We start from the raw sequence: 57,671 nt of genomic DNA on the forward strand, positions 1-57,671 counted from the left end.
ACCAATGTTCATCTCAGTTATATCACGCTTGCGATCCTTCCTTTGATGGTAATGATTACCAGATTTTTTCAAAAAAGATTGAAAAAAGCCTTTGGAGATGAAAGAACCTGGACTGCTAATCAAAACTCTTTTGTTCAGGAAAGATTAGCGGGGATGCCGATCATTCAGGTTTTCAACAGACAGGAGGCTGAATTCAAAAAGTTTGATGTCATCAACATTAAATTGAAGGATGCTTTGTTAAGAACGGTTTTCATATTTTCATTGTTCTTTCCTGTAGTAGAACTTATTTCTTCACTTTTTATTGGTTTTATCCTGTTTTACGGGGGGTATATTACCATTAGTGCAGGGGTGGTGATCGCTTTTATCCAGTATATTTCAATGCTAATCCGTCCATTGAGACAGATTGCCGACCGTTTTAATAATATTCAGCGTGGGATTGTAGGAGCCGAGAGAGTTCTTGGAGTCATGGATGAAGATTATGCAATGCCTAATCATGGTACGGTAAGCAAAGACCATTTTGATGGTAAGATTGAATTTAAAGATGTACGTTTTGCTTACGATGAAAAGCAAGAGGTTTTAAAAGGAATTAATTTTAAAGTAAATCCTGGAGAAACAGTTGCGATTGTTGGAGCAACCGGAGCTGGGAAATCTACTATTATCAGTTTGATTACAAGACTATATGATATTAATTCAGGTGAGATTTTTATTGATGATGTAGAGCTTAAAGATTATGAGTTGTATAACCTGAGAAGTCATATTGGAGTTGTATTACAGGATGTTTTCCTGTTCCACGGAAGTATTTTTGAAAACCTTGCTTTTGGAGATGATAGCATTACTTTAGATAAAATAAAAGCAGGTGCCAGGGAAATTGAAGTGGATGAATTTATTCAGCAGCTTCCGGGCGGTTATGATTATGTAGTAAGTGAAAGAGGTTCATCGATATCATTAGGTCAGAGACAGTTATTATCTTTCCTAAGAGCCTATCTGTCTGATCCAAAAATTTTGATTCTGGATGAAGCAACTTCTTCTATTGATCATGAAAGTGAAAAGCTGATTCAGAGAGCAACGGAGAAGATTACAAAAAACAGAACTTCCATTATTATCGCACACAGACTTTCAACTATTGAAAAAGCGGATAAAATTATTGTAATGGAACATGGGAAAATAGTTGAGGAAGGTAAACATATGGAGCTTCTCAATAAAAACGGATATTATTCCACCTTATATAAAGCGCAGCTTAAACATGAGGTAGAAATGGAAGAAGAAAAACATAATTCATAAAGAATTTCCCTTAGAGGGATTTCAATAAAAAAGAGAGCTGTGAGGCTCTCTTTTTGTATAATTACTGTTGGTATTAGAATTTTAATTTCTTGGTGATTACCTTTCCGTTTTCCAGTGTTGCCCTTACGGTTACAACAATATTTTTCGCATTTAACGGAATAGTAGACTCTAGAGATCTGAGATTAGACTGAGTAATGAGTACCCTTCCCGAAGCATCATAAATATTTAGAGAAACGATTTTCACATCACTTTTTACATACACTGAATTTTCTACTTTGGAGATATCAGCTAAAATTTCCTGAGTCTCTTTGGTAGATAAGGTACGTGGCTGTATGATCACAGAATAGTCTTCAACCTGTCCATATCTTGGAGTATAGCATGCTGTAACTGCTGTACCGTTGAAATCCCCAATCACTCTCATTCGTAAAGGAGTGTTAGTGACAGCGTTGGATGGAGGAGTTACCGATGCTGTAGCCACTGAGTTATTGGCTACGTTGCTTTGGTTAAGAACCAGCTCTGTTGTTTCATTGAACTGGCCATCGTTGTTATAATCAATGTATGCTTTAATAATATGGGCATTACTTGTTCCCGGTGCCACGGTAAGAGTGGTGGCAGTTCCGGCTTGTATTGTGGTTTTAGAAGTTCCTAAACAATAGTTACCTGTAAAATTCTCATAAAAATTATTGGCAGCTGCTTTGTAGTTGGCTGAATAATTATTGATGCTTCCAAATTGAACAGAAGTAACTCCAATATTAAAGTTTCCAGGATTGGTAATAGTGGAAGGAGTACAAGCGGTTACTAAGGATACTGAATTATTAGCCGGTGTTCCATTAGCTGCCGGAGAATTAATCAAAGATTGTCTGTATTGAAGAAGCTGAGCGGTTGCTCTGTCAGATTGCCCCTGTGTAAAAAGATCCCTGAAGCAGAAGGTATAAGACATAACATTTCGTTCTCCGCCGGCATACAGCTGATTTGTACATGGATTAATTTGTCCTGTCTGACAGGTATAGGGAACTGATGAATGGTAAAGGCTTTTCATAGGTTCCGTATCACATACTAGATCTCCCTGAAGCGTACAATCCGTATTAGTAGGACAGGCTCCCGTAGAATCGTTAAACCCTTCATGGGTATGGCGTAATCCTAATGCATGCCCGAATTCATGAGCCAGAGTTTGCGCATTAACTGCGGATGCATTGGTTGACATAAAAGAATAGTCATTACTTCCACCGGGATAATAAGCGAAACCATTTAATGTTCCTGCATTAGAAGCTAATTTTTTAACAACATAAATATTGTAATATTTACTGGTATCCCACATGCCCAGGCTCGTAATCTCAGATGCTGTTACTGCATTGGCTGTATTGTCGTTGTTGACACCGCCGCTGACATATTTAGGCAGGTTGGATGCATTGATTCTATTGATCCCATTCGTGGAGTTACAACTGGGATCAATCTTGGCAAAAACAAATTTTACGGGTAACTGGGCGCTCGAGGATGACATTCCGCTGGATGAGTTCCCTGAGAAAACCCCGTTCGTATAGTTTACCCAGGCAATGATATCGGCATCAGATTTATTATTGACAGAACCTACAGGACTACCGTCTCCTACGACATGGACAACGATAGGGATCTCGTATATCTGATTTTTATTTAGAGTCGATGCCAGTTTTCCACTTTTGATGAGCTTTGACAATTCTAAATTAAATGCATCATCTTGTGCTTTTTGTTCGGGAAACCTCTGATAATGCTTTTTCATTAACTCATCAGTTCCACATTCAATGATCTCAGTGTTCTGTGAGTAAAAAGGGGACCATGATATACCCAGAATAATAGAGAATAATAGTTTTTTCATAATGTTATTGATATTTTTATTGATTTAAGTGATTAAATTAATAAAAATATCAATAACAGGAGAATTATTTAAAATAATAATCCAGAGTTGATAACTAACTTATTCCTGGCTCCAGTCCAATTTTTTATTTCAGAATAAATTCCTTTTATAGATAATAATTAGAATTTAAAACCAATACTGAAATATGCCCTCCAGAGATTCAGTACATCATTTCTCGATATATTGATGTTGATAGGTCCTAGAAGAGATTCGTATCCCAAATTAAGCCCATAACCGATAAGTTTGGTATTGCTTTTAAAAGGGGAGAGTTCATCGCTTACCGCAGCGTAATGAAATGATGGGGTGAGATAAAGCTTGTGATAAATTCTATATTGAACTTCAAGGCCAACTTTGGCAACAGAATTTATAGGGATTTCTTTTTGCCTGAATCCATTAAACTCTGGGCTCATCCCGTCAAAATTGTATTCGCTCCCCCCAAGGTTAAATTTTTGATTGAGAAAAAAGTAAGGGGCACCGTCTGAAGGTCCCAGGGTTTGAGGCGAGAAGCTAGTTCCTAAAAATGCGTTGGCTTTTATGGCAAACCTCTTACTCAGAGGTAAGATATAGTTTTCATTTAAAGTAAGGCTAATAAGATTTTTGGGTTTGTAATATTCTTCGGACCCGGGATTCAAATAATCATACAATTCAGGCTGTATTTGTTTCAAATCATATAATCCGTACTGATCTCCAAAATAGTATTTGGTAATAAACTGTAAATTGTTTCCTGAAGTGGGATAGTATCTTTTATTAAAATTGTTTTGGTTGAATTTAAAAAACAGATCGAGATTCGTGTGATAATATACTTTCCTGCTGTATAAATCTGTAAAGGTCTGGCTGATCCTGTCAACCGACCTATTCAATTTTTCCGCATTAAAGTTTAAACCGAACGATGCCACGGCATTAGGATGAACAGAATAATTGATGGCTGTGCTGGCTTTAATGTTTCTGTAGATATAGTTAGGGAAAAATAAGTTATTGCTAGCGTCGTGATTGTCGGAAAATCTTAAGATAAGGTCATTACTTTTTAAGAAAGAAATATTTCCTTCCAAACTTACCCACCAGCGATAGTCGGTATCCAGAAATTTTTGAAACTGTAGACGGGCCTTGAAACGTTCAGAGATATCCACAGTGGCCAATGCCCGGAATTTTCCTTCAGCATAATCACGGTAGGTATAGTTGAGGATAATTCCTACAGACTGCTCATTATCATAATGAAGTGCTAGTTTAACGGCACTTTGTGCCGCTCTTTTTACGAAAATATTCATAATCAAACCATCTGGGGAGTCCGTATAAGTGTAATAAACCCTGTCATACTGTTTCATCCCGAAAACCCTGTCGATAGCAGCATTGATTGTCTTGGCATCATAATATACACCTTCTTTCAGTCCCATCAGGCTTCTGATTGCCTGGATTTCTGATGGGTTACTTATGGGAGTTCCGTTATCTTCATTGTAGGTGAACTGTATAGTAGGTTTTTTAACTTCTTCAATCAGTTTGTGATCATAAATAATACCCAGCCTTTTTTGTTCATTAGCAAGAGCTACAAATTCCGGAAGATGTCTTTTTGCTTCCTGCTCACCGATTTTAATGATCTCTTTATATTTTCTGAAATCTTTGGTAGTAATATCGTTAAGAGGAGTGACAAAATCGACCATAATATCAGACATTTTCTTTTGTTCATTAAAATCCTGAACAGAATGGAAAGCATGGGTCTGGTAAATCATTTTCATAGGATTTTTGATCTCTTCTTTGGTGAAAAGTCTGAATCCTGTGTAGCCTCCGATGACATATTCAGCTCCCATATCTTTTACTTCCTGTACCGGAAAATTTCGGTCTAATCCTCCGTCTACAAGCAATCTTCCATCGATATATACGGGTGCAAAAGCTGCAGGAATAGCTAAAGTAGAGCGGATAGCCAATGCGAGAGATCCTTTTTTCTGCATCACAAGCCCTCCGTTAACGATGTCTGATGAGGTGAGCTCTACAGGGATCGGCAGCTTACTGAAATCATTGATATGTTTTGCGGGAAAAGTAAGGTTATTGAGTACTTCACCCATGTATTGACCTTCTATATAAGAATCGGGTAATGATGGCTTTCCGCCGATGATCGGAAACTCAAGGATATATTTATTGTACTCGTCCTTTTCGCTGATGTTGATTTGGTTATAAGGAATTTTATTGCTTAGAATTCTTCTCCAATTCATTCCATATACCATCTCCTTTAATTGTTCGCCATTGTATCCCATACCATATAATCCTCCAAGAATACCACCCATACTGGTACCAGTAATATAATCTATCTTGATGCCAAGGGAATCGATGGTTTTTAAAATTCCGATATGGGCAAATCCTTTTGCACCACCCCCACTGAGTGCCAATCCAAATTTCGTATCTTTAGTAATAGGGGTTGGCTTTTTTATTGAATCTTGTGCATAAAAGAAAGAGAACAAGGATAAAAGTAAAGCGGTAAGGAATTTTTTCATTTTGATAATATTACTTCTGGATCAATAAAAGGCTACTTAGTTTTTTTATGAAGCAGTGATCTTGCTACCGTTTTTTAAAACTACAGAATGTGAAATTTTGGGTAGTGCCGAAAGGGGTTATATGATCTGATGAGGTACATTTTATTGTTTCGAAGTGATTTTCAAATTGTTTTTCCATAGACTCTTCACTATACTGGCGAATGGGCAATCCACTGCATTGAGCGGGACCGTTTTTGGAAAAAGTACCAATCACCATAAACTGATTGATGCTTTTTTCGGCAATTGCAAGATATTTTGAAATTTGGTCTTGTTCTGTCAGAAAATGAAAAGCAGCTCTGTCATGCCAGATATCATAATGGGTTTCAGGCTCAAACTCCGCGATATCTGTTGCGATGAAGGTTACTTTTTCAGCTCTGCTTCCTAATCGCTTTTTAGCCTTTTCCAAAGCTTTTTCGGAAATATCTAATACGGTAATATTATGATATCCTTCATCAAGAAGAAAATCAACAAGATTACTGTCACCACCTCCGATATCAATGATACTGGCATCTTTGGAAAGACCAAAAGAAGAGATGAAATCAAGCGAAACCTGAGGTTTTTCCTGTGTCCAGCTTACCTGATCCGGGCTCTTGGTTTCATAGACCGTTTCCCAGTGACTTTTATCGGTTGACGAACTCATAATAATATGTTGAATTTAAACAGGAGCTAAATTACAAAAGACATGATGATAGAAGATATTTTATATCATTTTTTTTATTCTTTTAACTGTTTGTTAATACTTTCGAATTTTTTGATGAGCTCATTAAGCTTCGTTTGCTGTTTTCTGATCGTTCTGGGTCTTATATAAAACCAGTTGAATCCTACCCATAATAAGGTAATTCCATACGTGACGATAGCCATTAAGAGTGTCACTCTTGAAGTATATTCATACATATATAAGCTGATTCCACCGGTTAGCATGATAAAGTATATATTGATCATGGTGGTTTCCATAAACCTTTGTTTGTTTTTCAGAATGTAAAGACTCTGTAAATATTCACTACTGGTTTGGGTATCATCTGTCTTATAAAAAAACATAAATAATTTATTGTAAGCAGCCAGATAAACAGCCATGGCTAAAATAGTCAGGACAATTCCGATTTTAGTACTGGTGAACTGTGGTTGATAATGAAACCAGATCAAACCGATGAAAATGCTGGTTGCGACTAATAAAACGTTGGTAATAACCAGTTTTCGTAAACTTTTGTTTTTGAAATGTTTTAACTTATTCAGTAAATCGTCAATGTTAGGCTTGTTTGACTTTTGCTGCTGCCATATATTTTTGAAATCGATATTAGTAGGTTCCATTTTCCTTAAACTTTTGCGTTAACTTTTCTTTTATTCTATGAATTTTTACCCTTACATTGGATTCGGAAAGCCCTATGATATTGGCTATTTCTGCCTGTTTTACTTCCTCCAGTTCCAATGAAATAATGATACGATCGGTTTCAGGAAGTTCTGAAATAAATTGGTAAAGAAGCTGAATCTCAGTTTCTAAAGATTCTTGTTTCTTTTCTTCCAAATTGAAGGGTAAGGAAGCCTTTATAAATCGTTTTTCTTTTTCTATCTGTCGTAAACAGTTATTGGATGCTATTCTGAAGATCCAGGTTCCTATATTGGATTCATTCCTGAATTTCGGCAGCTGCTGCCATACAATAATAAAGGTTTCCTGTGCGAGGTCCTGTGCGAGCTCAGGATCATTGACATATCCCATGCACAAGCGGAATATCTTTTGCCAATAGAGGTCATAAATTTTTTCAAATTCCATTATTGAGCGGATAAGAATTTATTTAATTGGGCAAAATACCATTCCTTATCGTCATACATGATAAAGTGTAACCCTTTGTTAGCGTATTGGAAATCTGCATTTTTCAGGTTTTTATACTGATCTTCAATAGCTGGTTTAAAATTAGTAAAATAAGACTCCAATAAAATAAGAGAAGGACACTGTATATTTTTTATTTTTTCCCGTAAATCGGTGTTAGAAAAATCACAATACATGGCTGCAAAGGTTTTTCTATCAGATTTTATACTCCAGCCGATCACCGTTTCTTTCATTGTCGTGTCCGCTAAAAGCCTTGGGATAGCATTGTTTTGCATCTGGCGAAACTGTTCATCCGTCATGGATGTCATTTTCGTAATCATAGAAGAGCAGTCATTATTTTCTTTAGAAACAAAAGAGGGATCCATCAGGGCAGATAAGCAGGGTAATGCATCTACAATGATAATCTTTCCGATTAAATCAGGATAGTCTGCGGCAATAGCCAATGCTAAACCCCCGCCCATACTATGCCCGATAATGATAGGCTTTTCAATTTTGTGATCTTTAATATAAGTTGCAATGCCATCTTCCCAACTTTTGAAACTTGCATCAGGTTTTGGCTGAGCTCCTGCAAATCCAGCCATAGTTAAAGTATAGCACGTGAATGTTTTATCAAATTTTGCTGTTGTTTCTTTCCACACTTCTCCTGAGGAAGCAAACCCCGGAATGAAAATTAAAGCTTGTTTACCCTGTCCGGTTTTTTGCACTTCAAATGGATAAGATTTTGTCTGGCCAAATACATTGACACATAGAACCATGAATAATAATAAGATGGTTAAGAAGATTAGTTTTTTCATTTTTTCTAAGTTTTAATGGTTTATTTGCCTTTTAGATACAAGCCTTGATAAAATGTTACAAAATTTTTTAATTAATTAAGAATATTAACGGAAATGCCGATGAATGCTTGTTAATTCTAAAAAAAAATTAACCAATAAAGAATGGAAGAATACCTGATATGGGCTGCTTTGTCCTCATTTCGTGATGATTACCTATATTTTTTTTACAATTATTATGCTATCCCTACCATAATAGGTATAGTTTTTGCAGCGTATTGAAATTAATAAAAATTTAGTGAAGCCTGCTGTTTGTATTCAGAAATTCACTAAATTTAGTATGAATTCATAATTGCCCCTCGAAAATGGAAGGGGTGCTATGAATAAAGTTGAAGTTTTTTAATTAAACCCAAAATACCAATGAATAATATAAATAATATACAAGATGAATTTCAAGTCCTAAGAGACGAATTGAGAAAGTTGAATATCGAAGTGAAAAAAGTAGTGAAAGTAGGAAATGGAAGTATGGACTTTCATGAGGTATTCTATAAATCGCCGAGATATGAAGAGGTAAAAACAATTTATGTGCAGCGTCACAATTTAGATGAGCTTATTGTCAAATTCAGAGAAGCTTATAGCTAAGATAAAATAAAGGACGCGCCACAGAATTTCTGTGGCGCGTCTTCTTAATGATCAATATATTTCTTAGTCCTTATTCAGTGTCGATGTTTCTTTAGTGTCTTTCATTCGGACATAAACAACCAAAGAAAAGAAAATACAGGCAGTAATGTACCAATAAAAATAAGATTCCATATCAGCCTGTTTCAGCCAAAGAGCAATATACTCTGCAGTTCCCCCAAAAATAGCAACCGTTAAAGCATAGGGTAGACCCACACCCAACGCTCGCACTTCTGATGGGAAGAGTTCAGCTTTCACTACAGCATTAATGGAAGTGTATCCACTTACAATAATTAAAGCAGCCATAATTAAAAAGAAAGCTCCCCACATAGAAGTTGTGGTGCTCAAAGCTGTAAGCAAAGGAACAGTACATAGAGTACCCAGGATTCCGAAGCCTAACAACAGAGGTCTTCTCCCGATTTTATCCGACAGACCTCCAAAAACAGGTTGAAGACAAGCAAAAATGAATAATGAGATAAAAGAAATCAGGGTAGACTGTTCTTTTGTAAGATGAACGGTATTTACCAAAAACTTCTGCATATAAGTCGTGTACGTATAGAATGCCAATGTTCCTCCCAAGGTTAATCCTACTACAGTAAGTAAAGCTTTAGGATGCTTAAGAAGTTCTTTAATCGTTCCTTTTTTCTTTTCATTCATGTCTTTTTTATTTTCAAACGCTTCGGTTTCATGAAGATTAGCTCTTAAGTAAAGTGCAATTACCGAAAGTGCGGCCCCGATGATGAAAGGAATTCTCCAGCCCCAGTCTTCCAGCTGAGCCTCTGTGAGAAGTACTTTTTGTAATACCAATTGAATTCCCAATGCAATCAGCTGTCCTCCGATGAGGGTGACATACTGAAAGCTTGAATAGAAACCTCTTCTGTCCTCTGTTGCCATTTCACTGAGATAGGTTGCTGATACACCATATTCTCCACCTACACTTAATCCTTGTAACAATCTTGCGATTAAAAGGAGGATAGGTGCTAAAATTCCTATGGTTTCATATGTTGGCGTAAGAGCAATAAGTAAGGAGCCGAATGACATCAGTAGAACAGAAAGAGTCATCGCTCTTTTTCGCCCTATCTTATCAGCAATACTGCCGAATAGCCATCCACCGATGGGACGCATCAGAAATCCTACAGCAAATATTCCTGCGGTATTCATCAGCTGTGCATTAAGGTCGGAATCCGGGAAAAATGAATTGGAAAAGTAAATGGCGAAAGCTGCATAAGCATACCAGTCATACCATTCGACCAGGTTTCCTATTGAGCCGCCGACAATGGCTTTGATCCTTTGGGCAGTAGTAATCGGAGTAGTATTCATATAAATAAGATATTAAATTTTTTAAAGTGTAATTTGGAGAGATAATAAAAACTCTCCTTTTCTATCGAAAATAGTTTTGGATACGATGTCGTATAAAGGCCTGCTGCTGTATTGGGCAACAATTCGTGCATTTTGTCCATAGAGATAAAAGCTGGCACCAACATCATAATAGCTGCCGCTTTGATTAAGCGCTTTCATATCTTTCAGTGCATAATTGAAAAAAGGCTGAACCTTGAGAATCGTACTGAACTTAGGAAGAACAAAACCTACCTGCGAAAACCAGATATTTCCGGTTCCCATTAAAACTCTGTTATTTCCCGCACCTTCCAGAGCTCTTTGTCCGGTGAAAGTAGGATCTGGTGTTCCCGGGTTTAGTAGTCCGCTCATTCTTAAATAATTAGGTCCGTAATTGTAGTTGTAAAAAACAGAATAAAGGGTGAGCCCCATTTCTTTCTTCTTATCACCAAGAGGAATTTCGGAATAAACATCGGCTCCAAAGATATTAGCAGAATGAGATTGGAAGACATTTTCTGAAGGTTGGGTTTGTGTAGCATCTTTGTTAGCATAGAAACCGGTTCCGATATTCAGAATTTTTTTAGTAGCGAGATAATTCCCGGGTAAAAAGGCTGTAGTAGTAGTTTCCTTATTGAAGAACTGATAGAAGACATATCCGGCATAAGATAATTTTCCACTTTGGTTATTATCTACGGCTGGTCCTCCAACGGTAGGCTTTAGACTGGTCGCAAAAGGCTTATTAATGCTGAATCGATAGTTAAGTCTGTCTAATTCTCCATGAACAAAGATTCCCAATTGTCTTGAAAACTGATCTGCTATTTCTATCATGGGAAAATTAAAGATTGGAAGGTCACCTGCCAGCATTTTGGTACTGCTAGCGTTGGTTAAACGGCTTACCCCATTCCATGAATGGAGACCGGCTCCCAGATAGAGGTTATATTTATTGGGCTTTCCTGTATAAAAATTATTTCTGGGGATAATAGCTAATTCATTATACGCATCATGCATGAAAAAAGGTGCTTTTTTCCCGGCCCCACTATTTCCGGTTCCGGTTCCACCTCCGGAGATAAAACTCTGATTGTTGATTCCCATTTGTAAAAAAACAGAATAAAAAGGAGTGATCTGGCTTTGAATGGTTACCCTCATTCTTCGTATTCCTGCATCGTAGGTCTGATCCTGTGGAACTCCATTAACTTGGGTTCCAGGATTGTTGTCAATACTACGTAACCATATTTGGCTTGAAATCCCAAATTTCAGCCATTTATCACCTTCTGGATTCAATTTGATTTTGAGTTCCCCTACATCTAAAGGGTTTTTCTCAGGAAGAACTTTTTCAGAACTTTTATCAACCCTTACAGTATCCTGTCCGTAGGTATAAGATAGGACAGTTAAACTGAAAATGAGAAATAACTTTTTCATTGATGTTTTGTTTGCACCTAAACAATATATAAATTCTGAAGAAATTCTGAAGTTTTGATAAGATTTGAATATTTGTTGTTATCTTTTTGTTTTTCAGTGGTTTATTTTATGAAATTGACTCTTAAAGTGTGCTGGTTGTTCTCAAAATGATAAGAGATTTCTGTGTTGTAGATCTCCAAAATCTTCTTCACGAGGGCCAAACCGATCCCGATAGAGTTTTGATTGGGGTTTCCACGCTTGAATCTTTTAAATAATTCTTCCGTAGGAATAGAAGGTGGATTTCCGGTATTTGAAATCTGGAAATATTGATCTGTAAGTATAACGGAGATCTTTCCGTGATCTATATTATGTCTTTTAGAATTATTGATGAGGTTGTTGATAACAATGGTAGCTAAATTTTTATCAAAATTAAGATATACGTCCTCCTGTATATCCTTGGTCACGGTTAGATTCTGAATTTCAAACAGATCTTCAAAATAATAAATCCGTTCTTTAAGCAGTTCCGAAAAATTAACGAGGTGTGAATCGCTTTTCTCAAAATGATCCAGTTTTGCTAAAAGAATAAGCGATTGATTGATAGATGAAAGTCTATCAAGTTCATCATTCATGGAAGAAAGAGTTGTCAGTTGGTTTTCTGAAAGCTCACTGTCCATCAACAATTCTATTTTTCCTTTGATCGAAGCTAAAGGGGTTTGCAATTCATGGGAAGTATTTTCAGATAGTTCCTCCAATAAATGATAATCTTTTTTAGAGCTTTCAGACATTTTGATGAGGAACCCGTTCAATGATTTAAATTCTTCAGTTTGGGTCTCCATCAGGTTCATGGGACGGTTGTCTTTCAGTCTGAATTTTTTTATTTCATCCATGGCGTGATAAAACGGTTCAAGGATTTTTTTAGAAACCAAAACACTTACGATAATCGTAAGAATGATCAGGAATACCATAATCCAGGCAACAACCATGATGAGGCTTATCAAAAAATGATTTTCGATAATGGTAATATACCGGACACTTGTGATCGCATATTTTTTCTGATGAATGACCGGATAGGTGACTACGGTAATTTTGTTGATATAAGATTGTATACTTTTATTCCAGATGTATTTTTCTTCGATAATTTTTTCCTTGGCATTTTTAGAATTGGCAGGAAGGAGTTTCACCTGGGTTTGGCGATGATGAAATGTAAGATAGTCATACGTGGAATCTTGTTCCAGTTTGTGAGTGACATACTCATTTAAATCTTCTAATTTAAGGATAGCCGAACGCATGGTCGCCCTTTCAAAGGCAAAATACAAAATGGTAAAACCTATAGTAAGTACGAAGAATACCAGGATGGTAAATGCTCTTGCAAAACGGAAACTTAAATTCATTTGTCAATCCATTTATAACCTAGTCCATACACCGTCTGCAGGTAATCTTTTCCGCCGGCATCAAGAATTTTTTTCCGGAGGTTTTTTAAATGCTGATATACAAAGTCTATATTATCAATACTATAAGTGTAATCTCCCCAAAGATGGCTTGCAATAGCCTGTTTAGAAAGCATTCTGTTTTGATTATTAATGAAATAAATCAGCAGATTCAGTTCTTTTTTGGTAAGGTTAATCAGCTGATCATTGATTTTGCATTCTTTAGATTCCAGATCAATCGTAATTTCATTAAAATTAAGATGCCGGTTCGTTTCGGGAGTTTTTCTTCTTAAAACGGCTTTTATTCTAGAATGAAGTTCCGGCAAGGAAAAAGGCTTTGTAATATAATCATCGGCTCCGTCGTCTAATCCTGTGAGCTTAGTATCCAAAGAATTTTTTGCAGAAACAATGATGACACTTGCCTGGGGAGCAACGTTTTTGATGTGCTTTAAAAGTTCCAGTCCATGACCATCAGGAAGCATGAGGTCCAAAAGGATACAGTCATACTCAAAAAGCTCAATTTTTTCTAAAGCTTCTTGAGCATTTGAAGCGACTTCACAGATATAATCTTCTTTCTTTAGATAGTCTGTGGTATTCGCAGCGAGCTCTTTATGGTCTTCAATGATAAGGATTTTCATACGAAAATATTAATCCGAAATAAATTATTACGGGCTTAAAGATATAAAAAAACCATTCTAATTTTTATAATGAGTGCTTTTGATGATCACTTTCTTATTGGCACTCAGCCTTTAAACAGATATTTTAAAACAGTTTGAGCTTTTAATTTTTCATAATTGGGCTCAGTAATATGGAATGTAGCATGATGCCAATATTCCAATGTAACAATTGAGCTGTATGAATTGTTCTACTTTATATTATTACTTTATTCCATTTATGTTATGAAAAAAATTATAGGAGCTGTTCTTTTTCTTTGTGGAGCTTTTGTTTTTTCACAGGAAAATGTTAAAACAGATACGGTGGATCATACAAAGACAGCAGAAATCCAGGAAATCATTATAAAATCTCAGCGTAAGAAACAATTTGCAGATAAATCGGTATATACTTTTGATAAAGCTGCCTTGGAAAAAGCCCGGTATGCAAAAGATTTGCTGAAGACATTACCGGAGTTGCAGCTGGATCCTGTTTCCAATACGATTAAAAGTACCAAAGGAGGTACCTCGCTTTTTCTTATTAACGGAATTGAAGCGACGGATATGCAGATCCGGAGTGTGGCTCCCAGTGAAGTAGTAAAAGTGGAATATTATGATATCCCTCCGGCACGATGGGCAACCAGAGCAGATACGGTAATCAACATCATTACCCGATCCAATGAAACCGGATATGTTTTCGGGACTGACGTTAGCTCTGCATTGAACACAGGGTTTGTAAATGGATCTGCCTATGCTAATTATACGAAAGGAAAGAATAATTTTGGCTTGGAATATTCTATTAATTTAAGAGATTATGATAACAGGAAAGTCCATAGCATTTATGATTATCAATTAGACAACAGCCGTTATCTTTCGGATGAGAATAAGACGGATCATTTCGGATATACTTTTCAAAATGTTGCTTTAAGATATACACGTATGGTTCCTGATCAATATTCTTTTCAGGCAAAATTAAACATGGATATTTTTAACAGCTTCGTTAAAGGAAATGGGCAGAGTGTTTTCACCAAAGATAATACTACGGAAGAACATACCATGATGAAAAGAGGGGCTACAGATTATGTAACACCCACTCTGGATTTGTATTTCTCCAAAAATCTGAGTAAAAAAGATGAATTAAGTCTGAACCTCGTGGGTTCTCATTTTACAACCAATACTTCCGAGTTTGCGAAAGAGTGGGTGACTGCCACGGGAAATTCAGTTTTTGATAATGATATGAACCTCAAGGCCAAGCAAACGGGCTTTGTGGGAGAGGTTGCCCATACCCACGATTTTGAAGCTGGAAAGCTTTCTTCCGGTTACCGGATTTCCACGACTTCTATTTCTAATGATCTGCAAAATTTGGTAGGATTCTCCGAATACAAAGTGAATTATCTGGAACAATATTTTTATACGGAGTTTTCCGGGAAAATTAAAAAATTCTCTTACCGGCTTGGAGCAGGTCTCACCAATATTCATAATAAAAGTGCCGAAACAACATTCGATGAGTGGTCTATTACGCCTAAAGTAATCTTAGGCTATCAGCTGAAGGGAAATCAAAGTCTCCGCCTGACAAGCAGTTATAAACCCAAAAGTCCATGGAGTGCAGCGCTCAGCAGCAACGTGGTTCAAATGGCTCCCAATATTGTACAAAAAGGAAATCCTTTTCTAAAATCTCAGCTGACATGGGGAAATAATCTGATCTATTCATTTAATAATAAATATTTTGATTTTAATGCAAATGCTTTTTATTGGGACACGCGTCGTACCATTAATCAGTTTTATGTCTTAGACGAAACTTTGGGCGGTTATGCACTTACCTATGAAAATGCAAAAAGTTCGAAACAGTACGGGGTTCAGCTTACGGGTTCTTATAAACCTTTTGGGAACAATCTAGTTGTTGTCAAAGCGGCGATATCCCCTTCCTCCGAAACGGTAAGAACCAGTAAAGGAGCCTTGATTAAAAACAATTATGTAGAAAACAACTTTGTCATTTCTTCGGAATATAAATCGTTTTCCATTGAATATCAGGTGAACATTCCGGTGTTTAAATTAAGTGGAGCCTTCCTCAACACCAACGAAAATGCTAATCATATTTTTGCAAGCTATAAACACAAAGACTGGACACTCTCTACAGGAATGTATTGGATAGGAATGCCATCTGAATACAAGACCAAAAGTCTTCCGGAAAGTCTGGTTAATTACTCCAGAACCAGCCAGATTATGAATAACAAGTCGATGTTTGTTCTCGGATTCAGTTATGATTTCTCCAAAGGGAAGAAGACTGATTTGCAGAAAAAACTCAATAATTCAACAGCTCCTGCAGCCACTTTCTAATGATAGATTTATTGATAACCTGAGTAGTGAAGAATCTTAATATTAAAACATTAAGAAATAATAAGCTATTAAGATCATTAAGAGATTTCTCACTGCGTTCGAAATGACAGAATATATACATATCAAGGTATTAAGAATATAACCATGCAGTTTGTCATTCAGAAACGGAGCGTAAGCGAAGTGAAGGAATCTCGATGATGTTGTTGGTAAGGAGGCAAAATCGTTGAATTGCAAAATAGTAAAATCGCTTATAAATAATACATAAACTTTGTCATTGACTGCGTCTAATCTTCGATTTCAGAAACGGAGTGTAAGAGAAGTGGAGGAATCCTTAGAGTATATTTTGAGTATAATGAAATGCTAGAGGCTATTGATCATAAAAACAGCTCCGGAAATCTCCGGAGCTGTTTTCTGTACGTTAAATAGGTCGATTTAGTTTTGGCTGATCATCCTGCGGTAGGTATGAATATCTTCAATCGTGACAACGCTCATTCCTTTTTTTATGGCAAAGTCTACGATTTCCGGTAATCGTGCCATGGAGCCGTCTTCATTGGTAAGCTCACAAAGGACCGCATCATCACCCAGGTTGGCCATTTTTACAAGATCTACACTTCCTTCCGTGTGACCCCTTCTTTCAAATACACCCCCTTTTTTGGCTATAAGCGGGAAGACATGTCCCGGACTGGCAATATGATCGGCTAAAGCATGTTCTGCAATTGCTGTTCTGATCGTTGTTACCCGGTCTTTTGCTGAAACACCGGATTCAACACCTTCTCTGGCTTCAATAGAAATGGTAAATGCCGTCTGATTTTTACTGTTATTGGTTTCTACCATAGGACGAAGTTTAAGATGTTTACTTTTTTCTTCTGAAATACATAAGCAGACTATGCCGCTGCATTCGCGGATCAAAAGCGCCATATCTTGTTCTGTGATGGTAGAGGCGGGAAAGATAATATCGCCCTCGTTTTCGCGATTTTCGTCATCCACTAAAAGGATTCCTTTGCCTTGTTGTAATTTTAAAAGTGCATTTTCTACACGTTCTCTGGAGGAAACTCCGAATTTTTCTAATAATTTTTCCATGTTATTTTACTTTAAAAGTTAAAATACACTTCGGTACATGGAAATGAAATACAACACAATAAGTCCATAAGATAGCCTTATTGATTGTTTCATTTTCTTCTCCCATCCAGACTTTAACTGTCGGTTTTGGAATTTCACCAAATCAGTCCTTTAATGAAAAAGGAGTCGCGGACTGTAACCGCCGGTAGGGAATTGCACCCTGCCCCGAAGAAAACTTATGCTAAGTTTTACTGTATGTTTTGTTTAATTGTTTTTTAATTCATTAATTTCTATTTAACGCACAGACTGCTAATTTCGGGAAGTTTTTTGAAATGAAGAAGAGGTTTCTATAATTATTTTAGCAGGATCGGCCTGCTTTTTATCTATATATTTTATGCAAAGCAATACTGGAAAAAAGTACTCCTGTTAGTAATAATAATGAACGAACCCAATTCATTCTGCTCCATTCTTTCAATGCTTGTGTTGCAGTTTCCGGATCAATCGGTTTTTGTACGAAAAGAATATGGTTTCTTGGAAAAAAATAAGTGACTGTTAATACATCGGCTAGTATAAAAAGGATGAAAGCTGAAACCACATACACTTTGGTCTGTGGATATGAATTCCATAATACAATGATGGTAACCAATCCAAGGAGATGGTAAAAGGTTCCTGCTATCTTAAAAAAATCTCCAGGTGTTTTTTGTTGAAAATAATATCTTGCTGTTTCAAGTGAGCTGGGAATGCTTCTTCCCCAGTTAGGTGCATCAATAAGAGAATTATAAATATTAACAAATAATATCCCACTTCCAATAATGATGTATATGAATAAAATAAAAGGTCTCATAATTTATTGTATTATAAGACAAAATTAGGGTATGGAGAAATTTGAAAATTGTATAAATCGGTCTTTTTTTAGGCGATTTATGAGAATGTTAATTAAAATGTTTTAAGATATCCGTATTACCGATCAAGTATGGCAAGATACTCTCTCCATGGCCCCACATCATTTTTATATTGTTTGGCCATAACTCTGGAAATTTGCGCAATATGTCCAAGATCATGAGCAACCCATGTAGATAATAAGTGCTTGAGAGTAGTGTTGCCCAGTGCAGGATGAATTCCCGTTTTGTTTAAATCTTCGTCCGTTATATGTTTCGATTGTAAAATGGAAAGATTGTTCTTTCTTAATTTCTGAAACTCCTCCAATAATTGGGAAATCGTTTTCCCTTTGCTTTGTTCAAACTGTGCGAATCTATCAAATGGAGCAAAAGTTTTATCCGGTCCATTGGAAAGAATTACCTCCGTTCGAACCATCCAATCCGTTTTTTCTCCGTGAATCAAATGGCCTATTACATCAAAAGGACTCCATGTTTCTTCACCTTCATTATTGTATATCCACTCATCACTTAAGCCTTCCAGTAATGATGTTAAAACCTTTGGAGTACGCTCGAGAACTTCTATTGCTTTATGTAAATTGAATGACATCGTTTAGATATTATTGTTGATCTTTATATATATTCCAAAAGTTATAATCGGTCATGGGAGCATCGGTAAGTCCTATATTCCTTCCCATAGTCACGATCTGCCCACGATGATAAGTTCCATGAATAATGGCATGCTGGATGTATTCGTATTTGGAAAAATCACATTGGAACCAAGGGGATTCTACTTTTACATTTTTTTCTAAATCTTCTTCGGAAAGACTCTCAACATAATCTGCCAACTTTTGAGAATTGTTTTTGATGGCATTGAAAACATCTTCTTTTTGAGTGACATCGGATGTTTGTGCAAAATCAAAATCATGGTTTTCAGAAATAAAACTCCACCAATATTCCTGAGTCTGCCAGATGTGGTGTAACGTTTTTAAGATGGTCGGAAAACTTGAGATGGTTTCCTGATTAAGCTGTTCATCAGACTTGGTAGAAAGCCAATCAATATATTTATTGACTACCCAGTTATTGTACTGAACACTTTTAGTAACTAATGTTTTTAGGCTCATGTTTATAGTTTTTGTGGTTATGTTATTTTTTATTTTGCACAATAAAAATAAATAAAATAGTGATTGAATTTCTATAAAATTTAAAAACCGGTCTGAAAAAACCGGTTTTTATGATTTGATTACTAGGGAAGTAGCATAGATTAAGTGAGCTTTGCAAATTGCTGCTGAAATGTATTGGCATCTATAATTCCCATTGCAAACTCGTATTGTAACAATTCATATTTTTCATTTTTCGTCAGCGGGCGGTTATTGATCATTTCTATAACTTGATCCTCATCAGCTAGTATTCCCGGTATATTGGCTTTTTGTTCAAAGGCTCTGAAATACCGGACTCCCAGTTTTCTTTGAGAAATAGCATCGAAATGAATGTTGTCAGGGTTTGCTGTTAAACCTTCAGCAGAAACAAAATAGCACTGATCATGATCTTTTGCAAATTGGATTAAAGATTCATTCACATCATTATATTCGCTAAAGTATTGACCATACATACCATCTGTTAAAAAATTGCCCAATCCTCCAATGATCAGAGGAATATCCGGAACATTAAGTTCTTCTCTCAGGGCTTCTATGATTACGCTTAATTTTTCCTGGTAAGATTGATATTTTTGTCCATGGCTGTCACTCTCTCCTTGATGCCAGAGAATTCCTGCCAATGTACTTATTTTTTGTGCTGCTTTTGCTTGTGAAACAGCGTGTTGAAATAGTGGCTCCTCTACCGCCCAGTCTTCAAGGCTTGTCCCTCCGTCTGCACAGGGAATTAATCCAATATCGTCTTTGTGATTATGAAATAAACGCCATGAAGAAGCAAAAGAAGCTGCCAGACTGATTCCTGAAGTAGGGCGATCAAAATTAATAGGCTCGGCAATCATTTGCCATCTTCCGTTTCTCAGCATTTTGATCTTTTCATCATGAATAGGATGAACTTCCTGTAGAAACCCACGGCCTGCCATATTCGACTGGCCGATCATTAAAAATGAATATGTCATCGTATATTACTTATTATTCTGTTCTTTACTTTTTTAGTGCCTTACAAACCTTGTCAAATGTGGTCCATAATAGTTCATCTGTTAAAACAAAAGGGAGCCCACTAATACTTTTGCCCTGTTGATGAAAACGTAATAAAGTGTATAGAGGAGCAAAAGCAATTGACCAGTATACCTCAAACGGAATTTCATCAATCTCCCTACGCTTTACCGTATTGGCAATAAAACTCAAAAGATTGTTTTTAAATTCACTCATAAACATTCCCGGCTTTTCATTAAACATTTCGGCAAATTGCTGGCTGTAATGGGAATTATTAATTTGCTCCAAAAAGGGGAGGATCATGGGATTTTTGATTGCATATCGGTATCTGTTGGTCCATTGTACACGCAGTCCTTCTTCGAATGAAGAATCAGGATCAAAGCCTTCATTGATCTGGGATTCCATCTTGTTTCCTTCTTCAATGACAAGTTTGGTAATGAGATCATCCTTATCCTTATAATAAACATAAGGGGTACCCACCGAGATATTGCATGCTTTAGCCAATTTATTAATGGTAAAGCCATTCAATCCATCTTTTACAATAATTTCAATTGCTTTTTGTTTGATTATATTTTCTTTGTTCAAATCCCGGTTACGCATATGATTTCATTATGAGTGATTTATAATTAAATGAATGTTCATTTAATTATAAATACAAATGTATATGATTTTAGACTCAATACCAAAATTAGAGGAAATAATTTTTTTGGAGGAAATAATCAGAAGTAAAACAGGAATAGAGGTCTAGTACTGGAACAAGCTTATAGGAATGATATCTATAGTGTTGTGCTTTCTTTAGGATAGCTTAAATGATCATTGTAAATGATGTCTACAATATCATTAATACATTCATTTCGCGGATACTTTTCCCCATTGATTATTAATGCGATGGAAGTTTTTGATGCTTCATCAAATATGAGGATGGTATTAGTTCCATAGGTTCCGCCTGTATTTCCGTAAAAATCAATATTGTGAAATTTAAATGTCATTAAACCCCTTCCATAAGTTTCTTTTCCAATAATGGGTTTCATCTTTGCGACCGTTTCTTTTGACAAAATTTTATGATCAAACAATAGGTTGATAAATCTATTCAGATCTTGAGTGTTGGAAGACATATCACCAACACCAATAATATTTTTAAAATAAAAATCTTTGGTGAGAACCCACAAATTATTTTCTAAAAGATAGGATTCTGCAATATGAGTGGGATGGTCAAGTGCTGATTGGGTTTTGGAAAGATGAAATGGTCCTGTAATCTGTTCCTTCAGAACATCATTATATTTCTTATGATATTCTTTTTCTATAATCTTTCCCAAGAGATAATATCCGGAATTGGAATAAGATACATTTTCATTAGGCGAAAATAAAATCCTTTGGTTCATCAGCTCTTTCATAATTTCTTCCTGGGTTCTTGGTTCTTTTAACCAGACTGTTTTCTCATCTTTTTTTACATAATTATTTAACCCGCTTGAATGTTCAAGAAGATTTTGGATGGTAATTTTATCAGAGTTTTTTACATCAGGAAAATATTGTCTGAGTGGAGTATCTAATGAAATTTTGTGTTGTTCAATCAGTGTAAAAATCAATGTTGCTGTAAAAAGTTTGGTTATAGATCCAACCTGATACTCCGTGTTTTTATTGAATTTTTTTCCTTGTATTTTCCCGAAAGAATTAAAATACATCTCTTTCCCATCTTGAAAAATAGAAATAGATCCAATATCAAGATTATTTTTCTGGATGTAATTCACATAATCATCCAATTTTTCTGAATGGATGTTTTGAGAATACACCAGGTACTGGAATAGCAGAGTCATCAACACCATAAAAATTTTATCTGAACTTTTCATATTTTTAAATAAGTTATACCACTCATGATTTGAAGACATTGGTCTGTATCTTTTGTCCTTTATTTTATTCTCAATAAATATAGGATTAATTTATTATTTCAGCATCCGGATTCTCTCTCAGCTTTGCAATATTTTCCCGCCATCTTTGGAGTTCTTCATCAGTTAATTTTATCCATTCTGTGACCTCGCCAATAATTTTTATGGGTTCTTTACTGCGATAGGAGCGGGTAGGGTTGCCCGGGAATTTCTTGTCTGTCACATTAGGGTCATTTTCGAATTCTCCGGTAGGCTCCACAATGTATATGCGTTCATGGCCGTCTCCTTTTGCCAATGCAGCGGCAAGTCCAGCCCCATTTTTTAAAGCTGTAAAGTAGATATGATTCATAATGATTTCCGGATAATAATTAGACCCAAATCCAGCTGTAAGCAAGTCTCCGATTTGAAGATCTGCTTTTGTTCCATGATAAAATGGTCCGTTGTCTACAATATGATTGGCTGGTTGCTCGTTTTTGTGGTTTTCCATTGTATGAATGCTAAAGTTACTTTGCTAATTTATATACATATATAATTGCTTATATAGTCTCACCGCTAGCACACGATACAATCGTGCGGCAGCGAGGAGGGTAATTGTTATAGAAAATATCCGCCAACTAATTTTACAAATACTTCTCTTTTCCCAATTTTATAAATTGTTAGAACACTCCCATCTGGAAGGTGTTTCATTTTTTGACTAAATTCGGCTCTTGGTCCAGAGCGTGCTAATATATCAAGCTGTTGTAAAACTTCTCCAGGGGTTAAAACACAAATTGCTGTTTCTTCACTTTTCCCATCCCCACTTTTTTCTATCGTTTGAATGATTAAATCCTTTTGTTGGGAGCATAATTTTTCTTTTTGGGTTTCATTGAGTGCCCGGTAAATATTCATCATGTCATCCAACAAATTTTTATTGAGAGGATTAATTGAATATTTTGATTCTGCCTCAGCAACCATTTGTTCTGCTTTATTTTTTGATAATCTTTTTTGAGCTGGTTTCCAGAACGTGCCAGATTCACGATTGTAGTTTCCAATTGTATAATCAATTTTTACAAATTTACTCCCGTAATAAAGTTGATTCAATTGTTCTTGAGTTAATTCAGAAGGATTTACTTTGAATATATCTAAAAGTTTATAAAAATTTTCCTGTGGATTTTCGGTGACATTCTTTTTAATAAGATCAGTGTTTATTTGTGCATAGAATACTTGAAAAATTAAAACTAAAATACTTGAAATGATATATTTTTTCATTTTTTTATAATTTGAATTGAACGATTGTTTGTTATACTAATTCTACTAAAGGAAATAGTCTACATGAGAAGCGATAGCATTTGAGGAGATCATTATCTCACAATTTTAATACTTTCTAAAACTCCTTTTTCATTTTTAAAACGAAAAATATAAGTTGTTCCATTTTGGACCTTTGATAAATCTATATTTTTATTGTAATAGGCAAAACCTTTGGTAATTTGTTTTCCATCTATTGAGAAAACGGTGTATTCAAATTGATTACTATTATTTTTATTACTGATTACAAAACCGTCTCTAGATGCGTTGGTATAGACCTTTGCTTTAGATACTTGATCTTTATTGGCTGCATTTGCAGAGAGTACACTTTCGCTAATATCTGCTACTTGTATACTTTTAATTGCTGAACTGGTTAGAGACGTTGTACTTCCACCGATGATGTATAATTTATTGTTATATACTTCCGCTGCAGCGTGTCTTCTGGGAATCATATTGGATGATAACTGGTGTAATTTATTAGTGGTAGTATCAAAATAGGCTAGGAAAGCTTGATTATTAAAACCACCTACAATAAAGATCTTATCACTGGATACAGCTAATGAGTGCCCGGATATACCAACAGGCATCGTATATTGATCGATCCAAAGATTAGTGTTGAGGTCGTAAACGTTTATCAGACGAGATGGGGTACCATTAAAACCTCCAATTACATAAAGTTTATCATTAACAATTTTGCCCTTTGCTTCTCTGGCTGTAGGCATATTGGGTAATGAATTCCAGGTATTGGAAGCAATATCATAATACTGGAATTTATTAGAAAATACAGTGGTTGCAGCTCCATTGAGTCCGCTGCCACCAAACACATATATTTTGCCATTATAGATTGCAGAACCTGAATTTCCTGTATAGGAATGATTAATAGCCCCCTTTGTTATTTTATTGGTTGCAAGGTCTAAAATTTCAAGATGGCTATTTCCCCAACCATTAAAAATATAAATTTTATTATTGTAAGTCTCCGAATTAGCAAATCTTTTGGGAAGTAGAGTAGAATTGAGAACACTCCAACTGTTATCAGTAATATTGTATTTCTCAACATATTTTGCATCACTTGCTTTTTCTTGATAACCATTGCTCACATAAATATTATCATTCACGATTACACTGGTTATTGCACCTCTGCCGACGGACATATTACTCAGATTTTGAAAATGAAGTGTTTGTGCATGGGCTAGCAATGAACCCAAAAATGAAAGAAGTAATAACTTTGTTTTCAATGGTGTTAAGGTTTGGTGTTTGTTTTTTATAATCTCAAACATAAAGATTTTTGCCGGAAAAATCATTATTTTCTTTTGAAGTTTCCTGACTTTGGATGACTTATTTTTATTGGCTCAAAGTCGGGAGACTTTGCGCAGCTGTTAATAATTGATCTCGATTATTCATATTTTTTTCGTCCAAAATATATCTAAGACTGTATTCACCTTTTTTTAGATCGTTGTTATTCAGTCTTCTTTGCTTAGATGCAGTTGAATGAAACCGTCTTTAAGGTTATATTCTTTATGTTTAAATTTTGAGTTCAGTACACTGTTGTTTCCTAAAACACCGCCAACTCCTGTGATTAATGGATGAATATTAAAATAAATGTCTGTTACCAAATCTTGGTCTATAAAGGCATTAAAAGCACCTGTTCCACCGCCAACTGCCATTTTATGCAAGCCTTTTTCTGACATATATTCAATAGCTTCTTCGGGACTTGCAACAGTCTTGTAGTCTTTTGATGCGTAAGGTTTTTCAGAGAGTATTACGATTTCTATTCCGCTGAAATGTTCTTTGACTTCCTGTGGGAAATTTAAAAAATTTTCAAAGGTTTTCACGCCTATGACAAGATTTCCCACCTTTTTTGCAAATTCTAAATAAAATCCCATTGCTTCTGGTGGCAACTGATGATGTGGATTATCGGATAATAATACTTTACCATTAGCCGAAATGTTGGCAATTACTGTTACTTTCATTTTTAATTTTTTTTACAGTATAAAATTATCTGAAAGAAACTTTACCTTTACTATACATTACCTTTTGGAAAGTAACTATTTTATGAGTACCAAAAAAAATGACATAAGCAAAGAAAAAATATTGGCCCTTAAAGATGCCATTGAATTATTGGGTGGTAAGTGGAAATTCTGTATTCTGCATAATTTGTATAATTACGAAACAATGCGGTTTAAAGATTTGCAGGAGATGGCTCTGGGAATAAGCCCAAAAGTTCTATCCAAAGAGTTGCAGGAACTGGAAGATAATTTACTAATTACCCGAACGGTTAATAACACCAAGCCTGTTACAGTTTCGTATGCACTTACCCCACACGCCAAAGAAACTGAAGATGTTGTCAATGCCCTAATTGATTTTGGCTTGAAGCATAGGAAGAAGATAAAGGAGAAGTGATTTACATAATTAAGAAGTTGAGTTTACATCAAATCATCTTTTTTAATTTTGAAAGCTTTATTTTCCTCTTTTTTTACTGCTATCGCACGAATCCTTTCGTGTGGTGTATAGTATTATAAATTCTAATAATGTAATCTAAAAGACAGAAGAGCCACACGATACAATCGTGCGGTAGCGACGGTTAGCTGTTGGCCGTTTTTTTATTTCAAATAACTTTGTTCAAGAAGTTCAACTGATTCTGCTTCAGTCAACGGTATCTTTTTATCTGTATTATTTGTTAAATTGAATGAAATCAGATTGTTATTTCTTACTGCATACAATAAATATGAAGTTGGGTCCTTATGATCATTTTGAGGCATATTTTTTACGATAATTCTCCAGACAATATAATTTCTCCCTTCGTTTCTTTTTATTTCGGAAACTTCAGCTTTCACTCCGCTTGAAGACGCCCAGTAATCATATTCCCATTTGTAAAATGCATTCAGCAATTCTTTTTCTGTTAAACCCTCTTTATAAAAATCAAATTTTTCAGGTTTTCTTACTGAAATTAATAAGCTTATTTTTTTGTCTTTATTGCTTAAGTGAAATTTTCCGGATTGTTTAAGTTGATTTTTATATTCCCATTTTCCCGGAATCTCAAATAATTCTCCATTGATTTGAAAAGGAGTCTTTTTTTGTGCAAACGAAAAGGTTGAAATCAGGAAAAGAATGAAGATTGAAAAAAGGTTAACGTTTAATTTCATTTTGATAACAGTATGTTGTAATAAATGCTTAGTAAGACCCAAATTTACATATTGTATTAATATAACTTATATACAATTATGATAATGTTGTTTTGAGTACAAAATTTCCTTTTTTATTTCTTCTTTCTCCTTTCAAGAATAAGATACGCTGCATCCAGCATTTTGATGAGATGAATATACGGGTTTATCATATTCCTTTCCGGTAGCTTGTCGTATATTCCCATTGAGAAATAGACCATTCCGGAAATAAAATAATCAAATTCCTTGATACTGTATTCTTTGAATGCTTTTTTAAATACTAACAGAGGATTTTGGTATTCTTCCTCCGAAAGTAAGCCCAGAACCCATGGAGAAACATTTTTCAATTGAGTATTGACTGTATATTTCTTTTCCTTTAACATTATAAAGTAGCCTATACGGATGAATGAACGCATCGCCTGATGAAAGTGATAAATGACGGACGGATCTTCTTTTATCCAGCTATTTCTTTTAAGGGCATAGCTCATAATGCTGTTTAACAGCTCTTTGGAGGCTGTCAGGTCATTGAGTTGAAAAAACGTTTCCATCAGCTGCAAGCCGCAATGCTTCTTCCAGCCTTTCCCAAGCCGGGATTGAAAGTCTGTTTTTGTTTTTTTCATAAGTGTGTATTTTTCATTGTAGGAGTTTTTACCGGCAGTAAAGAAGTAAGCCTTGCAATGCCTGAATCTACTGTCTATACAAGCCGAATCAATATGATAGAATTTGTGTTTTTTTAAAAGCCCGAAAGCCGCAATGGATTGTACACCCCATTGTACCGTATCATGATACTTTATGTTGTAAAGCTGGCTTAGAAAAAAGATGATTGTAGAAAAGCAGAACAGCATGAAAATAAAAACGGCATGAGACTCTACAATATCTGTAATAGGGGTACTGGTATACCTTGAGACAGATAAGGAGAGCCCACGCCTAGGTCGTGAGCTTCCTGCTTATCTTCTTGTCTCTTAAAAATTACCAGTTTTCTATTACAAGATTCTAAGCAATAGCTTCTATATTTCTTTGAAGTATCGCAAAATTACTCTAATGAGTAATCTTTTCCAAATATAATAATATTTTTAATATACAGGACTATAGTCCTTAGTTTTTTATTTTGTTTTTGGCTCACTTTGTCATTATGCATGATTCTTTAGACGAAATAGAGCGATATATAATTTCAAAAGTAAAAGAGATAAGAGAACAGAGAGGTATTAGTCAAACTTCTCTTTCTTTAGCTATTGGTAAGAGTACGAGTTATATTTCAGATATTGAAGCTCATTCCAAAACCGCAAAATATAATATTAAAAGCCTAAACTTGATATCGAAGGCATTGGGATGCTCTCCAAAAGATTTTTGGCCAGAACAGCCAATTTTGGAGGAGAAATATGAATTTGTAAAAGAGATAGAGATAAAGAAAAAATCTAACGGAGCGTAGGATTTTTATTATAAACTTTCCAAATTACTCTGATAATGGTAATTGCCATGGATAGAATTGAATTTCGAATAGCTTTTGGTAAAAGAGTTGAAAAATTTAGAAAGAAGTTGGGATTAAGCTATCGAGAGCTAGCTCAAAAATGTGACGTGGACCATAGTAATATCAGCAAAATTGAAAAAGGAGAAGTTGATTTAAGAATTTCAACAATACAGGAACTAGCCAAAGGCTTAGAAGTTCATCCACAAGAATTGTTTGATTTTGAAATGGAATAAAAACCAAGCTCCGAAGTCTTCAGGCTCCGGAGCTTATTTTTAAATAGCTTGGTTTTATTTTATTGACTCAAAGTCAGGAGACTTTGCGCAGCAGGGATTTGAGTGTCTTGTTCATAATATTACGGCTAATGTCAAATTTATGTATTGATCGAATATTCATACATATACAATTATGCTAATACTATTTTTTGTAAAGTTGAAGAAATTAACAAGTTATTTTGTGTATGAGTACTATAATAAAAGCCTGCTTTTCTAGGCGCCCACTTCGGGTTATGCTCTATAAAGTATGTGAAATTTAATAAAAGGTTTTTGTTATGCTGTTATTTTCTAGATGAAAATGTTTAAGTCATGAAGATACTGTTCGCGCTACGTAATCTTTTATATAAGTTTATTTTCAATAGCATAATATTTTCCATCATGTGTAATTACGAAATCTCCATCTTTGTCTAACTTGAATAATTTTTTTGCAATTCCTTCTCCTGTAATTAGATCAAACATTATTCTTGAAACGTTCAACACATTTTTTACGTCTTCTTTTGCCACGAAATTATCTCCATTTTCATAGTGGGAGACTAACAATTTCATTATTTCATTGATAGGATCAGAATTATGTTTTGGATTAATTTCTTCTGGAGAAGCCAAAGCAATTTCAGTATTTAAAGAAGTTGTAAATGGATTATTGCCAATTTCAGGCTTCATATATATTGGTGAATTATGAATTTTTCTAATAAGTTCATCAAAAGAAAATTCAAATCCATCTTTTTTTGAAAAGTCAATAAAAAGTTTTGTTTTTAAGAAAGTAGGTACATGAAATGTCCCATTCTGCTTAATTAATGGGATTATTTTGTTTTTATTAATTTTAGTTAACAAATTTGAAGTTATAATCATTTTTTCATAACCAACACCACCTTCGCCTTGATTAGCTTTCAGAACATATCTATCTGTGCAAATCATCAAAATGTAATCTGCTAGAGCTAACTTGGTTTCCATAAAATGTGGTAAGTCGTCTCCAGGAGAAAGATCCCATTGATCTATAATTGCATCAATTCCATTACTTCTTAGCCTAGCGCCTAATTCTAAAGTCCATTTTTTATGCTCGATTGAATCGTGTGAATAAGATATAAATACTTTTGGGATATTCATTTTAATAAAATTAATATATTTTGATGGTTATTTTAAATAAGATAATGATAATAGCCAAATTTACACATTGTATAATTATAAAACATATAAAATTGCGTTAAAGCATTATGTACTTATTATGACAATATTAAACAGAATTTTTCACTAAGTTAAAACATTGAAACATTAGTTGCTTACGGAAAACCATAATTCAAACAAAAAACCGCCCTACAAAAGCAGAGCGGTTTATATATTAAATTTGTCTTAGCGACTCGCTACTACATCATTCCTGGCATTCCACCACCCATTGGCGGCATAGCTGGTTCAGCGCTCTTCACTTCAGTGATTACACATTCAGTTGTTAAAAGCATTCCTGATACAGAAGCTGCATTTTCAAGGGCAACTCTTGTCACTTTCGTAGGGTCGATGATTCCTGCTTCAAGCATGTTTACGTACTCGTCAGTTTTAGCGTTGTATCCGAAGTCTCCGCTTCCTTCTGCAACTTTAGCAACGATTACAGAACCTTCACCTCCTGCGTTAGCAACGATTTGTCTTAATGGCTCTTCGATCGCTCTTTTTACGATTTTAATCCCTGTAGTTTCGTCAGAGTTAATTCCTGTAAGGTTTTCTAAAGCAGCGATAGCTCTTACTAAAGCAACACCACCTCCAGCAACGATACCTTCTTCAACTGCTGCTCTTGTAGCGTGAAGTGCATCATCTACTCTATCTTTCTTTTCTTTCATTTCCACTTCAGAAGCTGCTCCTACGTAAAGTACGGCAACACCACCAGCTAATTTAGCTAATCTCTCCTGTAGTTTTTCTCTGTCGTAATCAGAAGTAGTCGTTTCCATTTGAGCTTTGATCTGAGCTACTCTTCCTTTGATTTTCGCTTCATCACCACCACCGTTTACGATTGTTGTATTATCTTTATCGATCGTTACTTTTTCAGCTGTTCCAAGCATATCTAAAGAGATGTTTTCCATAGTGAAACCTTGCTCTTCAGAAATTACCTGTCCACCTGTAAGGATCGCGATATCTTCTAGCATTGCTTTTCTTCTGTCCCCAAATCCTGGAGCTTTTACAGCAGCAATTTTAAGAGAACCTCTTAATTTGTTTACCACTAAAGTAGCTAAAGCTTCACCTTCCACTTCTTCAGAGATAATCAATAGAGACTTACCCCCTTGTGCAATTGGCTCAAGAACCGGAAGTAATTCTTTCATAGAAGAAATTTTCTTCTCTACTAAAAGGATATATGGGTTTTCTACTTCAGCTACCATTTTCTCAGGGTTAGTCACGAAGTATGGAGACTGGTATCCTCTGTCAAACTGCATACCTTCTACAACATCTACAGTTGTATCGATACCTTTAGCTTCTTCTACAGTGATTACCCCTTCTTTACCTACTTTTCCGAAAGCTTCAGCGATCAAAGTACCGATCGTTTCGTCGTTGTTTGCAGAAACGGAAGCCACTTGCTTCACCATTTCTGTAGAATCTCCAACTGTTTTAGATTGAGATTTAAGGTTTTCAACAACTGCAGTTACTGCTTTGTCAATACCTCTTTTAAGATCCATTGGGTTAGCACCTGCAGCTACATTCTTAAGACCTTCTCTTACGATAGCTTGTGCCAAAACAGTAGCGGTAGTAGTACCGTCTCCTGCAATATCATTAGTTTTAGAAGCGACTTCTTTTACCATCTGCGCTCCCATATTTTCTACTCTGTCTTCAAGTTCGATTTCTTTTGCTACAGAAACACCATCCTTAGTAACGTGAGGTGCACCAAAAGATTTCTCAATTACTACATTTCTTCCTTTAGGTCCTAAAGTTACTTTTACTGCATTTGCCAATGCATCAACCCCTCTTTTTAAAGCGTCTCTTGATTCAATATCGAATTTAATTTCTTTTGCCATTGTTTTGCTGTATTAACGTACGATGTATAATGTACAAAGTACTTGGTTTACTTTTTTAATATTTTAACTTTCGATCGGTCATTAATACATTGTACATTTTACATTGTACAACATACGAAATCTTAACCAATGATTCCTAATAGGTCAGCTTCTTTTACAATTAAGTAATCTTTTCCTTCTAATTTTAATTCAGCTCCTGAATATTTTCCATAAAGAACTTTGTCACCTACTTTAACAGTTGTAGGCTCATCTTTCTTACCAGGACCTACTGCTACTACTGTACCTTCTTGTGGTTTTTCTTTTGCGGTGTCCGGGATAATAATACCTGAAGCTGTTTTAGTTTCTGCAGCGATTGGTTCTACCAAAACTCTGTCTGCTAATGGTTTAAAGTTTACTGACATAATATATCTTTTTTTTAATTATTTCTGGGTTATAATTCTCTAAATGTGTGCCAAATGAAGCCAGAGGATCATACTTGATCATTGAGGGTTGAAAATGGCAGAGTTTTTTTTTCGGTGTGAAATTTTGGCAGAAAAATAAAAAAAATAAAGCCGGAAATTTCCGGCTTTTCTTTTACTGATTTTCTTAAAGAGTTAAGGACAATACTGTCCCGGTCCAATCCATAAGGTACATTTTCCGTTATCGTCGCGTTCACAACAAACAAGTCTTGCTGCACCTCCATTAATGGACTTTTGTGCATCTCTGTTTAATAACTTGGCATTTTTCATGGTTACAGTGGTTTTTTTCATATTATTATTTTTGGTGATACTGAGTATTTAACCATAATACGTAGTTTGACTTCTGGTTATCAGTATGTTAATCAAATATAAATATTTTTTCACAAACTTGATCTTTTAATTTTATTTTTTTAGCTTGTGTTTAATTTCTGGTTGTAGAATACCTGTTTTTAAGACCAATAGGACAGCAAACTTTTAAGGAAAATCATATTTCCCACCTAATAATATTTGAAAAGAAAAATAGGAGTTTTATTTTATGCCTGTTCCTTTGTCGGCTGATTGATTTTTGAAATAATGGCACCTGAAACGGCAATACCTATAAAGTTGGTTACCGCCCTGGCTTCATTCATAAAACGGTCTACGCTATACAGCAGCGCAATATCTGTCACAGGAATTTTCCCAAACCGGTTTAATGTAAAAATAAGGGCGAGAAAGCCAGATCCGGGAACACCGGAAGCTGTTTTTGAGGTAATGGTAATAATGACAAAAAGCCATATGTAGTCATTAACACTTAAAGAAATACTGTAAAACTGGATGAGAAAACAGCATGCTACAGAAATATAAATACAAGCACCCGCAAGATTAAAATTATATCCTAATGGAATTACAAATCTTAATATTTTTCTGCTATAGCCCTGGGATTCCATCTTTTCGAAAATCATAGGAAAGGCTGTTTTCGAAGACGAGGTGGTCATAACCAGAACGATTTCCTCTTTTATATGAATAAGAAATTTCCACAAATTGAATTTGAATAAGTAAGCAATCAATCCTAAAATTCCAAAAATAAAAACAATATCAGCAAGGTATACGGTAGCAACAACTTTGCTAAGAGGGAGAAGAGTATTAATACCATACACTGAAATTCCGTAAGCGATATTACAGAAGATAATAAAAGGAAGAATACAGTATAAATACTTAATAATGGTATAGAATATGGCAAGACCCTGGTCCAGTATTTTGATAAAATCTTCTCTGGCTTTGGAGAGATTCATGTAGATCCCGATAATAATAGAAATGATCAGAAAGATACCATGCCGATTAAGATATAAAACAGAAACAATAGAGGTATCATTGATTTCAAAATTCTTGGGTAGAGTCGTTTTTATTTTAGGAATCTCAATTCCCGTATTGGCACCAGGCTGTACCGCAAAACCAAAAATAAAGCCTATCACAATAGCAGTTGAACTTAGTATTAAAAAATAAAGTGCAGTCTGCCAGACAATACTACCGGCATTTTTGATATCTGACAAATGACAGATCCCATAAATAATAGCCATGAAAATGATCGGTAATATGATCGTTTCCAGAACCATAAAAAAATACCGGCTTATAATCCCTAGCTTGATACTCGTATCAGGAAAGTAATACCCACTAAGTACACCACCTATAATGGCTACAAATACATATAGCGTAAGATTTTTTAAGTATCTGCTGGTGAATGTTTTTTGGGTGTGAAAGAGGTTCATCTGAAAACTTTTATTCGCTGCGTAAAGTGAGGGTTATTATAATTCTGGTCCGAAATATAATAATTATATACCAATTCAAACTATATAACTCCGAGAAGCAAGGCTCCCAATAGCATAACAATAGAGGATCCGATAGCCCATTTTAATGTGTATTTCAAATGATCGGAAAATTCCACTCCTGCCAATGATACCAATAAATAGGTTGATGGAACCAGTGGACTCAGAAGATGAGATGCTTGTCCTACAAGGCTGGCTCTTCCTAAAATATCGGGTGGAATGCCAAGCTGATTTCCTGTCGCGGCAATAATTGGAAGTATTCCAAAATAATATGCATCGTTAGTTAGGAAAAATGTTAGTGGAACACTGAATACTGCGGTAATAATATTTAAAGATCCACCCCAGCTTTTAGGAACGATTTCTATCATACTGTTTCCCATAGCCTGCATAATCCCGGAGCCATTTAAAATTCCTGTAAAAATTCCTGCCCCGAAAATCATTCCTGCTACAGACAATGCATTTCCTGCATGTTTTGACATTATTTTCTGCTGGTCTTTTAATTTAGGGTAATTGATTACTGAAGCGATACAGAAGGCAATCATAAAAGCAATTCCCAAAGGAACGATATCTAAGATCATCACTGCCAAAAGAATGATGGTAAGGCCAAGGTTGATCCAGATCAGCTTAGGACGACGAAGCTTAGGATCTACCTCACCACTGATATCACTAGCGCTGTAGTTGGTATATTTTCCATCTTTTGCAATACGTTTTTTCTCTTTTAACCCTAAGATATAAGCAACAAAAATAACCCAACAGATGCCCAATACCATGATCGGGATCATCGGAACAAAAATCTCTGTATGTCCAAGTTTAAGCGAACTCATAACCCGCGCAGTAGGGCCGCCCCACGGAAGAATATTCATAATACCTCCGGCCAGCATAATGATGCAGGTAAGAATCAGGGGATTTAGTCCTTGTTTTTTATAGAGGGGGAGCATAGCAGCTACTACGATAATATAGGTAGAAGAGCCATCTCCATCCAGAGAAACTAATGTCGTAAGAATAGCTGTCCCAATAGTTGTTTTGATCGGATTATCTCCAACAGCTTTCAGAATTACATTAACCAGCGGTTCAAATAATCCGGTGTCGATCATTAAACTGAAATAGAGAATGGCAAAAATCAACATAACGCCGGTGAGAGCTATTTCTTTTACACCATTCTTCATCATGTCCCCGAGCTCGGGACCAAATCCGGCAAAAAGAGCAATGATGACCGGAACGATCACCAGGGCTGTAAGGGGTGTCATTTTTTTATTCATGATGAGGATCATAAAGATGATGATCATCAAAAACCCAAGAAATGTTAGCATAGCGATATATTAAATTTAATCAGTGAGGTATGGTTTTATTTTTGTTTTTTTCTCCAGTCAAAGGTATTTCTGAAGCCTACGTATCCATAGTTGCTGGTTCTTCCCGGTGACAGCTGGTTGATAAAAGCTAATTCAATAGCAGAGCGTTTTCCGGTCTTTATTCCTATTCCGGCAGTGATACGATTGCTGTCAAAAATATCATCTTTTTTATTGACATTAATTCTTATTTCGTTTTTAAGGATGCCGTATAATCTTTCTTTTTCTCCTTTTCTATTGAAAGGAATTCTCATAGAAAGAAGATAACGGGCTCTTAAAACAAATTCATCAGGGTTATCGATAAAACGTTCTTCAATACGAAATCTACTGGATATCGATGTCCTTCCAATATCATGATCCAGAGTGACCTGTTGGAAAGCTCTTTTTTCGTAACGTGCTTTTTTCGAGTCACTACCCTGGTAAGATTCCAGAATAAGGAACATTCCTCCTAATGCCGGTCTTACCCCCTTAACTACCTCATAATCTAAGTAAGCGTTAACAAGAAATAGTCTGGTATCGTATGCCAGGTCAAAAGAACGGTATTGGGTAAGAGCAGTTAACGTGCTTTTGTCCGTTACTCTGGCCGTCATAATATATTGAAACCACATATTGTAATTATCAGTACTTTGTCCCTGGTAAAATTGGTAAAGAAGAAGTGGTAGAATAAAAATTAATTTTCTCTTAATTTTCATATAATATTGGGTTAATATTGTTGCTTTCCAAATATATTTATTAGAATTACCGGGATGTTAATTTTTCAATCAATGACCTATTTTATCAGCAAACAGCATTTTCCATTAAAAAGATCCTATATTTGAAAACCGTTGAAATCAGGTTTTTGTCATGTTTTTAATAGTTAATATTGTATTTATATTGCTGGTTTTCAGAATTTTATTCAGTGATAAGATTCTGAAAAAACTAATGAATTCTCATTGGGGGTTTCTATTGAGGTTTCAGCATGTTTTCTTCTTTTTTATCTTTATTTTAATAATTTTTTTCACGGAAAATTACTTCCTCGATGCTCCTGAGTTGATTTGGAGTGTTTTATCTGTAATTGTTTTGAATATTGGAGTTTACTATTTGGTATACTGTTATCTGGTCCCTCATTTTTATTTAGCGAATAAATATCCTGAGTTTATTTTGTATGCGCTGATTTGTTTTTTAGTATCCAGTCTTTTTAGAATTTTGCTTGAGCCTGCTGTTTTTAAAATGAATTTCAATGAAGCCCTTTCCAATACCAAATTTTTATATAATGTTTATACAGCCCAGGGTATTGTAATTCTTGTTGCTTCATTTTTGGGAATTACAAAGGATAAATTTTTGATCGAACAAAATGTTGCCGATTTGGGTGAACAGAAAGAGCAGCTTTATCTGGATCTTTTAAAATCAAAGATGAATCCTCATTTTTTGCTCAATACCCTCAATAACATATATGCCAATAGTTTCGTGTCTTCAGAAAAAACGTCTGACTCTATTTTACAGCTTAGCAAACTTTTACAATATATTATTTATGACAGTGGAAAAGAGAAAATAAGTGTGGCACAAGAATTTTCTTCTATATATTCTCTTGCCAAGCTGTATCAGTTAAAATATGATAATCAGCTCAGTATTGATTTCGATGTCCGAAATGAAGAAACACTTGATATTGTAGAAATTCCTCCTTCTGTTTTTTTAACGCTTTTTGAAAATGCTTTAAAACATTCGGGAATCGGATTAGAGACTGACGGATTTATAAAAGTGGCTTATGCAATTGAAAAGCGGGATCTGCTTTTTGAAATTATTAACTCCATTACCAGTAGGAGTACTTCGGAAGATACTGGTTATAAAGGATTGGGGAATGAAGCGATCATCCATATATTAGAAAAATACTATGGAGGAAGGGTTGATTTTTTTTCTGAAAAGATTGAAAATAACAGGTATAAAACGGTTTTAAAAATTAATTTAAATGAGTAATCTGACTATCGTCAATGTAGATGATGAATATCCTGCGTTGCAGCTTGTCAAACAGTATTGTGCACAAATAGAAGGTGTTGATCTCCAGGCATCATTTCAGGACCCTGTAGCTGCTTTGGAATACCTTAAAGAGAATAAAGTAGATCTTGTTATTCTTGATATCAATATGCCTGGAATTAATGGAGTAGACTTACTCCAGCAGCTTCCCTATAAGCCCCTTTGTATTTTTATCACATTGGAAACCCAGCACGCCGTTAAAGCATTTGAGTTGGATGTCGTTCATTATCTTGTGAAACCGGTAGATCTGGAAACCTTTAAAAAAGCAGTCAATAAAGCAAAAGATTATCTGCAGTTTAAGAATGCAGCGAGTCATACCGAAGAAGATAATTTTATCATGTTTAAGTCCAATTATATCATGAATAAAGTTTTTCTTAAAGATATTTTATGGATACAAGGCTTTGGAGAATATATTATTTTAGTCACTGTTTTGAAAAAATATATGATCCTGGAGAGGATGTCTAATTTTGAAGAAAAGTTTCAGTCTTTTGGATTTATCAGGGTTCATAAATCCTATATCGTATTATCTTCTCACATTGATTCTTATGATGTGAAATATGTGTACTTAAAAGGCGGAGATAAAATTCCGTTGGGAAGAACGTACAAAACCTTATTAAAAGATTATTTAGGTAAATAAATGATGATAAAAAATAAAACCGCATGTTAAGCGGTTTTATTTTTATTTATTTTTTCCTGCTGCCTGCATTGGATTTATTTTTCCATTGGCACCGCCTCTGACTGCTTCCTGTTGTTTCTGTTTAAACACCTGGAATTTTGAAGATCCGGAAGAGGATCCGTCATTACTCCAGTAGTTGTTTGAAGTGTCAATGTCAGCAGTTTCTCTCATGGGATCCAGCTGAATCGATTTGATTTTTTTATCAAAATAATATGTTTTAGATACTTTTTGTTCGTTAAGTCTCCAGATCTGAGCAGAAGATTTGTCGTATAGTTTAGAACCGTCTTCGAAAGTAAATTCAAGGATAATAGGCATTACCAGCCCTCCTTTGTTTAAGAAGTCAATCTGATAGGCGGTCATATTTTTGAATTTTTCTTTATCTTTTTTATCAAGAGCGGTCATGTTTTCAGTTTTAGTAGAGTACTCTTTATTGTTGTCTACTTTTTCCTGGCCTCTATCATAACGGTAGTAAAAATCCTGAGCTTCCTTGTCTTTGTCTACATAAAATGTAATGTTCTTATCTTCTTTATTTCTGATTTTTGAAATGTCTTCAAAATCATTTTTCAGAGGCTTATCTACATTGTATTTTACTTCTTTAGGGGTTGGAACCGTATCTAAATCGGCACTAGCAATACTGACTTTATCAATGGCTATATCTACCGGATCGGTACCATAAAACCAGCCTCTCCAGAACCAGTCCAGATCTTCGCCGCTGGCATCCTCCATAGTTCGGAAGAAATCTGCAGGTTCAGGATGTTTGAAGGCCCATCTCTTGGCATATGTTTTATAAGCTTTATCAAAAAGTTCTCTTCCCATGATGGTTTCACGAAGAATGTTTAGCCCCGTTGCCGGTTTTGAATAAGCATTGGGTCCAAATTGAACAATATTTTCAGAATTGCTCATAATAGGCTCCAGTTGGTCTTTTGGTAGCTTCATGTAATCCACAATAGTCCATGCCGGTCCGCGTTTCGATGGAAACTTATTGTCCCATTTTTCTTCTGTAAGGTATTCTGTGAACGTATTTAAACCTTCATCCATCCAGCTCCATTGTCTCTCGTCTGAATTGATAATCATCGGAAAGAAATTATGTCCTACCTCATGAATGACTACTCCGATCATTCCGTTTTTGGTCCCTTCCGAATACGTTCCGTCTTTCTCTGTTCTTCCATAGTTGAAACAAATCATTGGATATTCCATTCCATTGGCTGCCTCTACAGATTGTGCAACCGGATATGGATAAGGAATGGTAAATTCAGAATAGGTTTTTATGGTATGTGCAACGGCTTTTGTAGAGAGCTTTCTGTATAGGGCATAAGCTTCTTTAGGGTAAAAGCTCATCGCCATTACTTTATTGTTGTTTTCTGGAATGACAACACGCATTCCGTCCCAAACAAACTTTCTTGATGCGGTCCATGCGAAGTCCCTTACATCATTCGCCTCGAAAGTCCAGGTTTTTCTTTGCTTCGAATGGTTTTTCTCTGCTTTTTTAGCTTCTTCCAATGTTACGATTTCTATCGGTTCATTAGCGCTTTCAGCTTTTCTGTATCTTGACAACTGATCAGAGGTTAAAACCTGGTCATAATTTTTACATTCTCCTGTTCCTCCTACGATATGATCTGCAGGAACATTCATAGATACTTTGAAATTACCAAAAACTAAAGCGAATTCACCTCTGCCTGTAAACTGGTGATTTTGCCATCCTTGGAAATCACTGTAAACACACATTCTGGGGTACCATTGGGTCATTGTATAAAGGTCATTTCCATCTTCAGGAAAGTTTTCGTAACCGCCACGGCCACCCATTTTTATTCTGTTAGGAATATTGTAATTCCAGTCAACTTTGAAAACTAATTTCTCTCCTTTTTTTAGAACTTTAGGAAGATCAATGCGCATCATCGTTTTATTAACGGTGTAATGTAAAGGAGTTCCTGATTCATCAGTTACTTTTTCAAGATGTACTCCATATCCATTATCTTTTACCGGTAGATCAGTGGTTTTTAACTGTTGGTCAGTTGAAATTTTAGGAAGAGTTGTAGAAGTTGCATAATCTGCTTTATTTAAAGTAGATCCTTGATTTTCATCAAGCTGTAACCAGATGTAATCCAGATCATCCGGTGAATTATTGTAATAAGTAATTGTTTCTGATCCCTTTAAGTTTCTTTTATCTTCATCTAGGTAAGCGGAAATGTTATAATCTGCTCTGTTTTGCCAGTAACCATGTCCAGGCGATCCCGATGCTGTCCTATATATATTGGGAGTAGGTAAAATAGTTCCTAATTGTTCAAACTTGTTTCCATGATTGCTTCCCGGATTATTTTGAATATTTTGAGCAGTTAGACCTACACAAGTAAATACAGAAAGTACAGTTACTTTTAGTTTCATGACCGAAATGATTTAATAATTTTCAAATATAACAATTAGTAGTTGAAAAAATATCAATCATTGGCTCTTAAAATGGAATTCTTTCTAAAGTCATTTTCAAGGCTAATGCAAAAACTCCAGAAGAAACAAATAATATCCAGTCTTTCTTGTTGACCTTGAAAATAGTTAAGGCTATAAAAAGTAATATCAAAATAGCGAAAACAATAATGATTTGGCCGACTTCTAATCCAATATTAAAACCTAAAAGCGGAATTGCTATACTTTGACTTTTTGCAATCATGACCCTTGCGGTGTTGGCGAATCCCATTCCATGAATTAATCCGAAAATTAGTGCCAGATAGTAATTCGTTTTGTCCAGGGCCTGCTTTTTATTTTTCATAAGAATATTTCCCAGTGCAGTAAGCACTATAGTCAATGGAATTAAAAATTCGACCCAATTTGATGGAACCCTTACAATGTCTAGGATACTTAATGCTAGGGTAATAGAATGTCCAATAGTAAACGCTGTAACCAGGATCAGGATTTTCTTTAAATCTTTATATGAATAAACGGCAATTAATGCCAAAACGAAAAGCTGATGATCTAATGCATCCAGAGAAATAATATGTTCCCAACCCAGCTTTAAATAGAATAAAAAGTCTTGCATGATAGTATGATGATATAAAGCTTACGAAAATAATGATTAATTTCGGAACAAATTTAATCTTGTACTTTATGAAGAGTTTGTGGCTGTTTTTACTTCCTGTTATTTTTTTGTTTTCTTTTACTAGAATCAAGCATCCTTATCACGTGGGTTCTGTAGAAATCAATTATAATTCGAAGTCAAAGACTTTTGAAATTACAGGGCGTTTTTTTCTTGATGATTTAGAAAATGCTTTGACTAAGAAGTATGGGAAACCGTTTCATTTTAATGATGAGAAATACAAAGCTCAGCTTAATGTGGCACTTAAAAATTACAGCGCCGAATACTTTAAATTAAAAGCAGACAATCGTTTTTTAAAGATCAATTATGTTGGATATGAAGAAGACAGTGAATCTGTAAATGTTTTCCTGGAATCTGAATCTGTGAGTAGTCCTAAAAAATTAGAATCTGCGGTTAGTTTTCTTTATAATTTATTTGATGACCAAATTAACATTGTGCATATGATCGTTAATGGAAATCGCAAAAGTGAAAAGCTAAGTTATCCTAATCGATATGTGTACCAGCAGTTTTAAAAAATAAAAACAAAAGAGGCTGTCTCAAAAGGACAGTCTCTTTTTAGTATTTCATTGAAAAAAGATTTCGATATTTTGAATAAAAAAAATATCTTGGAAAAAAGAAGATATAAGTCAAAAAAGCAGTCTGTTTTAGGCTGCTTTTGACATTTTCTTTAGATTGTGGGCAATTGCGAGTATGCCGATTTCTACCTCGACTTTATTTTTTCCCCGAAGCATGAATCGTTTAAAATTTTTGTTGTGTTTGAGCTCTGCAAAAACAGGTTCAACATCATGGCATCTTTGTTTTCTGAGTTTGATGCCCTTGCTGGTATTAAGAAGTTTGAAAACCTTTTCTCTGATTTTTGCCAATTTAGGATTGTTTTGTGAAGTGGTTATTTGTCCCGATTTCTGATCTTTTCTGAAGTAATTATATTTAACATAAGCTTTTATTTTCTTAGATTTTAACAAGTTGTAATTTTCTTCTGAGCCATAACCAGCATCAGCAACAAGCTCTTTGGGAGCTTTATGATAGCTTTCTTCAAAACCCAGTAAATGAGTCGCTAATGTTTTGGTGTCTGTTGGGTTGGGATGAATTGAATAATGTAAAATGAATTGTCTATGGGTAGAAATTTGTAGATTGTAAGCGGGTTTTAGTTGTCCGTTTCGCATATGATCCTCCTTCATTCGCATAAAAGTAGCGTCTGTATCGGTTTTGGAATAGGAATTTCTATCTTCTAATAATTCTTGCTGTTTTTTATATTTCTCTAAATTATCTGCCCAGTTTTTCTTAGCATAATTCAGTTTCTGACGAACTTTTGAAGCTACTTTTTTATCTTTCAAAACTTCATTGATCTTTTCGATGGTTTGAGTTACTTTTTCAGAATCTACTTCTTTAAAATCAATACTTTCTGTATTTTCAAGCTCGTCTTTGGCAACTGTTTCTGCATAGTTCCAAAGCTCTTCTAATTGCTCTGCAATCCTTTCTTTGTGTTTTTTGACAGCTCTTCCCCAAACAAAAGTATAGCGATTGGCATTGGCTTCTATCTTGGTGCCATCTACAAAAGTGGTTTTCAGACTTACCAAACCTTCCTTTTCCAAAAGAAGAACAATTTGTGTGAAAATAGCTTTAATCTCACCTTTCAATCGTTCACTACGGAACCTGTTTAAGGTGTTATGATCGGGACGGCTCATTGCAGAGAGCCACATAAAATGGATGTTTTCTTTCAAGGCCTGCTCCATTTTGCGGCTTGAATAGATATTGCTTAAATAGCCATAAATCAAAACTTTCAAAAGCATTTTCGGGTGGTAGCAAGATGTTCCGCCAGGTTTGTAGGTTTTAATTAAGCTTTTGATATCCAAGCCATCAATAATGTTTGAAACAATTTTCACAGGATGTCGCTCATCAATCAACTCCGATAAATTGGGAGGAAAAAGCAGATTTTCTTTGGGGGTGTAATCTTTAAAGACTACTTTTGACGTACTTAACACAATGCAAATTAATCAATTTGCAACTATTAGGAAAGCGAAAGCTTTCCTTTTTGCATAAAAAAGGCTATCTCTTTTGAGACAGCCTCTTTTAAAGGCACTTATAATATTAATATTGTAAGTGCCTTTTTTTCTGTGGTTTTTACTCATTTCGAAGCAGAGTGAATAATATATTAATACACTATTGTGTGATAAAAATAATTTATTAGTTTTATAAATGTTAATATATTATTTGTTATTAACATATATTATGAATTTATTTCGCTATAACAGAGGGTTTTATTCGTATTTAAAATTCACGTATAAGTGATTATGTTAATTATTAACAATTATTAATATTTATATTATTATTTTGGTATTTAAATAAATAGTATTACATTTGATTTAACATATTTATGTTAATTTTAATTAAAATATTGATTTTTACATAAAATTATTAATATTTATCATTAGTAATGTGTGCTAAAGAAGCGCTATGTTTTTTTAGGACTAAAAAGAAAATATTTAAAATAAATAAGATTACATGAAAAGTAAAAAACTTTATCTTTTTTTTCTGTTTTTGACTTTAGCCCCCATCATGCAGGCGCAACTTGGGATCAATACAAATAATCCACAGGGAGTATTTAATATTGATGGTGCTAAAGATAATCCTGTGACTGGAGCGCCAAGTGTTGCTCAGCAGGCTAATGATGTTGCTGTAACAGCAGCGGGAAATGTTGGTGTAGGAACTACTGCTCCAACCAACAAGATGCATATTAATGGCACCAACCCATTGCGCTTGCAAGGATTGACTGCTGGAGTTGCAGATACTGATCCACTTGTCGTAGCCGATGCTAATGGGGTTTTAAAAACGATTGGGACATTGGATGATTTGTCGATTCCTACTCCTGCAATTTTTAGATTAGAAACGGTACAAAATAATTTTTTAAATGGTATTTCAGCTGGAGGGCAACAGGCAGTTCCTATGACGGTGGTTAAAAACTCAATTCTAGGTTTGACTTATGCTGGTAATACCATTACTTTCCCTGCGGGTACCTATCAATTGACATTTATTTATGAAGGTAATCATAATGCGACAGGGTGTACTATCAGTTCCTATTTTGTGGACTTTCCTCTTAATAATGGAACTACTAGAATACACAGTACGGCGTCCCATGTGGAAGGTAATCTGGCATCTCATGGTGGTACCATTACTTATGCTACTACTGTGCCTGCCGGAAGAACATGGAACATTCAATTAGGCAGGGGGCAATCAGGAAACTGCACTGGTGCTGGAATGGCTTTAAGTGCAACTTCTACCCAGTTGTTGGTTTTTAGAATTGGAGACTAAAAACTCTACTAACCATGAAAACTTAACAATATAAATTTTAAAGGTAAAAATTCCCATTTACCTTCAGGCAAAATTCTAATAACACAAATTCATTATATAGAGCGCTTACTTCGGTAGGTGCTTTTGTTATTAAAGGATCTTGTGTTTTTTATGTTAATCATTTGTCTGATAATGTATTAAAATAAAATTAGAATTTCATTAGAATATTCGCAAATAGGTTTTATGGCGTATTTTTTGGAAAAGGTATAGTGTTAAAACTTTACTAAAGTGATTTGTAAATTAACAAATACAAATGATGGAAAAAATTACTTTGTAATATTCTTAATTAAGGTGACGATTTTATTTTATCCCAAAAGAGTAAGACGAAAATTCTAAAAGCACAAACGAAAAAGAGGCTGTCTCAAAAGGACAGTCTCTTTTTAGTATTTCATTGAAAAAAGATTTCGATATTTTGAATAAAAAAAATATCTTGGAAAAAAGAAGATATAAGTCAAAAAAGCAGTCTGTTTTAGGCTGCTTTTGACATTTTCTTTAGATTGTGGGCAATTGCGAGTATGCCGATTTCTACCTCGACTTTATTTTTTCCCCGAAGCATGAATCGTTTAAAATTTTTGTTGTGTTTGAGCTCTGCAAAAACAGGTTCAACATCATGGGATCTTTGTTTTCTGAGTTTGATGCCCTTGCTGGTATTAAGAAGTTTGAAAACCTTTTCTCTGATTTTTGCCAATTTAGGATTGTTTTGTGAAGTGGTTATTTGTCCCGATTTCTGATCTTTTCTGAAGTAATTATATTTAACATAAGCTTTTATTTTCTTAGATTTTAACAAGTTGTAATTTTCTTCTGAGCCATAACCAGCATCAGCAACAAGCTCTTTGGGAGCTTTATGATAGCTTTCTTCAAAACCCAGTAAATGAGTCGCTAATGTTTTGGTGTCTGTTGGGTTGGGATGAATTGAATAATGTAAAATGAATTGTCTATGGGTAGAAATTTGTAGATTGTAAGCGGGTTTTAGTTGTCCGTTTCGCATATGATCCTCCTTCATTCGCATAAAAGTAGCGTCTGTATCGGTTTTGGAATAGGAATTTCTATCTTCTAATAATTCTTGCTGTTTTTTATATTTCTCTAAATTATCTGCCCAGTTTTTCTTAGCATAATTCAGTTTCTGACGAACTTTTGAAGCTACTTTTTTATCTTTCAAAACTTCATTGATCTTTTCGATGGTTTGAGTTACTTTTTCAGAATCTACTTCTTTAAAATCAATACTTTCTGTATTTTCAAGCTCGTCTTTGGCAACTGTTTCTGCATAGTTCCAAAGCTCTTCTAATTGCTCTGCAATCCTTTCTTTGTGTTTTTTGACAGCTCTTCCCCAAACAAAAGTATAGCGATTGGCATTGGCTTCTATCTTGGTGCCATCTACAAAAGTGGTTTTCAGACTTACCAAACCTTCCTTTTCCAAAAGAAGAACAATTTGTGTGAAAATAGCTTTAATCTCACCTTTCAATCGTTCACTACGGAACCTGTTTAAGGTGTTATGATCGGGACGACTCATTGCAGAGAGCCATATAAAATGGAAGTTTTCTTTCAAGGCCTGCTCCATTTTGCGGCTTGAATAGATATTGCTTAAATAGCCATAAATCAAAACTTTCAAAAGCATTTTCGGGTGGTAGCAAGATGTTCCGCCAGGTTTGTAGGTTTTAATTAAGCTTTTGATATCCAAGCCATCAATAATGTTTGAAACAATTTTCACAGGATGTCGCTCATCAATCAACTCCGATAAATTGGGAGGAAAAAGCAGATTTTCTTTGGGGGTGTAATCTTTAAAGACTACTTTTGACGTACTTAACACAATGCAAATTAATCAATTTGCAACTATTAGGAAAGCGAAAGCTTTCCTTTTTGCATAAAAAAGGCTATCTCTTTTGAGACAGCCTCTTTTGTATTAAAGGATTTGGATTTTGTAAATTTCTACAGAGCTAATTGCTTGTATAATATGATATTAAAATTTCCTTAAAATGCAAATAATTCTTTTTGCTGGCTTATTTTTTGGAAATGAGGATAATACTAAAATTTATTAACACAGTATTTATTTTTAAAAACAAAAAAATGATGAAAAAAAATTTCTTTGTAGCTGCATTGCTTCTTTTGGGTACAGCTACTTATGCGCAAGTTGGAATTAATACTACTAACCCTCGGGCAACATTAGATGTTGTAGCTAAAATTCCTTCAGGAGCATCAAATGCCAATATTAAAGATGGTATAATCGTACCCAATGTAGATCGTGGAAGAGCTAAAGCTATGGGGGATAACACAACTCCCAGGGTTACAGAATCAACTTTAATTTATATTAATAACGTAAGCACAGGATCTGCAACTGGTTCAGCAATTAATGTAACTGCTCCGGGATATTACTATTTTGATTCTCAAGCATCACCATCTCCAGGATTGTGGCAAGCCTTAAGACCTGCCAATGTGGACTTGAATGGATTTCAATTAGTTATTCCTCCTCATAATCAGTTTACTGCTGATTTCTCAAATCATTCTAACAGCAATTTTGATAGTGATGGTTGGTGGATTATTTCAAAGTCATCTGTAAATAGTGCATCAAACCGACCTGCCCGAATGACTATTGTATACGAATACCAAGGGGTAGTTTTCAATATTAATAAACTCTATCCTCAGCTTACTGCGGGAAATAATGCCAGTTTTCCAGATGCATACACTGCAAACATGATTAATATTGCAAATAATGGAACTGGAGGAAAAACTAGATTAACTGTTTCAATTGTACGAACAGATAATTTGGTAAGTAATTGGGAAGGAACATTTTATTTAAATGCATTGCTTGCAAGAAAAATTAATTAAGGATTGTGTGATTGATTCATACTTTTTAACTATCAGTAAAAGAGGCTGTCTCAAAAGGACAGTCTCTTTTTAGTATTTCATTGAAAAAAGATTTCGATATTTTGAATAAAAAAAATATCTTGGAAAAAAGAAGATATAAGTCAAAAAAGCAGTCTGTTTTAGGCTGCTTTTGACATTTTCTTTAGATTGTGGGCAATTGCGAGTATGCCGATTTCTACCTCGACTTTATTTTTTCCCCGAAGCATGAATCGTTTAAAATTTTTGTTGTGTTTGAGCTCTGCAAAAACAGGTTCAACATCATGGCATCTTTGTTTTCTGAGTTTGATGCCCTTGCTGGTATTAAGAAGTTTGAAAACCTTTTCTCTGATTTTTGCCAATTTAGGATTGTTTTGTGAAGTGGTTATTTGTCCCGATTTCTGATCTTTTCTGAAGTAATTATATTTAACATAAGCTTTTATTTTCTTAGATTTTAACAAGTTGTAATTTTCTTCTGAGCCATAACCAGCATCAGCAACAAGCTCTTTGGGAGCTTTATGATAGCTTTCTTCAAAACCCAGTAAATGAGTCGCTAATGTTTTGGTGTCTGTTGGGTTGGGATGAATTGAATAATGTAAAATGAATTGTCTATGGGTAGAAATTTGTAGATTGTAAGCGGGTTTTAGTTGTCCGTTTCGCATATGATCCTCCTTCATTCGCATAAAAGTAGCGTCTGTATCGGTTTTGGAATAGGAATTTCTATCTTCTAATAATTCTTGCTGTTTTTTATATTTCTCTAAATTATCTGCCCAGTTTTTCTTAGCATAATTCAGTTTCTGACGAACTTTTGAAGCTACTTTTTTATCTTTCAAAACTTCATTGATCTTTTCGATGGTTTGAGTTACTTTTTCAGAATCTACTTCTTTAAAATCAATACTTTCTGTATTTTCAAGCTCGTCTTTGGCAACTGTTTCTGCATAGTTCCAAAGCTCTTCTAATTGCTCTGCAATCCTTTCTTTGTGTTTTTTGACAGCTCTTCCCCAAACAAAAGTATAGCGATTGGCATTGGCTTCTATCTTGGTGCCATCTACAAAAGTGGTTTTCAGACTTACCAAACCTTCCTTTTCCAAAAGAAGAACAATTTGTGTGAAAATAGCTTTAATCTCACCTTTCAATCGTTCACTACGGAACCTGTTTAAGGTGTTATGATCGGGACGGCTCATTGCAGAGAGCCACATAAAATGGATGTTTTCTTTCAAGGCCTGCTCCATTTTGCGGCTTGAATAGATATTGCTTAAATAGCCATAAATCAAAACTTTCAAAAGCATTTTCGGGTGGTAGCAAGATGTTCCGCCAGGTTTGTAGGTTTTAATTAAGCTTTTGATATCCAAGCCATCAATAATGTTTGAAACAATTTTCACAGGATGTCGCTCATCAATCAACTCCGATAAATTGGGAGGAAAAAGCAGATTTTCTTTGGGGGTGTAATCTTTAAAGACTACTTTTGACGTACTTAACACAATGCAAATTAATCAATTTGCAACTATTAGGAAAGCGAAAGCTTTCCTTTTTGCATAAAAAAGGCTATCTCTTTTGAGACAGCCTCTTTTTATGTTTATATAATATTAAATTAATTTTCTAATTGTAATAAGCTATTGATTCCTTTAGTGTGATTTAATAAATCCGGAAAAAAATGATCATAGCATTCCTGAAGTACTTCCTTATTTTCTAAAAAAGCTTTAAAAACGGGGATGTCTTTATCCAAATATTTGGCTTTGTTAAGAACGTTTTGTATGCTGAATTTTATGTTCTGATCTTCACGGTAATTGTACAGCCAATCATCAGCTTCCATTTTAACCAACATTCTTTTGAAATTTTCTGGAAGCCATTTTTGGTTTTCATTGAGAACTCGGTAAACTTTTGAAGAATGCTCTTTCCACCCCTGTAATGAATGTTTTGTGAGATCATTTGCCAGAAAGTAATCCATTGAAACATCTACAAATGCTCCAGCATACAATCTTACTAATGGGCTAAACGCTTTTTTTGCTTCATGAATAGCGGGATGTGAATCTGTAAAAGTATCAATAGCCCGGTGTAAGGTGATTCCGTCCTGGATGTCTTTTGGAAAAGAATACCGATCCTTATTTCGGATAAAGTCTTCCAGAAACTGTCCTACAATTTGTTGATCTGTAAAAGAAAGAAAAGAGTGAGCTAGATAATTCATTAGTATAGGCTGTAAAAATAAAACCTTCAAATAAAGTTAAGATATTTGAAGGTTTTATAAACTAATTATTTAAAAGAAATTATCTAACAATAAACTTTTTACTTTCTATCAAGGTATTTTTATCATCATAAATACTTAGGAAATATTCTCCTGATGGCAATCCTTTCAAATGAATTGTTTTTTCATTTGTTGTGTTGATGTGCTGTCCTGAAGAATTATATATTTTGAATGAGTATTTACCATCATGGTCTCCTGAAATGTTAATAACATCCTTTGCAGGATTAGGATATAGTGAAAAGCTTTGTTTCTCCTTGATCTCTTCTTTTACGGCTAAGAAGGATTGGGTTTCCGGCATGAAAGTAGAAACAACACAAGCGAATCTGGTGAACCCATACGCTTCATTGGCAGGCTTGGCGCTTCCGATGGCAACTCCTGTTGGGTCACTATTGTAATTGATGCCTGGATTAGCCCAACGATTGATTCTTGTACAGTTAAATCCTTTTGATGAACATTCATCATTATAAGCCATAATAGTTCTCCATCTTTGGGATGAAGTACTGGAAGTTCCCAGGTCAATAGCTTTTTTATTCTTGTAACCATGATGGTGATCACATGGAGTTGTACTGCTGTCTACATACCAGTCGTGTCTCAGACCCATATTGTGGCCAAGTTCATGAGCAAGCGAATAATTAGAAACTGCGCAATTGTATAGGCTTACGCAAAATCCTGAAGTGCTGGAATAGTTAGTGGGACTGGTATTTACATATCCTAAGCCGCAAGTATTGGTTGGTGTCGACGTGACTAAAGCGCAAAGATCGGCTCCGTATGTTGTTCTTAAAGTATGTACGTCATCCATGAAACCATCGTTATTGTTTCTAAGTCGAGGTAGGTCAGTACTTAAGCTTCCGGATTCAGTATAAGCGATTTCTCCTGAGTAAACAAGATTGATCGTTACATTGGAAACTCCTGAATTGGTTAATGCTGTATTGAAATTAGTAATTGCCGTTGCCACAAAAGAATTACTCTGGGAAAGTCCTCCCCACGCATTTTTTGCTGCTGTTGTAAAAACAATCATCACATCAATTCTCGTTGCAGGACAAACCGGAGTTGAAGATAGGCATACGTTGGAGTTAGCTTTGTTGGTATTTTCTGTCTTATCCAGAATATAATCATCTATAGTATCCTGATTAATAATTTTAGAATCACTTACGATAGAAAGCGCAAAGATGGAAGCGTCTGTTTGGTGAAACATAATCTTTTCACCTGTGCCGGAAGCGTACATTCCAGTGACGATGTTGTCATATTTTGAAAGGACAAGTTCGGCTTTCGGGTCGTTTTCAATAGCATAAACATAGGATTCACTTTTATTACTGTAAGTATAAGTCCGACTAAATTTTGCCATTATTTCCTTATCATTCGGAAGATTGATATGTAGATCGGATTTTAAATTGAAGGTGGGTTGGGAATAGTACTTAGTCGATATATAAGTGGATGATAATTCCCGGCTTACTTTCTGATTGTTTTTTAAGGTACTTTCGTTAATGGGATTCCGAAAAACTCTGTTTTGGGCGGACAATAATGTAGCGCAAAACAATACAAGAGTAGTTAATTTTGTTTTCATATTAATTTGTTTTAGTGGTGTAGTACAAATGTATATATATAATATCAATACTTGGTGAATTTTTATATTATGTTAAGTATTGTGTATAATATTCTTGATTTTTGTATGGATTTCTTGCTTTATGTAGTATTATTATGAAAAGTAGTCAGCTTTTTGGGGTGGAGTAAAAGAAGGCGTTTTTTATAGATCAGGATGTTTTTTTTTGAATTCAGAAGGAGTCATTTGCGTCATTTTTTTAAAAATAGTATTGAAAGCTGTTTTAGAATTGAAACCGGATTCAAAAGCAATTCCCACCATAGAAAGCTTTTTTTGAGAATCATCAAGAAGTAACTCTTTGGCATGTTGAACTCTATATTTATTGACGAAATGAAAGAAATTCTCATTAAAACCTGTATTCAGAAGATAAGAAAGCTGATGGGCGTCGATTTGGATTATATCAGATAGTTTTAATACATTAAGAACCATCTAAATAAGGTTTTTCTTTTTCCATCAAATGGATCAGTCTCTGTTTTAAAACCTCAAATTCGTGATCTTGAATTAATTTTTTTCTTTCAGATTGTTCTTCATCGACTTCTGACTCGATCAGCAGTAACTCTTGACGTTGCTTTTTGTCAGTAGGATAGATCTCTTTCTGACGAAGAACATAGTATAAAGTACTGTACACTATGAATAAGAATAAGAGATCCATTGCCAAATGTTGGTGCATCTTATAGATAAAGGTATTGAAGAGCTCGTAACCTACGGTTATAATTATAATGATAAAAAGAAGAAAGCTGAGCTTAATGAGCCATTGGATATCGATTTTTTCCGTATTAGAGGATATTGCTTCAATTCTTTTTTGGTGTTTTCTGATCTTGAAATAAATAAGGGCAATGCAGGGTAGATTATGAGAAACATCTACGAGCATGACAATAGCATGAATTATTTTATTGTCCTCTGATATGGGTAGTAACGCCCAATAGATTACAGGAACAACCATGCAAATGGCATCTCTTTTTTTAAATGATAATTTGGGTTAATAAAAAATACAGCACTGAAAAAAAGAAAAATAGGTGTTAATATCTGTATGGCATAAACACCCAATTCAAACAATGGATCGGGGGAAAGTCCACAAAACTGCAAAACATTCAAAATCCAGTAACTGAACTATAGAAAAAGAAATAAACCAAAAAATAAATTAGCTTTTTTATTAACCCGCATCGGATTAATTAACACAGTAAATGAGAGTAAGGGTAAGCCACCATACAATAAGACAAGAACAAATTTCTGAATGTTTTCAAGTGGCATTTTTATTATTTTTAATTAGAAAACTCTCTCATGAAAATCTTCGATTTTGCTTACTTCTTCAATCTTGATCCCAAACTTTCTTTTAGGTATTTTATTAAGGTTAGAGACAAATATCTTTTCATAGCCTAACTTTTCCGCTTCTGAAATTCGCTGTTCAACTTGTGCTACAGGACGGATTTCGCCACTTAATCCAATTTCTCCTGCAAAACAAAAATGTTCAGAAATGGCAATATCTTCATTGGACGAAAGAATAGAGGCTATAACAGCCAGATCCAGGGCGGGGTCATCTGTTTTTATCCCACCGGTAATATTGAGGAAAACGTCTTTTGCTCCAAGTTGAAAGCCTGCACGCTTTTCCAATACGGCAAGTAACATATTTAATCGTTTCGCGTCAAAGCCTGTGGAGCTTCTTTGAGGAGTTCCATAAACAGCGGTACTTACCAAAGCCTGGATTTCAAGGAGCATAGGTCGGTTTCCTTCTAATGTAACTGCTACAGAGTTACCGGAAAGTTCTTCGAATTTTTTTGTAATTAAAATTTCAGACGGATTTTTAATCTCTTTTAAACCTTGAGAGATCATTTCATAGATTCCAATTTCTGAAGTAGATCCAAAACGGTTTTTATTAGCTCTTAAAAGTCTGAAAAGGTGATTTCTGTCCCCGTCAAAATTTAAAACTACATCAACCATGTGCTCCAAAACTTTTGGACCGGCAATTTGTCCGTCTTTTGTGATGTGACCTACTAAAAAAACAGGAGTGTTATTTTCTTTGGCATATTTAATAATTTCATTGGAGCATTCTCTGATTTGAGAAACAGTTCCTGGTGAGCTTTCTATCAATTGAGACTGTAAAGTCTGAATGGAGTCAATGATCATAAAATCGGGCTCCAGTTTTTTTGCTTCATGAAGAATTTTTTCCAGTGAAGTTTCTGTAAACAGAAAACAATTGGGATTCTGGATTTCAGCTAGCCGGTCAGCCCTCATTTTGATTTGCGAAGCGCTTTCTTCCCCTGAAACATAGAAGACTTTTTTCTTCATTTTTAGAGCCAGTTGTAAAAGCAGAGTAGATTTTCCAATTCCGGGTTCTCCACCGATCAAAGTAACAGAGCCTAAAACAATTCCACCTCCCATCACCCGATTCAGTTCTTCTGAAGGGGTTTTAATTCGTGGTTCCTCAATCGCTTCAACTTCAATGATATTAATAACGTGTTGTTTAGTCCTTGAAGACGGAAGGCTTTTACTCGCCGTTTTTTCTACGACTTCTTCCACTAAAGTATTCCATTGTCCACAGTTTTTACATTGTCCCATCCATTGAGAATATTGGGTTCCACAGTTTTGACAGAAATATGCTGTTTTAAGTTTTGCCATACCGCGAAGTTCAAAATTTTTTTTGAATTTTTCTCCCGAAATTTTAGTTAATTTTCAACCATGAAAAATATTTTGCTCAAAACTGTGAGTATATTTGCTGTGATGACTATCCTGATTACTTGGTTTGCAGATTGGAGTGTGAGGTGTTTAGAATTGCCCGGGGGAGACTTTGGAATGTTATCTTTTGTGATTCTTATAGGGTGTCTGATCAGTAGTGGCATTGGATTCGTAACTGTGCTTCTTTTCAAAGAAAGTTATCATTCAATATATAGAATAGCTTTTTTATTTCTTGTAATCAATTTATTTATACTCATTATTTCCGGTACGAACCCCTTTTCTTATTTTTCAGAAAAAACCAACCCAAAACTTTTGAATGTTTTTTTGTATCTGAGTGTGATGTTGGTGTTTCTGCTTGTATGTGTTTTCCATTATATATATTTAAAGACAATTTTATTTTTAAAGAAAAAGATAACATAGGTCAATAGATAGCTGGGTTTATCACTTTATCTTTGATTTTAATAATTACAAAATATTTTATTATGAAAAAGGTACTATTTGCTTTTGTGTTTGCTTTTTTAAGCATTACTGTTTTTGCACAATCTACATGGAATGTAGATCCTATGCATTCGTCTGTTAATTTCAATATCAAGCATATGGGGATTAGCTTTGTGCAGGGTAGATTTGATAAGTTTGAAGGAACTGTAGTTGCGCCTGGATCCAATCTGGATAAAGCTACATTTAATTTTAATGTTGTTACAGGGTCTGTGAATACAGGGGTTGAAATGAGAGATAAACACCTGAAAAGTGCAGATTTTTTTGATGCAGAAAAATTTCAGACGATGAAGTTTGAAGGAACCTCAATGATTAAAGACAAGAATAATAACTATACATTAAAAGGAAAGCTTACGATAAAAGATGTTACTAAAGAAATTAGTGTTCCACTTACATACGGAGGTGTAACGAAAAACCAACAGGGTAAAGAAGTTTTAGGTTTTCAGACTAAATTCACCGTTAACCGTTTAGATTACAATATCAAATTTGATCCAACAGGGGCAGGAGTAGCTAAAGATGTTGATGTAAATTTATATTTTGAATTGATTAAGCAATAATTTACATATATATAATTTGGTTTAGATAAAAGGTTTCTCAAATAATTTTGAGGAACCTTTTTATTTCTTTGTAAATAAATTGCCTCGTATTTCTTTTTCCCATAACTTTGCACAAACCTAATCTAATGAGTAAAAAGAATACTAAATACATCTTTGTGACAGGAGGTGTAACTTCATCTTTGGGAAAAGGAATCGTTTCTGCTTCTTTGGGACTATTGCTGAAATCACGCGGTTTTAATGTAACGATCCAAAAACTAGATCCTTATATTAATATTGACCCAGGAACCCTGAATCCTTATGAACATGGAGAATGCTATGTAACCGAAGATGGTGCGGAGACGGATCTGGATTTAGGTCACTATGAGCGATATTTAGATGCTCCCACTTCCCAAAACAACAACGTTACTACAGGAAAAATTTACCAGACTGTAATTGAAAAAGAAAGAAAAGGAGACTTTTTAGGGAAAACAGTTCAGGTAATTCCTCATATTACTAACGAAATTAAGCGTAGAATTAAAATTCTTTCCAAACAAAATTACGATATCATTATTACAGAGATCGGAGGAACTGTTGGAGATATTGAGTCTTTACCATACATTGAAACTGTACGCCAGTTAAAATGGGAGTTGGGAGAGAAAAATTCTATGGTTATTCACCTTACTTTATTGCCTTATCTGGCTTCTAGCGGCGAATTAAAAACAAAACCTTCTCAGCATTCCGTTCGTCAATTAATGGAGAGTGGAATTATGGCTGATGTTTTGGTGTGCCGTACAGAACATAAGATTCCAAAAGATCAGAGAGCTAAGTTGGCTCAGTTCTGTAATGTTCCTTTAGATAATGTGATCGAATGTAAGGATTTAGCAACGATCTATGAAGTTCCGATGTATCTGCAAAAACAAAATTTTGATGATGTTGTTTTAAAAGGACTGGATCTAAAAAGTGATAAGGAGGCGGACTTGAAGGACTGGAAGAATTTTGTTAAAAAATTCCAGAACCCTAAAAAGATTGTTGAGATCGCTTTAGTTGGAAAATATGTTTCTCTTCAGGATTCTTATATTTCTATTGCTGAAGCATTTAAACACGCAGGAGCAGATCTTGAAACTGAAGTAAAGGTAAGATGGGTCTATAGTGGAGATATTACCCCGGAAAATATTAAAGAAACATTGAAGGGAGTTAATGGAATTCTTGTTGCTCCTGGTTTCGGAGACAGAGGAATTGAAGGGAAAGTTCTTACGGCTCAATATGCAAGAGAAAATAAAATTCCAATGTTGGGAATTTGTTTAGGAATGCAGATTATGACGATTGAATTTGCAAGAAATATTCTTGGATATTCAAAAGCGAATTCTATGGAATTTGATACCGCTACAGAGCATCCTGTAATCTCTTTAATGGAAGAGCAGAAAAATGTTGTGGATAAAGGGGGGACTATGCGTCTTGGAGCTTGGAAATGTTCATTAAAGAATAATTCTAGACTATTTGATATTTACGGAAGCAAAAATATTTCCGAAAGACACCGCCACCGTTACGAATTCAATAGTGATTATATGCAGGAGTTTGAAAAGAATGGATTTTTGGCAACAGGAACGAATCCTGAAACAGGACTGGTTGAAGCACTTGAGATGACGGATCACCCATTCTATGTTGGGGTACAATATCACCCTGAATATAAGAGTACGGTGGCGACACCGCATCCATTATTCAGAGCCTTTATTAAAGCTTGTGAAAAGAAATAAAGTAATTCTTACATTATAAACGTTCTATTATAAACTCAGGTTGATTATTATCAGCCTGGGTTTATTATATTGTAATAGAGTAAAAGATAGAGTTTTGATAAAAAATCTGTATTTTTGTCAGCTCGAAATCCAAAGTCGAATTGGCGATGGATTAGAAAAAAATTAATTTTAATAAAATCAAAATGCAACAGAACAACGGACTCGATAAAAGTCAAATGATTAGTTTTGCGGTTTTATGTTTGGTTCTCTTCGGATTTATGTTTTATTTCCAAAACAAACAACAGAAAGAGGAGCAGTTGAAAACTCAACAACAAAAAACTGAACAAGTAAAAAGTGCCGTAAAACAAACTCAGGCAAGTAATATCAATCCAAATGTAACTCCTAATGCAATTCAGGTTTCCAGTATAGGAAATAATGAATTGAAATTGGAATTTTCCAGCTTGGGAGGACAGGTTTCTAAAGTAGAACTCTTAAAATTTAAAGCTTACGATCACAAAAGCGATAAAGCTGACTTACCACTTTATCTGATCAATAAAAATAATTCGAACTACGGTTTTCAGTTTAAAGATAAAACCGGTAAGATTATTAATACTAAAGACTTAGTTTTCTCTCCAACGGTTAATGGTAATGCAGTAACCCTTACTGCTGATTACAATGGTGCTGTTATTCAGTTTATTTATACATTACTTCCAAAATACACCTTAGATTTTAAAGTAAGAACTCAGGGATTGTCTCAAGTGACTTCTGATACTAAAGCAGATTTCCTTTGGAATTATAATGTGAGAAATCTTGAGAAAGGTAGAGCACAAGAACAGTCGCATTCAGAGTTCTCTTATGCATTCAATAATTATAAGAGCTATGATTATGATGGAAGAACAACGATGGATGAGGAAAAAGAAACGTTAAACTGGATTGGTGTGAAGCAACAGTTTTTCTCTTCAGTAATTGAAGCTAAAAATGGATTTACACAAAGTAAAGGAAACCAGGAATCAGTTGAGGAAGGAGAATACTTGAAAAAATTCAGCTATGAAGGATTTGTTCAAATGACAGGAAGTGAGTTAAATCAGGATTTTACCTGGTACTTTATGCCATTGGATTTACCGTTGTTGAAATCTTATGATAAAAACTTTGATGAAATACTACCATTAGGTTGGTCGATAATCGGTGGAATGAACCGTTATTTTTTCATGCCGATGTATAATATTATAGCATCTTGGGGTTTAACAGCCGGATGGGTGATTTTTGTAATGACCATTATCGTGAAGCTGATTTTATCACCTATTATGTATAAGCAACATAAGCTTAGTGCAATGATGAGAGTAATTCGTCCGGAGATTGATGAGGTGAATGCTAAATTAAAGGATGCAGATCCAATGAAAAAGCAACAAGCGACAATGGAGGTTTACCGAAAAGCGGGAGTGAATCAGATGGCTGGTTGCTTACCGGCTCTGGTACAAATTCCTATATTCTATGCTTTATTCCGTTTCTTCCCGAACTTTATTGATTTGAGAGGTAAGGGATTCTGGTTTGCAAAAGATTTAACAGCCTATGATGA

54 protein-coding genes and 1 riboswitch (2 of these 55 running past the window's edge) are annotated in these 57,671 nt (G+C 34.9%); of the genes, 14 read left to right on the forward strand and 40 right to left on the reverse strand.

All coding sequences use genetic code 11. The annotated features are described in order from the left end of the window. Nucleotides 1-1,281: the 3' portion of an ABC transporter ATP-binding protein gene (locus CJF12_RS17190; RefSeq protein WP_034685246.1), read on the forward strand. Its footprint begins 480 nt before the window's first position; 1,281 of the gene's 1,761 nt are visible here — the last part of the coding sequence; the start codon falls outside the window, past its left edge; it ends in the stop codon at nucleotides 1,279-1,281. A 73-nt stretch (nucleotides 1,282-1,354) separates the two neighbouring features. On the opposite strand, the gene CJF12_RS17195 is transcribed toward CJF12_RS17190, so the two are convergent. The 6 genes from CJF12_RS17195 to CJF12_RS17220 all read right to left on the reverse strand — a co-directional run bounded on the left by CJF12_RS17195 (nucleotide 1,355) and on the right by CJF12_RS17220 (nucleotide 8,313). After that, entirely contained in the window at nucleotides 1,355-3,133 is a 1,779-nt protein-coding gene (locus CJF12_RS17195; protein ID WP_034685248.1) for a GEVED domain-containing protein, read from the reverse strand. 158 nt (nucleotides 3,134-3,291) lie between these two features. Beyond that, nucleotides 3,292-5,655, reverse strand: coding sequence for a patatin-like phospholipase family protein (locus CJF12_RS17200; protein WP_034685250.1), 2,364 nt, complete (start codon nucleotides 5,653-5,655; stop codon nucleotides 3,292-3,294). 64 nt (nucleotides 5,656-5,719) lie between these two features. Beyond that, nucleotides 5,720-6,334, reverse strand: coding sequence for a class I SAM-dependent methyltransferase (locus tag CJF12_RS17205; protein WP_034685251.1), 615 nt, complete (start codon nucleotides 6,332-6,334; stop codon nucleotides 5,720-5,722). A gap of 74 nt (nucleotides 6,335-6,408) precedes the next feature. Further along, nucleotides 6,409-7,002: a hypothetical protein gene (locus CJF12_RS17210; protein WP_034685253.1), complete on the reverse strand. Its 594-nt coding sequence runs from the start codon at nucleotides 7,000-7,002 to the stop codon at nucleotides 6,409-6,411. Continuing rightward, nucleotides 6,989-7,462 (reverse strand): RNA polymerase sigma factor, encoded by a 474-nt coding sequence (locus CJF12_RS17215; RefSeq protein ID WP_034685254.1) that lies wholly within the window; start codon nucleotides 7,460-7,462, stop codon nucleotides 6,989-6,991. Before CJF12_RS17215 ends, CJF12_RS17210 begins: the two co-directional genes overlap by 14 nt. Further along, nucleotides 7,462-8,313 carry an alpha/beta fold hydrolase gene (locus tag CJF12_RS17220; RefSeq protein ID WP_034685256.1) on the reverse strand — a complete coding sequence of 284 codons (852 nt, stop codon included), beginning with the start codon at nucleotides 8,311-8,313 and terminating at the stop codon, nucleotides 7,462-7,464. The genes CJF12_RS17215 and CJF12_RS17220 overlap by 1 nt, the downstream gene beginning before the upstream one ends. Nucleotides 8,314-8,709: 396 nt before the next feature. Here CJF12_RS17220 and CJF12_RS17225 point away from each other — a divergent pair, with 396 nt between their 5' ends. Then, nucleotides 8,710-8,931 carry a hypothetical protein gene (locus CJF12_RS17225; protein WP_228379095.1) on the forward strand — a complete coding sequence of 74 codons (222 nt, stop codon included), beginning with the start codon at nucleotides 8,710-8,712 and terminating at the stop codon, nucleotides 8,929-8,931. Between the two features lie 63 nt (nucleotides 8,932-8,994). Here the strand turns inward: CJF12_RS17225 and CJF12_RS17230 are convergent, their stop codons facing one another. From CJF12_RS17230 to CJF12_RS17245, 4 genes are all read right to left on the reverse strand, one after another. Continuing rightward, nucleotides 8,995-10,287 (reverse strand): MFS transporter, encoded by a 1,293-nt coding sequence (locus tag CJF12_RS17230; protein WP_034685258.1) that lies wholly within the window; start codon nucleotides 10,285-10,287, stop codon nucleotides 8,995-8,997. Between the two features lie 21 nt (nucleotides 10,288-10,308). Further along, the gene (locus CJF12_RS17235; RefSeq protein ID WP_051887302.1) at nucleotides 10,309-11,721 is read right to left on the reverse strand and encodes a hypothetical protein; all 1,413 of its coding nucleotides are present in this window, start codon (nucleotides 11,719-11,721) and stop codon (nucleotides 10,309-10,311) included. Between the two features lie 101 nt (nucleotides 11,722-11,822). Next, nucleotides 11,823-13,091 carry a sensor histidine kinase gene (locus CJF12_RS17240; RefSeq protein WP_034685261.1) on the reverse strand — a complete coding sequence of 423 codons (1,269 nt, stop codon included), beginning with the start codon at nucleotides 13,089-13,091 and terminating at the stop codon, nucleotides 11,823-11,825. Further along, complete coding sequence (locus CJF12_RS17245) at nucleotides 13,088-13,765, reverse strand: response regulator transcription factor (protein ID WP_034685263.1); 678 nt, start codon at nucleotides 13,763-13,765, stop codon at nucleotides 13,088-13,090. Before CJF12_RS17245 ends, CJF12_RS17240 begins: the two co-directional genes overlap by 4 nt. A 261-nt stretch (nucleotides 13,766-14,026) precedes the next feature. Here CJF12_RS17245 and CJF12_RS17250 point away from each other — a divergent pair, with 261 nt between their 5' ends. Next, entirely contained in the window at nucleotides 14,027-16,114 is a 2,088-nt protein-coding gene (locus CJF12_RS17250; protein ID WP_034685266.1) for an outer membrane beta-barrel protein, read from the forward strand. Nucleotides 16,115-16,546: 432 nt separating this feature from the next. Here CJF12_RS17250 and ribB read toward each other — a convergent pair whose 3' ends face one another. The 11 genes from ribB to CJF12_RS17305 all read right to left on the reverse strand — a co-directional run bounded on the left by ribB (nucleotide 16,547) and on the right by CJF12_RS17305 (nucleotide 25,332). Then, entirely contained in the window at nucleotides 16,547-17,194 is a 648-nt protein-coding gene (ribB, locus tag CJF12_RS17255; protein ID WP_034685268.1) for a 3,4-dihydroxy-2-butanone-4-phosphate synthase, read from the reverse strand. Nucleotides 17,195-17,284: 90 nt separating this feature from the next. After that, nucleotides 17,285-17,410: riboswitch (FMN riboswitch) on the reverse strand. Nucleotides 17,411-17,552: 142 nt separating this feature from the next. Next, nucleotides 17,553-18,017 (reverse strand): DUF1772 domain-containing protein, encoded by a 465-nt coding sequence (locus tag CJF12_RS17260; protein ID WP_034685272.1) that lies wholly within the window; start codon nucleotides 18,015-18,017, stop codon nucleotides 17,553-17,555. Nucleotides 18,018-18,133: 116 nt separating this feature from the next. Then, nucleotides 18,134-18,658 (reverse strand): DinB family protein, encoded by a 525-nt coding sequence (locus CJF12_RS17265; RefSeq protein ID WP_034685274.1) that lies wholly within the window; start codon nucleotides 18,656-18,658, stop codon nucleotides 18,134-18,136. A gap of 10 nt (nucleotides 18,659-18,668) precedes the next feature. Beyond that, nucleotides 18,669-19,172 (reverse strand): DinB family protein, encoded by a 504-nt coding sequence (locus tag CJF12_RS17270; protein ID WP_034685277.1) that lies wholly within the window; start codon nucleotides 19,170-19,172, stop codon nucleotides 18,669-18,671. Nucleotides 19,173-19,312: 140 nt separating this feature from the next. Then, entirely contained in the window at nucleotides 19,313-20,158 is an 846-nt protein-coding gene (locus tag CJF12_RS17275; protein WP_034685281.1) for a sialate O-acetylesterase, read from the reverse strand. A gap of 25 nt (nucleotides 20,159-20,183) precedes the next feature. Then, nucleotides 20,184-20,795 carry a TetR/AcrR family transcriptional regulator gene (locus CJF12_RS17280; protein ID WP_034685283.1) on the reverse strand — a complete coding sequence of 204 codons (612 nt, stop codon included), beginning with the start codon at nucleotides 20,793-20,795 and terminating at the stop codon, nucleotides 20,184-20,186. A 176-nt stretch (nucleotides 20,796-20,971) separates the two neighbouring features. Beyond that, nucleotides 20,972-22,042 carry a serine hydrolase domain-containing protein gene (locus tag CJF12_RS17285; RefSeq protein WP_084675651.1) on the reverse strand — a complete coding sequence of 357 codons (1,071 nt, stop codon included), beginning with the start codon at nucleotides 22,040-22,042 and terminating at the stop codon, nucleotides 20,972-20,974. A gap of 85 nt (nucleotides 22,043-22,127) precedes the next feature. Then, entirely contained in the window at nucleotides 22,128-22,565 is a 438-nt protein-coding gene (arr, locus tag CJF12_RS17290) for an NAD(+)--rifampin ADP-ribosyltransferase (RefSeq protein ID WP_034685286.1), read from the reverse strand. Nucleotides 22,566-22,672: 107 nt separating this feature from the next. Then, a complete protein-coding gene (locus tag CJF12_RS17295; RefSeq protein WP_034685288.1) occupies nucleotides 22,673-23,326 on the reverse strand; it encodes a DUF4919 domain-containing protein in 654 nt (217 codons plus the stop codon). A gap of 92 nt (nucleotides 23,327-23,418) precedes the next feature. Next, nucleotides 23,419-24,639 carry a T9SS C-terminal target domain-containing protein gene (locus CJF12_RS17300; RefSeq protein WP_034685292.1) on the reverse strand — a complete coding sequence of 407 codons (1,221 nt, stop codon included), beginning with the start codon at nucleotides 24,637-24,639 and terminating at the stop codon, nucleotides 23,419-23,421. 183 nt (nucleotides 24,640-24,822) lie between these two features. Beyond that, nucleotides 24,823-25,332 (reverse strand): dihydrofolate reductase family protein, encoded by a 510-nt coding sequence (locus tag CJF12_RS17305; RefSeq protein ID WP_034685294.1) that lies wholly within the window; start codon nucleotides 25,330-25,332, stop codon nucleotides 24,823-24,825. Nucleotides 25,333-25,414: 82 nt separating this feature from the next. Here CJF12_RS17305 and CJF12_RS17310 point away from each other — a divergent pair, with 82 nt between their 5' ends. After that, the gene (locus CJF12_RS17310; protein WP_034685296.1) at nucleotides 25,415-25,762 is read left to right on the forward strand and encodes a winged helix-turn-helix transcriptional regulator; all 348 of its coding nucleotides are present in this window, start codon (nucleotides 25,415-25,417) and stop codon (nucleotides 25,760-25,762) included. A gap of 200 nt (nucleotides 25,763-25,962) precedes the next feature. On the opposite strand, the gene CJF12_RS17315 is transcribed toward CJF12_RS17310, so the two are convergent. Together CJF12_RS17315 and CJF12_RS17320 are read right to left on the reverse strand one after the other, a co-directional pair. Then, nucleotides 25,963-26,505 (reverse strand): hypothetical protein, encoded by a 543-nt coding sequence (locus tag CJF12_RS17315; protein WP_034685299.1) that lies wholly within the window; start codon nucleotides 26,503-26,505, stop codon nucleotides 25,963-25,965. Between the two features lie 113 nt (nucleotides 26,506-26,618). Further along, the gene (locus tag CJF12_RS17320) at nucleotides 26,619-27,143 is read right to left on the reverse strand and encodes a hypothetical protein (protein WP_131329546.1); all 525 of its coding nucleotides are present in this window, start codon (nucleotides 27,141-27,143) and stop codon (nucleotides 26,619-26,621) included. Nucleotides 27,144-27,655: 512 nt separating this feature from the next. Between CJF12_RS17320 and CJF12_RS17325 the strand changes: the two genes are divergently transcribed. Both CJF12_RS17325 and CJF12_RS17330 read left to right on the forward strand, forming a co-directional pair. Then, complete coding sequence (locus tag CJF12_RS17325; RefSeq protein ID WP_034685304.1) at nucleotides 27,656-27,952, forward strand: helix-turn-helix domain-containing protein; 297 nt, start codon at nucleotides 27,656-27,658, stop codon at nucleotides 27,950-27,952. A gap of 47 nt (nucleotides 27,953-27,999) precedes the next feature. Next, on the forward strand, nucleotides 28,000-28,224 hold the full coding sequence (locus CJF12_RS17330; protein ID WP_034685344.1) for a helix-turn-helix domain-containing protein: 225 nt from the start codon (nucleotides 28,000-28,002) through the stop codon (nucleotides 28,222-28,224). Nucleotides 28,225-28,602: 378 nt separating this feature from the next. Here the strand turns inward: CJF12_RS17330 and CJF12_RS17335 are convergent, their stop codons facing one another. The 7 genes from CJF12_RS17335 to CJF12_RS17360 all read right to left on the reverse strand — a co-directional run bounded on the left by CJF12_RS17335 (nucleotide 28,603) and on the right by CJF12_RS17360 (nucleotide 35,551). Then, on the reverse strand, nucleotides 28,603-29,367 hold the full coding sequence (locus CJF12_RS17335; protein ID WP_034685306.1) for a toll/interleukin-1 receptor domain-containing protein: 765 nt from the start codon (nucleotides 29,365-29,367) through the stop codon (nucleotides 28,603-28,605). 257 nt (nucleotides 29,368-29,624) lie between these two features. Beyond that, complete coding sequence (gene groL, locus CJF12_RS17340; protein ID WP_034685308.1) at nucleotides 29,625-31,253, reverse strand: chaperonin GroEL; 1,629 nt, start codon at nucleotides 31,251-31,253, stop codon at nucleotides 29,625-29,627. 122 nt (nucleotides 31,254-31,375) lie between these two features. Further along, nucleotides 31,376-31,654 (reverse strand): co-chaperone GroES, encoded by a 279-nt coding sequence (locus CJF12_RS17345; RefSeq protein ID WP_034685310.1) that lies wholly within the window; start codon nucleotides 31,652-31,654, stop codon nucleotides 31,376-31,378. 192 nt (nucleotides 31,655-31,846) lie between these two features. Continuing rightward, nucleotides 31,847-32,002 (reverse strand): hypothetical protein, encoded by a 156-nt coding sequence (locus tag CJF12_RS19980; RefSeq protein ID WP_157759869.1) that lies wholly within the window; start codon nucleotides 32,000-32,002, stop codon nucleotides 31,847-31,849. 242 nt (nucleotides 32,003-32,244) lie between these two features. After that, a complete protein-coding gene (locus CJF12_RS17350) occupies nucleotides 32,245-33,456 on the reverse strand; it encodes a cation:dicarboxylate symporter family transporter (RefSeq protein ID WP_034685314.1) in 1,212 nt (403 codons plus the stop codon). A gap of 80 nt (nucleotides 33,457-33,536) precedes the next feature. Continuing rightward, a complete protein-coding gene (locus tag CJF12_RS17355; RefSeq protein WP_034685317.1) occupies nucleotides 33,537-34,823 on the reverse strand; it encodes a CitMHS family transporter in 1,287 nt (428 codons plus the stop codon). Between the two features lie 35 nt (nucleotides 34,824-34,858). Next, nucleotides 34,859-35,551 carry a DUF2490 domain-containing protein gene (locus tag CJF12_RS17360; RefSeq protein ID WP_034685320.1) on the reverse strand — a complete coding sequence of 231 codons (693 nt, stop codon included), beginning with the start codon at nucleotides 35,549-35,551 and terminating at the stop codon, nucleotides 34,859-34,861. Between the two features lie 229 nt (nucleotides 35,552-35,780). Here CJF12_RS17360 and CJF12_RS17365 point away from each other — a divergent pair, with 229 nt between their 5' ends. Continuing rightward, a complete protein-coding gene (locus tag CJF12_RS17365; RefSeq protein WP_034685346.1) occupies nucleotides 35,781-36,812 on the forward strand; it encodes a sensor histidine kinase in 1,032 nt (343 codons plus the stop codon). Then, a complete protein-coding gene (locus CJF12_RS17370) occupies nucleotides 36,805-37,506 on the forward strand; it encodes a LytR/AlgR family response regulator transcription factor (RefSeq protein WP_034685322.1) in 702 nt (233 codons plus the stop codon). Before CJF12_RS17365 ends, CJF12_RS17370 begins: the two co-directional genes overlap by 8 nt. Nucleotides 37,507-37,548: 42 nt before the next feature. Here CJF12_RS17370 and CJF12_RS17375 read toward each other — a convergent pair whose 3' ends face one another. Both CJF12_RS17375 and CJF12_RS17380 read right to left on the reverse strand, forming a co-directional pair. Then, entirely contained in the window at nucleotides 37,549-39,927 is a 2,379-nt protein-coding gene (locus CJF12_RS17375) for a M1 family metallopeptidase (protein WP_034685324.1), read from the reverse strand. 67 nt (nucleotides 39,928-39,994) lie between these two features. After that, the gene (locus tag CJF12_RS17380) at nucleotides 39,995-40,573 is read right to left on the reverse strand and encodes a HupE/UreJ family protein (protein WP_034685326.1); all 579 of its coding nucleotides are present in this window, start codon (nucleotides 40,571-40,573) and stop codon (nucleotides 39,995-39,997) included. A 68-nt stretch (nucleotides 40,574-40,641) separates the two neighbouring features. Here CJF12_RS17380 and CJF12_RS17385 point away from each other — a divergent pair, with 68 nt between their 5' ends. Further along, entirely contained in the window at nucleotides 40,642-41,142 is a 501-nt protein-coding gene (locus CJF12_RS17385; protein WP_034685348.1) for a DUF6702 family protein, read from the forward strand. Nucleotides 41,143-41,274: 132 nt separating this feature from the next. On the opposite strand, the gene CJF12_RS17390 is transcribed toward CJF12_RS17385, so the two are convergent. Next, nucleotides 41,275-42,612 carry an IS1182 family transposase gene (locus CJF12_RS17390; protein WP_095591034.1) on the reverse strand — a complete coding sequence of 446 codons (1,338 nt, stop codon included), beginning with the start codon at nucleotides 42,610-42,612 and terminating at the stop codon, nucleotides 41,275-41,277. Nucleotides 42,613-43,132: 520 nt separating this feature from the next. Between CJF12_RS17390 and CJF12_RS17395 the strand changes: the two genes are divergently transcribed. After that, the gene (locus CJF12_RS17395; RefSeq protein WP_095591191.1) at nucleotides 43,133-43,939 is read left to right on the forward strand and encodes a hypothetical protein; all 807 of its coding nucleotides are present in this window, start codon (nucleotides 43,133-43,135) and stop codon (nucleotides 43,937-43,939) included. A gap of 508 nt (nucleotides 43,940-44,447) precedes the next feature. Here the strand turns inward: CJF12_RS17395 and CJF12_RS17400 are convergent. Then, nucleotides 44,448-45,785 (reverse strand): IS1182 family transposase, encoded by a 1,338-nt coding sequence (locus CJF12_RS17400; protein WP_095591192.1) that lies wholly within the window; start codon nucleotides 45,783-45,785, stop codon nucleotides 44,448-44,450. A 257-nt stretch (nucleotides 45,786-46,042) separates the two neighbouring features. Between CJF12_RS17400 and CJF12_RS17405 the strand changes: the two genes are divergently transcribed. Next, nucleotides 46,043-46,801, forward strand: a complete 759-nt coding sequence (locus tag CJF12_RS17405) for a hypothetical protein (RefSeq protein ID WP_131329613.1) — start codon at nucleotides 46,043-46,045, stop codon at nucleotides 46,799-46,801. A gap of 158 nt (nucleotides 46,802-46,959) precedes the next feature. Here CJF12_RS17405 and CJF12_RS17410 read toward each other — a convergent pair whose 3' ends face one another. The 6 genes from CJF12_RS17410 to radA form a co-directional block, all read right to left on the reverse strand. Next, nucleotides 46,960-48,297: an IS1182 family transposase gene (locus CJF12_RS17410; protein WP_095591034.1), complete on the reverse strand. Its 1,338-nt coding sequence runs from the start codon at nucleotides 48,295-48,297 to the stop codon at nucleotides 46,960-46,962. A gap of 110 nt (nucleotides 48,298-48,407) precedes the next feature. Continuing rightward, nucleotides 48,408-49,001 (reverse strand): acyl carrier protein phosphodiesterase, encoded by a 594-nt coding sequence (locus CJF12_RS17415; RefSeq protein WP_034683602.1) that lies wholly within the window; start codon nucleotides 48,999-49,001, stop codon nucleotides 48,408-48,410. A 79-nt stretch (nucleotides 49,002-49,080) separates the two neighbouring features. Further along, on the reverse strand, nucleotides 49,081-50,622 hold the full coding sequence (locus CJF12_RS17420; RefSeq protein ID WP_051887247.1) for a zinc-dependent metalloprotease: 1,542 nt from the start codon (nucleotides 50,620-50,622) through the stop codon (nucleotides 49,081-49,083). Nucleotides 50,623-50,802: 180 nt separating this feature from the next. Then, nucleotides 50,803-51,087 (reverse strand): helix-turn-helix domain-containing protein, encoded by a 285-nt coding sequence (locus CJF12_RS20275; protein WP_051887248.1) that lies wholly within the window; start codon nucleotides 51,085-51,087, stop codon nucleotides 50,803-50,805. Then, entirely contained in the window at nucleotides 51,077-51,601 is a 525-nt protein-coding gene (locus tag CJF12_RS20280; protein WP_051887249.1) for a hypothetical protein, read from the reverse strand. Before CJF12_RS20280 ends, CJF12_RS20275 begins: the two co-directional genes overlap by 11 nt. Before the next feature lie 323 nt (nucleotides 51,602-51,924). After that, a complete protein-coding gene (gene radA / locus CJF12_RS17430; RefSeq protein ID WP_034683604.1) occupies nucleotides 51,925-53,274 on the reverse strand; it encodes a DNA repair protein RadA in 1,350 nt (449 codons plus the stop codon). A gap of 539 nt (nucleotides 53,275-53,813) precedes the next feature. On the opposite strand from radA, the gene CJF12_RS17440 reads away from it, so the two are divergent. The 3 genes from CJF12_RS17440 to yidC all read left to right on the forward strand — a co-directional run. After that, nucleotides 53,814-54,383, forward strand: coding sequence for a YceI family protein (locus CJF12_RS17440; RefSeq protein WP_034683607.1), 570 nt, complete (start codon nucleotides 53,814-53,816; stop codon nucleotides 54,381-54,383). Between the two features lie 125 nt (nucleotides 54,384-54,508). Beyond that, nucleotides 54,509-56,116: a CTP synthase gene (locus tag CJF12_RS17445; RefSeq protein ID WP_034683610.1), complete on the forward strand. Its 1,608-nt coding sequence runs from the start codon at nucleotides 54,509-54,511 to the stop codon at nucleotides 56,114-56,116. A gap of 182 nt (nucleotides 56,117-56,298) precedes the next feature. Next, nucleotides 56,299-57,671: the 5' portion of a membrane protein insertase YidC gene (yidC, locus tag CJF12_RS17450; RefSeq protein ID WP_034683613.1), read on the forward strand. The gene runs 424 nt beyond the window's last position; only the first 1,373 of its 1,797 coding nucleotides appear in the window; the start codon lies at nucleotides 56,299-56,301; its stop codon lies beyond the right edge, outside the window.

It is taken from the genome of Chryseobacterium piperi (assembly GCF_002285635.2).
Lineage (GTDB): Bacteria > Bacteroidota > Bacteroidia > Flavobacteriales > Weeksellaceae > Chryseobacterium > Chryseobacterium piperi.

Bases quoted from the DNA above. Each gene is read 5' to 3' on its own strand.
- CJF12_RS17195 (WP_034685248.1), bottom strand. From the start codon at position 3,133: ATGAAAAAACTATTATTCTCTATTATTCTGGGTATATCATGGTCCCCT.
- CJF12_RS17200 (WP_034685250.1), bottom strand. From the start codon at position 5,655: ATGAAAAAATTCCTTACCGCTTTACTTTTATCCTTGTTCTCTTTCTTT.
- CJF12_RS17205 (WP_034685251.1), bottom strand. From the start codon at position 6,334: ATGAGTTCGTCAACCGATAAAAGTCACTGGGAAACGGTCTATGAAACC.
- CJF12_RS17210 (WP_034685253.1), bottom strand. From the start codon at position 7,002: ATGGAACCTACTAATATCGATTTCAAAAATATATGGCAGCAGCAAAAG.
- CJF12_RS17215 (WP_034685254.1), bottom strand. From the start codon at position 7,462: ATGGAATTTGAAAAAATTTATGACCTCTATTGGCAAAAGATATTCCGC.
- CJF12_RS17220 (WP_034685256.1), bottom strand. From the start codon at position 8,313: ATGAAAAAACTAATCTTCTTAACCATCTTATTATTATTCATGGTTCTA.
- CJF12_RS17225 (WP_228379095.1), top strand. From the start codon at position 8,710: ATGAATAATATAAATAATATACAAGATGAATTTCAAGTCCTAAGAGAC.
- CJF12_RS17230 (WP_034685258.1), bottom strand. From the start codon at position 10,287: ATGAATACTACTCCGATTACTACTGCCCAAAGGATCAAAGCCATTGTC.
- CJF12_RS17235 (WP_051887302.1), bottom strand. From the start codon at position 11,721: ATGAAAAAGTTATTTCTCATTTTCAGTTTAACTGTCCTATCTTATACC.
- CJF12_RS17240 (WP_034685261.1), bottom strand. From the start codon at position 13,091: ATGAATTTAAGTTTCCGTTTTGCAAGAGCATTTACCATCCTGGTATTC.
- CJF12_RS17245 (WP_034685263.1), bottom strand. From the start codon at position 13,765: ATGAAAATCCTTATCATTGAAGACCATAAAGAGCTCGCTGCGAATACC.
- CJF12_RS17250 (WP_034685266.1), top strand. From the start codon at position 14,027: ATGAAAAAAATTATAGGAGCTGTTCTTTTTCTTTGTGGAGCTTTTGTT.
- ribB (WP_034685268.1), bottom strand. From the start codon at position 17,194: ATGGAAAAATTATTAGAAAAATTCGGAGTTTCCTCCAGAGAACGTGTA.
- CJF12_RS17260 (WP_034685272.1), bottom strand. From the start codon at position 18,017: ATGAGACCTTTTATTTTATTCATATACATCATTATTGGAAGTGGGATA.
- CJF12_RS17265 (WP_034685274.1), bottom strand. From the start codon at position 18,658: ATGTCATTCAATTTACATAAAGCAATAGAAGTTCTCGAGCGTACTCCA.
- CJF12_RS17270 (WP_034685277.1), bottom strand. From the start codon at position 19,172: ATGAGCCTAAAAACATTAGTTACTAAAAGTGTTCAGTACAATAACTGG.
- CJF12_RS17275 (WP_034685281.1), bottom strand. From the start codon at position 20,158: ATGACATATTCATTTTTAATGATCGGCCAGTCGAATATGGCAGGCCGT.
- CJF12_RS17280 (WP_034685283.1), bottom strand. From the start codon at position 20,795: ATGCGTAACCGGGATTTGAACAAAGAAAATATAATCAAACAAAAAGCA.
- CJF12_RS17285 (WP_084675651.1), bottom strand. From the start codon at position 22,042: ATGAAAAGTTCAGATAAAATTTTTATGGTGTTGATGACTCTGCTATTC.
- arr (WP_034685286.1), bottom strand. From the start codon at position 22,565: ATGGAAAACCACAAAAACGAGCAACCAGCCAATCATATTGTAGACAAC.
- CJF12_RS17295 (WP_034685288.1), bottom strand. From the start codon at position 23,326: ATGAAAAAATATATCATTTCAAGTATTTTAGTTTTAATTTTTCAAGTA.
- CJF12_RS17300 (WP_034685292.1), bottom strand. From the start codon at position 24,639: ATGTTTGAGATTATAAAAAACAAACACCAAACCTTAACACCATTGAAA.
- CJF12_RS17305 (WP_034685294.1), bottom strand. From the start codon at position 25,332: ATGAAAGTAACAGTAATTGCCAACATTTCGGCTAATGGTAAAGTATTA.
- CJF12_RS17310 (WP_034685296.1), top strand. From the start codon at position 25,415: ATGAGTACCAAAAAAAATGACATAAGCAAAGAAAAAATATTGGCCCTT.
- CJF12_RS17315 (WP_034685299.1), bottom strand. From the start codon at position 26,505: ATGAAATTAAACGTTAACCTTTTTTCAATCTTCATTCTTTTCCTGATT.
- CJF12_RS17320 (WP_131329546.1), bottom strand. From the start codon at position 27,143: ATGAAAAAAACAAAAACAGACTTTCAATCCCGGCTTGGGAAAGGCTGG.
- CJF12_RS17325 (WP_034685304.1), top strand. From the start codon at position 27,656: ATGCATGATTCTTTAGACGAAATAGAGCGATATATAATTTCAAAAGTA.
- CJF12_RS17330 (WP_034685344.1), top strand. From the start codon at position 28,000: ATGGATAGAATTGAATTTCGAATAGCTTTTGGTAAAAGAGTTGAAAAA.
- CJF12_RS17335 (WP_034685306.1), bottom strand. From the start codon at position 29,367: ATGAATATCCCAAAAGTATTTATATCTTATTCACACGATTCAATCGAG.
- groL (WP_034685308.1), bottom strand. From the start codon at position 31,253: ATGGCAAAAGAAATTAAATTCGATATTGAATCAAGAGACGCTTTAAAA.
- CJF12_RS17345 (WP_034685310.1), bottom strand. From the start codon at position 31,654: ATGTCAGTAAACTTTAAACCATTAGCAGACAGAGTTTTGGTAGAACCA.
- CJF12_RS19980 (WP_157759869.1), bottom strand. From the start codon at position 32,002: ATGAAAAAAACCACTGTAACCATGAAAAATGCCAAGTTATTAAACAGA.
- CJF12_RS17350 (WP_034685314.1), bottom strand. From the start codon at position 33,456: ATGAACCTCTTTCACACCCAAAAAACATTCACCAGCAGATACTTAAAA.
- CJF12_RS17355 (WP_034685317.1), bottom strand. From the start codon at position 34,823: ATGCTAACATTTCTTGGGTTTTTGATGATCATCATCTTTATGATCCTC.
- CJF12_RS17360 (WP_034685320.1), bottom strand. From the start codon at position 35,551: ATGAAAATTAAGAGAAAATTAATTTTTATTCTACCACTTCTTCTTTAC.
- CJF12_RS17365 (WP_034685346.1), top strand. From the start codon at position 35,781: ATGAATTCTCATTGGGGGTTTCTATTGAGGTTTCAGCATGTTTTCTTC.
- CJF12_RS17370 (WP_034685322.1), top strand. From the start codon at position 36,805: ATGAGTAATCTGACTATCGTCAATGTAGATGATGAATATCCTGCGTTG.
- CJF12_RS17375 (WP_034685324.1), bottom strand. From the start codon at position 39,927: ATGAAACTAAAAGTAACTGTACTTTCTGTATTTACTTGTGTAGGTCTA.
- CJF12_RS17380 (WP_034685326.1), bottom strand. From the start codon at position 40,573: ATGCAAGACTTTTTATTCTATTTAAAGCTGGGTTGGGAACATATTATT.
- CJF12_RS17385 (WP_034685348.1), top strand. From the start codon at position 40,642: ATGAAGAGTTTGTGGCTGTTTTTACTTCCTGTTATTTTTTTGTTTTCT.
- CJF12_RS17395 (WP_095591191.1), top strand. From the start codon at position 43,133: ATGAAAAGTAAAAAACTTTATCTTTTTTTTCTGTTTTTGACTTTAGCC.
- CJF12_RS17405 (WP_131329613.1), top strand. From the start codon at position 46,043: ATGATGAAAAAAAATTTCTTTGTAGCTGCATTGCTTCTTTTGGGTACA.
- CJF12_RS17415 (WP_034683602.1), bottom strand. From the start codon at position 49,001: ATGAATTATCTAGCTCACTCTTTTCTTTCTTTTACAGATCAACAAATT.
- CJF12_RS17420 (WP_051887247.1), bottom strand. From the start codon at position 50,622: ATGAAAACAAAATTAACTACTCTTGTATTGTTTTGCGCTACATTATTG.
- CJF12_RS20275 (WP_051887248.1), bottom strand. From the start codon at position 51,087: ATGGTTCTTAATGTATTAAAACTATCTGATATAATCCAAATCGACGCC.
- CJF12_RS20280 (WP_051887249.1), bottom strand. From the start codon at position 51,601: ATGGTTGTTCCTGTAATCTATTGGGCGTTACTACCCATATCAGAGGAC.
- radA (WP_034683604.1), bottom strand. From the start codon at position 53,274: ATGGCAAAACTTAAAACAGCATATTTCTGTCAAAACTGTGGAACCCAA.
- CJF12_RS17440 (WP_034683607.1), top strand. From the start codon at position 53,814: ATGAAAAAGGTACTATTTGCTTTTGTGTTTGCTTTTTTAAGCATTACT.
- CJF12_RS17445 (WP_034683610.1), top strand. From the start codon at position 54,509: ATGAGTAAAAAGAATACTAAATACATCTTTGTGACAGGAGGTGTAACT.